Here is a 57,671-nt window from a genome sequence, read left to right as displayed (position 1 = left end):
CACGGCGCCCCGGACTGTCCCGCCCTCGTCTCCCCCGCCCAGAAGGTCACCCCAGGCATGAAGCTCATCACCGCGATCGTCAAGCCGTACCGCCTCGACGAGATCAAGAACGCCCTGCACGAGCTCGGCGTGCACGGCCTGACCGTGAGCGAGGCCAGCGGCTACGGCCGGCAGCGCGGCCACACCGAGGTGTACCGCGGCGCCGAGTACCAGGTCGACCTGGTACCGAAGATCCGCGTCGAGGTCGTCGTCGAGGACGCGGACGCCGAGGCCGTCATCGACGCGGTCGTGAAGGCCGCGCACACGGGCAAGATCGGCGACGGCAAGGTGTGGGCGCTGCCCGTGGACACGATCGTGCGCGTGCGGACGGGCGAGCGCGGGCCGGACGCGCTGTAGGTCGCGCCCGGCCCGACGGGATCAGTCGAACACGAATGGGCCCGGCGACTGCGGCCCGGTCGCCGTGCAGGTGATCGTGATGCCGAAGACGGTCATCTTCAGCGAGCCGCCGAAGGCCTCCAGGCTGTCGCCGGAGGCCACGGTGCCGCTGAGGGGGCCGACCTCGACGGGGGCGCCGGCGGCCATCGCCGGGTTCTGGGTGCCGGTGAAGTCGACGGTGCCGCCGCCGGCCTTCACCAGGGTGAGCGTGGACGCGATCGAGTCCTCGCTGAGGGCGATCGGCGCGGTGATCGCGGATGACTTGACGGTGAGGGTGGCGGCGGTGCCGTCCTGCGTGGCCGTGAGCGTGGCCTCGCCACTGCCGAAGGTGCCGCAGTCGGCGCTGATCGTCGCCGTCTGGGGGGTGACGGCGAGTGCGGCGGGGGCGAAGGCGAGCCCGGTGATGGCGAGGGCCCCGGCCGCCAGGGCCGCGCCTGCTCCTATTCGCTTGCGTCTCATGGGATTCCGGCTCCGTTTCCGTGTGGGGGGACGCTCGGCAGGTGAGTGCGGGCACGTCACACGAGCGCCGAACCTGACGGTCCGTCGGAATGTACGAATCCCATTGATGCGCGTGGGGCAGACGGCGGCAAGGTTGAATTCGCGCCTAATTACCGCCGGTTACAGCGAACTTCAGCCGGCGGTCACGGTCGTCCGCACCGTCCCGTCGGGCCCGGCCACCAACACCGGCGCCCGCGCGCCACCGAGATCCCGTACCGCCGCCCGGTCCTCGTCGGACACGGTCTCCGCCTCCGTCACCACGGCCGCGGCCTCCAGGGACTTCGCACCCGAGGCCACCGCCATCGCCACCGCCGTCTGAAGGGCGCTGAGCTTCAGGGAATCGAGGGCCACGGTCCCCGCGACATACGTACGTCCGGTCTCGTCCCGTACGGCCGCCCCCTCGGGCACGCCGTTGCGGGCCCGTGCGGAACGGGCCAGGGTGACGATCTTGCGATCCTCGGCACCGAGTGCGCTGCTGTCGGTCATGATCCGAGCATACGCAAGCGTCAGGGCCGGTCGAGGCGGAGGCGGTCCGCTCGCGGCAGGCCCGCGACGACGAGGTCGTAGGAGTCCTCGATGAGCTCCCGGACCAGCTGGTCCGGGAGTCCCCCGTCGGCCGTGACCGTGTTCCAGTGGCGCTTGTTCATGTGCCAGCCCGGGACGATCAGGCCCTCGTGCTCGTGACGCAGCCGGATCGCGTCGTCCGGGTCGCACTTGAGGTTGACCTTCAGGGGGCGCGCGTCGAGGTGCGACAGGGCGAACAGCTTGCCCTGGACCTTGAAGACCGAGATCTCCGGGCTGAACGGGAAGTCCTCGACGGCCGCGTTGAAGGACAGGCAGAACGCGCGCAGTTCCTGCGGGGTCATTCCGGCTTCTCCTCCTCCACGGGATCCGACGGGTCCACCGGCTCCGCCAGCACCGTCACGATCTTGTTCCGGCGGCCTGCTGCCGCCTCCGCGGTCAGGCGCAGTTCCCGGCCGTCGGGGAGCTCCACGACGGAGGACGCGCCGGCGATGGGGACCCGGCCCAGCGCCTTCGCCAGCAGACCGCCGACCGTCTCGACGTCCTCGTCGTCGAAGGACTCCAGGCCGTACAGCTCGCCCAGGTCGCCGATGTCCAGGCGGGCGGTGACCCGGTAGCGGTCCTTGCCGAGGTCCTCCACCGGCGGCAGTTCGCGGTCGTACTCGTCGGTGATCTCGCCGACGATCTCCTCGAGGATGTCCTCGATGGTGACGATGCCGGCGGTGCCGCCGTACTCGTCGACGGCGACGGCGACGTGGTTGCGTTCCTTCTGCATCTCCCGCAGCAGGTCGCCCGCGTTCTTGGTGTCGGGCACGAAGAACGCCGGGCGCATCGCCGTGGACACCTGCTCGGACTCGGCGTCGCGGCTGATGTGCGTCTTGCGGACCAGGTCCTTCAGGTACACGATCCCGACGATGTCGTCCTCGCTCTCGCCGGTCACCGGGATCCGGGAGAAGCCGGAGCGCAGGGCGAGGGTGAGGGCCTGGCGGATGGTCTTGTAGCGCTCGATGACCACCAGGTCCGTGCGCGGGACCATGACCTCGCGGACGAGGGTGTCGCCCAGCTCGAAGACCGAGTGCACCATGCGGCGCTCGTCGTCCTCGATGAGGGACTCCTTCTCGGCCAGGTCGACCAGCGCGCGCAGCTCCGCCTCGGAGGCGAAGGGACCGCGCCGGAAGCCCTTGCCGGGGGTGAGCGCGTTGCCGATGAGGATCAGCAGCGACGGGATCGGGCCCATGATCCGGGCCAGCGGCACCAGGACGTACGCCGAGACCGTCGCCGTGTTCAGCGGGTGCTGGCGGCCGATGGTGCGCGGGGAGACGCCGACGGCGACGTACGACACGAGGACCATGACCGCGATAGCGATCAGGAGGGCCTCGGTCGTGTTGTCGAACTCCATCAGGCAGCCGTACGTGATCAGCGCGGCGGCGGCCATCTCGCAGGCGACGCGCACCAGCAGCGCCACGTTCAGGTAGCGGGTCGGGTCGGCGGCGACCTGGGACAGCTTGGCGCTGCCCCGGCGGCCGGAGCGCGCGGCCTCCTCGGCGCGGAAGCTGGAGACCCGCGCGAGGCCCGCCTCAGCGCAGGCGAAGAGCCAGGCCACGACGACCAGGGCGACCGCGCCCAGGGCGAGTTGCGGACTCATCGGCGGCGCTAGGAGACCGTCGGCGCCGGGGACGGGCCGGTCAGGCCCCGCTCCGCGCGCCAGCCGTCCACGATGGCCGCCTGGAGGCCGAACATCTCGGCCTTCTCGTCCGGTTCCTCGTGGTCGTAGCCGAGCAGGTGCAGCACCCCGTGGACGGTGAGCAGCTGGAGCTCCTCGTCCATGGAGTGCTGCGTGTCGGCTTCCTCGCCCTGCTTCTGAGCGACCTCGGGGCACAGCACGATGTCGCCGAGCAGCCCCTGCGGCGGCTCGTCGTCGTCCTTGGAGGGCGGGCGCAGCTCGTCCATCGGGAAGGACATGACATCCGTGGGGCCCGGCAGGTCCATCCACTGGATGTGCAGCTGCTCCATGGCGGCGGCGTCCACGACGATCACCGAGAGCTCGGAGAGCGGGTGGATGCGCATCCGCGCGAGCGCGTAACGGGCGATGTCGAGGATCGCCTGCTCGTCGACCTCGGTGCCGGACTCGTTGTTGACGTCGATCGACATGGTGCTGTGTGTACTACTTCCCCTTGTGCCCGGACTTGCCGCGGCCCTTGTGCGCGCCGTTCTGGGTGCCGTGCTTGGTGTCGTACTGCTCGTACGCGTCGACGATACGGCCCACCAGCTTGTGCCGGACGACGTCGTGGGACGACAGGCGGGAGAAGTGGACGTCCTCGACGCCGTCCAGGATGTCCTGCACCTGCCGCAGACCGCTCTTCGTCCCCTCCGGGAGGTCGACCTGCGTCACGTCACCCGTGATCACGATCTTCGAGTCGAAACCGAGGCGGGTGAGGAACATCTTCATCTGCTCGGGGCTCGTGTTCTGGGCCTCGTCCAGGATGATGAAGGCGTCGTTGAGCGTGCGGCCGCGCATGTAGGCGAGCGGCGCGACCTCGATCGTGCCCGCCGCCATCAGCCGCGGGATCGAGTCCGGGTCGAGCATGTCGTGCAGCGCGTCGTAGAGCGGGCGCAGGTACGGGTCGATCTTCTCGTAGAGCGTGCCCGGGAGGAATCCGAGCCGCTCTCCGGCCTCGACCGCCGGGCGGGTCAGGATGATGCGGTTGACCTGCTTGGACTGGAGGGCCTGGACGGCCTTGGCCATCGCCAGGTACGTCTTGCCGGTACCCGCCGGGCCGATGCCGAAGACGATCGTGTGCTTGTCGATCGCGTCCACGTAGCGCTTCTGGTTGAGCGTCTTGGGGCGGATCGTGCGGCCTCGCGAGGACAGGATGTTCTGCGTGAGCACCTGGGCAGGGGTCTCCTGGCCGTCGCTCTCCCCGTTCTCGCTCGCCTTGAGCATGGCGATCGAGCGTTCCACTGCGTCCTCCGTCATCGGCTGTCCGGTGCGGAGCACCAGCATCATCTCGTCGAACACGCGGGCGATGAGGGCGACGTCCACAGGGTCGCCGACCGCGCTGATCTCATTGCCCCGGACGTGGATGTCGGCCGCCGGGAAGGCCTTCTCGATCACGCGCAGGAGGGCGTCTCCGGACCCCAGCACCGTCACCATGGGGTGCTGGGCAGGGACGGTGAACTGTGCTCTCGCCTGCTCCTGCGCGGAGGTGTGAGCTGTGGGTGTCTGAGTCATGGGCCGGCGCTGAAGGCCTGCGGTTCCTCCTCTTCACGGCCGCGTAGCTGAGGGCGGCCTCGCGATTCCCAGGGTACGACGGGGGACTGACAACGCCGTAGGGGTTTTGGGGGCGGGGTTGGAATCCAGGGGGCGAAGCCCATGGGCGGCCAGGGCGTCACGCCGAGCGCCGGAAGCCGATCGTCGGCACGGCCCGCCGCAAGGGCCAGGGCCTGACCAACTCCTCGGACACCAGGCCGGCCAGGAACCCGTACCTCTCCAACGCCACCGCCGACTGCCCCTCCACCGACTGCACCCGCCGCCACCACGCCGCGATCTCCGACCACCCCGGCGCCGACAGCGACCCCCCGAACTCCTGCACGGACAGCGCCGCGGTCAGTCCGGCGAAGGCCAGCCGGTCCGCCAGCGGCCAGTCCGCCAGCGTCCCGGTCACGAACCCGGCGACGAACACGTCCCCCGCCCCCGTCGGATCGAGCGCCTCGACCTCGATCGCCGGCACCTCAGCCGTCTCCCCCGTACGCCGGTCCACCGCGTACGCGCCGTCCGCCCCGAGCGTGACCACCGCGAGCGGCACGTGCTCGGTCAGCGCGTGCGCGGCCGCCCTGGGGCAGTCCGCGCCCGTGTACCGCATGGCCTCCTCCGCGTTCGGCAGGAACGCCTCGCAGTGCCGCAGGTCGGGCAGCGCCGCCAGGTCCCACGCGCCGGTGTCGTCCCAGCCGACGTCGCCGAAGACCCGCGTGCCCTTGCTCGCGGCCTGGGCGATCCAGGGCGCGCTCACGCCGGGCGCGAGGGAGGCGACGGCGGCACGCGCGCGGGGCGGGCACTCGGGGGCGGGCTCCTCCGGGGGCGGCTCGTGGCCGTGCGAGACCATCGTGCGCTCCCCCTCGTAGGCCATGGAGACCGTCACCGGGGAGTGCCAGCCGGGCACCGTGCGCGACGGGGAGAGGTCGATGCCCTCGCCGTGCTCCAGGGCGTCCCAGCAGTAGTCGCCGTAGTGGTCGTCGCCGAAGGCCGCCGCGAGGGACGTACGCAGGCCGAGGCGGGCCAGGGCGGTGGCCATGTTGGCGACGCCGCCGGGGCTCGACCCCATCCCGCGCGCCCAGGACTCCGTCCCGCGCACCGGGGCGGAGTCGAGCCCGGTGAAGATGATGTCGAGGAAGACGGTCCCGGTGAGATAGACGTCCCAGGGCGGGTCGTCCGGCGCGCGCAGCGGGGCGAGGGGATCGACCTGGGTCTGGCGGTGCGATCCCTTTCCGGCCGGGCCCTTTCCGGCCGGGGCGGTGGACGCGATCACGATGCGCTCCCTGACGTGGTGCGGATCAGGCCAGTCTGCACCACATCACTGACAACGTGACGCCGATCACGCCGGACCCACCCGTTCCGTCAGCTCACGCCGGCCCTCGCGCGCCCCCCTGGGCGACCGCAGAGCCGGGGCTACCAGCGGGGCATCGAGGGCGTCACCCACGCCGGGTCGGCGACCCGCATGGCCGCCGCGTCGTCGCGGTCCCGCAGCGCCCCGTCGTCGTCCAGCCACCGCCGGTGCAGCACGGCCAGCCGCTCGCGGTCGAGCTCCACGCCGAGCCCGGGCGCGTCGGACACGGGCACCTTGCCGCCCTCGAAGGCGAGCCGCTCGGTGAGCACGTCCTCCGACTGCCAGGGGTAGTGGGAGTCGCAGGCGTGGTGGAGGTTCGGGACGGTGGCGGCCACGTGGGTCATCGCGGCGAGCGAGATGCCCAGGTGGGTGTTGGAGTGCATCGACACACCGACGCCGAAGGTGCGGCAGACGGCGGCGAGCTGCTGGGTGTTGCGCAGCCCGCCCCAGTAGTGGTGGTCGGAGAGCACCACCTGGACGGCGCCCCTGGTGAACGCCTCCTTGATCTCGGCGAAGGTCGTCACGCACATGTTGGTGGCGAGCGGCACCCCGGTCCGCCCGGCGACCTCGGCCATGGCGGGGGTGCCGAGGGTCGGGTCCTCCAGGTACTCCAGGACGTCCCCGAGCTCCCGCGCCACCTTCAGCGAGGTCTCCAGGGACCAGGCGCCGTTGGGGTCGAGCCGCAGCGGGTGCCCGGGGAACGCCTCGGCGAGCGCCCGTACGGCCGCGATCTCCTCGTCGGGCGGGAAGACACCGCCCTTGAGCTTGAAGGAGGTGAAGCCGTACCGCTCGGTGAACCGGCGGGCCTGTTCCACCACCCCGGCCGGGTCGACGGCGGCCCCCCAGTCGTCCTTCTCGCAGGCGACGCCCTCCGGGTGGCCGGCCCACTTGTAGAACAGGTAGGCGCTGTACTCGACGGCGTCGCGCACCTTGCCGCCGAGCAGTGCGTGCACGGGCAGTCCGAGGGTCTTGCCGAGGGCGTCGAGGCAGGCCACCTCGAAGGCGGAGACGACGGAAAGACGCAGCTTGTCGGCGGTCTGGACGCCGCGCAGCCCGCCGACGTCGACGGCGTTCTCGACCCGGGAGGCGTCCACCGCGACCTGGTCCGCGACCGTGAACAGGCCGTTCAGATCACTGACCTGCCGTCCCTTCAGCCGCTCGGCGAAGGGCCGGGCCAGCTCCAGGTACTTGGTGTCGCCGTAGGTCTCCCCCAGGCCCGTGACCCGGTCCGCCGTGACGACCTCGACGATCAGCCGGGGCGTGTACGGCTGGTGCACGCCCTGCGTGTTGAGCAGCGGCGGGTCCGCGACCAGGATCGGTGTCAGCCGTACGTCGGTGATGGCGAGGTTCACAGAGCGGCTCCCACCAGGTCGAGTCCCGCTTCCAGGAGGGCGGTCAGGGCCGCCAGGTCGGCGGGCGAGGGGTCGGTGAGCGGGGCGCGCACGGGACCCACCGGGTGGCCGCGCAGCCGGGCCGCCGCCTTCACCAGCGACACGGCGTACCCGGGGACGCGGTCGCGCAGTTCGACGAGCGGGACGTAGAAACCGCGCAGCAGCTTGTCGACGGTGCCGTGGTCGCCGTCGCGCAGGGCGGTGAAGAAGGCGTCGGAGATCTCGGGGGCGAAGGCGTGGACGGCGGAGGAGTAGGCGGGGACTCCGACGGCGGCGTAGGCGCGGGCCTGGATCTCGGCGGTGGCGGCGCCGTTGAAGAACAGGAAGCCCTCGGGCGCGGCGAGCGTGAGGCGCTGGAGCCGGTCGAGGTCGCTGTGGCCGTCCTTGAGGCCGATGACGCCCGGCAGGGCCGCGACGCGCCTGAGCGACTCGGCGGTGAACGCGACCTGTCCGCGCTGGTAGGCGATCAGCGGCAGCCGGGTGCGGGCGGCGATCTGTTCCAGCTGGGCGACCAGCCCGTCCTGCGGGGCGGCGACGAGGTAGTGCGGCAGCACGAGGAGCGCGTCGGCTCCGGCGTCCTCGGCGATGCGCGCGAACCGGACGGCCTGCGCCCAGCCGTACCCGGTCCCGGCCACGACCGGTACGCGGCCCGCCGCCTCCTCGACCGTGATGGTGACGACCTGCCGGTACTCGTCCTCGTCGAGCGAGAAGAACTCGCCCGTGCCGCAGGCGGGGAAGACGGCGCCGGGCGAGGTGGCGAGCCGGTCCGCGACGTAGGCGCGGAAGCCGTCCGGGTCGAGGGTGCCGTCGTCGCGGAAGCTGGTCAGCGGGAACGACAGCACGCCGCCGGCCATGCCCTCCCGCAGCCGGTGCGCGACCCCACCCGGGCCGGCGCTCACCGTCATCTCCTCGGTCATTCCCTCGCCATCTCCTTATGTAGACGCCATTTATGTATGAGAATGATGGTTGGATAGGCGAACGTCAACCGCACGGCGCGGCGCGATTACGATCGGCGCATGTCAGACACAGGTGGCGTCCGCGAAGTGAAGTCCGCGGCCCGCACGGTCGAGCTGCTGGAACTCCTCGCGGCACGCGGCGACCGCCCGGCCCGGCTCCAGGAGCTGGCCGACGAACTCGGCGTTCCCCGCAGCTCGATGTACGCGCTGCTCCAGACCCTGATCTCGCACGGCTGGGTCCGCACGGACGTCACCGGCTCCCTGTACGGCATCGGCATCCACGCCCTGCTCACCGGCACCGGCTACCTCGACTCCGACCCCCGGGTCCGGGTCGTACGGCCGTATCTCGACGAGGCGTCCGAGGCGCTCGGCGAGACGATCCACATGGGCCGGCTGGACGGCCGGGACGTGGCGTATCTGGCGACGCGGGAGTCGCACGAGTATCTGCGCACGATCAGCCGGGTGGGCCGGCGACTCCCCGCGCACGCCGGGGCCCTGGGCAAGGCCCTGCTGGCGGAACGCCCGGACGCGGAACTGCCCGAGGCACCGTACGAGGCGCTGACCCCGAACACGCACACCAGCCGGGAGTCCCTGGCGGCCGACCTCGCCCGGGTCCGGGCCCGTGGCTGGTCCGTGGACCGGGAGGAGGGCGTGATCGGCATCGTCGGCTTCGGGTTCGCGCTGCGCTACGACACCCCGGCGCTGGACGCGATCAGCTGCTCGGTGCCGGTGGCCCGGCTCACGCCCGAGCACGAGGAGCGGATCGTCGCCGTGATGCGGGAGATCCGGGCCAAGGTGGAGGCGACGGTTCCGGGGTCCGGGTCGGTGCGCTGGCGTTAGCGGAAACCCGCTCGCCACCTCGGGAAAGGCGCTCGTCTACCCGGACTTCACCGCACCAAACACAACGTGCGCCACATCACACCCCGCGAGTTAACTCGTACGACTACTTGCTTGATACAAATTGCCCGCGCGTTCCTGTCTGTCGACGGTCGTCGCCCAATCCCCCTCCTCCGCCGCTCCTTTCGCATGCCCTGGGAACGCCCGTGTTCGCCCCCCGCACCACCCCCTGGCCCCTCGTCGCCCTTTTCACGGCCGGGTACCTCGCCCCGTATCTGCTGCCGACCACCGTCGGCAGACTCGACTCGGGCCTTCCGCTCTCCGCCACCCAGGCCGGCGCCGTCGGCAGTGCCCTGCTGCTGAGTTCGGCGACCGCCGGATTCGCCCTGGCCTCACGGGTCGAACGGATCGGGGCCCGCACCCTCGCCCGGCTCGGGCTCGCACTGGCCCTGCTCGGCTACGGCGCCGCCGCGCTGACCACCACCGTCCCGGCCGTCGTCGCCGGCGCGGTCGTCGGCGGGTTCGGCTCCGGCACGGCCACCACCGTCGCCGCCACCCTGATAGCCGCCCAGCGGGATCCGCACCGGGCCTCCACGGCCGGGCTGCTCACCGTCTCCGCCCTCGCGGGCGCCGTGTATCTGACGGTCCCGCACCTCGGCCCGGGGCACGGTCTGCCCCTGGCCGCGATCGCCCTCACGGCCCTGGCCGTGTGGCCGCTGACCGGCCGCCTGCCCGCCGGTACGCCCGCCGCGCCCGCGCGGCACCACAAGGCCCGGCTGCCCCACGCCCGTTCGGGCCTGGTGCTGGCCGCCGCCATGCTGTGCTGGTCGCTCGCCCAGAACTCCCTGTGGGGCGTGAGCGGACAGATCGGACTGACCCAGGCCCACCTCGGCGAGGCCACCGTCGGCGCGGTGTTCGCCGTGGCGCTGGGCACCGGACTGACCGGTGTCCTCGCGGCGGGCGCGCTCGGGGCGCGGCTGGGACGCGCGGTGCCGATCGGGGCGGGCACGGTCCTCATCGCCGGCTGCATCGTGCTCAGCGCCTCCGCGACCGACCTGGCGAGCTTCGCGACCGGCGAGATCGCCTGGAACACCCTGTACCCGGTGGTGCTGTCGTACGTGATCGGGCTCGCCGCCTCGCTCGACCCGCGCGGCCGCTGGGCGGTGCTCGTCGGCTCGGCGTCCTCGCTGGGCACGGCCGCCGGGCCGATCACCGGCAGCGTGCTGTCGGCGCAGGCCGGGTTCCCGGCCATGGGCGCGATCCTGGCCGCCGGTCTGCTGGTGATCGCCCTGCCGATGACGGCCGTCGCCCTGCACACGAGCGGGCGGCCCCTGCTGGCCGGGGCGATCCGCCGCCGCGGCGGCCACCCGGCCGCCCTGGTCGCCGCCACCACGGGCACCCCCACCGGCGCGGTCCCCGAGATCGGCGCCCGGGAACAGCAGGTGGTGGAGATCCCCGTGGACACCCCGGCCGTCCCGGCCCAGCGCGCCTACGGCAAGGCGGGGTCGGAGGTCTTCTGAGGCCTACGGGTGGTTCCTCAGCGGAACTCGTAGGCCTCCACCTCGGCGAGATACCGCGCCCGCAGCTCCTCGTCGTCCTCCAGGAACGAGGCGAGGAAGGAGTTGCGGGCGAGCTCGCGCAGCCGCTCCTCGCTCAGGCCGAGGGTGTCGCGCACGGCGTCGAAGTTGTCACCGGCGTAGCCGCCGAAGTACGCCGGATCGTCCGAGTGCACCGTGCACATCAGGCCGGCGTCCAGCATGGCGGGCAGCGGATGGTCGGCGAGGGTGTCGACGGTCCGCAGCCGGACGTTCGACAGCGGACACAGCGTCAGCGGCACCCGCTCCCGCACCAGCCGCTGCACCAGCTCCGGGTCCTCCACGCAGCGCAGCCCGTGGTCGACCCGCTCGACGCCGAGGACGTCCAGCGCCTCCGTGATGTACTCCGGCGGCCCCTCCTCACCGGCGTGCGCGACCCGCCGCAGCCCGAGCGCGGCGGCGGCCTCGTACACCTCGCGGAACTTCGCCGGCGGATGCCCGCCCTCGGCCGAGTCGAGGCCGACACCGGTGATCCGGTCCAGGTACGGCTTGGCCGCCTCCAGGGTCGCCAGGGCCGACTCGGCGGACTCGTCGCGCAGGAAGCACATGATCAGCCGGGTCGAGACGCCGTGCCGGGACTCGCTGTCGCCCAGCGCCCGCCACAGCCCCTCGACGACCGTGCCGAGCTCCAGCCCGCGGCTGGTGTGGGCCTGCGGGTCGAAGAAGATCTCCGCGTGCCGCACGCCCTGGTCGGCGGCGCGTTCGAGGTACTCGTTCGCCAGGTCCTCGAAGTCCCGCTCGGTGCGCAGGACGGCCATGAGCTCGTAGTACAGGTTCAGGAACGACTGGAGGTCCTCGAACCGGTACGCCTCGCGCAGCTCGTCCGTGTCCGCGTACGGCAGCGTGAGGCCATTGCGCGTGGCGAGCTCGAAGGCGAGTTCCGGTTCCAGGGTGCCTTCGATATGAAGGTGCAGTTCGGCTTTGGGGAGGGACATCAATTCATCGTACGGGCGTTTCACCGACGCTTCGGAACCGGCACCCTCAGCAGATCGTGCGCCACGGTCAGCTCCCCCTCGTACCCCGCCGCCCGCGCCTGCCGCTCGAACTCGTCCGGGTCGGTGTAGCGCTGGCTGAAGTGGGTCAGCACGAGGTGCCGCACACCGCCGTCCCGGGCCACCCGCGCGGCCTGACCGGCCGTCAGGTGTCCGTGCTCCACCGCGAGTTGCTCGTCCTCGTCGAGGAAGGTCGACTCGATGACGAGCATGTCGCAGCCCTCGGCGAGCGCGTACACCCCCTCACACAGCCGGGTGTCCATGACGAACGCGAACCGCTGCCCGCGCCGCACCTCGCTGACGTCGTCCAGCAAGACCCCGCCGAGCGAGCCCTCGCGCTGGATCCGGCCGACGTCCGGCCCCTTGATGCCGTGCGCGGCGAGCCGCTCGGGCAGCATGCGGCGGCCGTCGGGCTCGACGATCCGGTAGCCGTACGACTCGATCGAGTGCGACAGCCTGCGGGTGTCCAGCGTGTACGACGGCGTGACCGCGAGCACGCCGTCCCCGTCGGCCGGGGCCTCGGTGAGGAAGACGGTCGCGCGGTAGGGCGTGGCGTACTGGAGCCGCTCGTAGAAGCGCTGCCCGGACTTCGGGTAGTGGGCGGTGATCTCGTGCGGCACCTGGTCGAGGTTGATGCGCTGGATGACCCCGGGCAGACCGAGGGCGTGGTCGCCGTGGAAGTGCGTGACGCAGATCCGGTTGAGGTCGTGCGCGGCGACCCCGGCCCGCACCATCTGGCGCTGCGTGCCCTCGCCGGGGTCGAACAGGATGCCCTCGCCGTCCCAGCGGAGCAGGTAGCCGTTGTGGTTGCGGTGGCGGGTCGGGACCTGGCTGGCGGTGCCGAGCACCACGAGTTCGCGTACGGACAAGGCGTTGTCCCGTTATCCGGGGGGCCAGTCGAGGCCGCGGCCGCCGAGCACGTGGCCGTGCACGTGCCAGACCGTCTGGCCGGCGCCGCTGCCGGTGTTGAACACGAGGCGGTAGCTGTCCAGCTTCTCCTCGTCGGCGACGGCCTGGGCCTCGCGGAGCACGTCCGCGGTGAGCGCCGGGTCGGCGGCGGCGAGGGCGGCGGCGTTCTCGTAATGCGCCTTGGGGATGATCAGGACGTGGGTGGGGGCCTGGGGGTTGATGTCGCGGAACGCGACGGTGGTGTCCGTCTGGCGGACGATTGTCGCCGGGATCGTTCCGGCGACGATCTTGCAGAACAGGCAGTCGTCCTGTGGCTCCCCTGCCATTTTTCCTCCGGGGGTTGGCCGAATGTGGTGTCCGACTCGGGCATCGTATCGTCGTCGGGTGCGGGTGCGTTTGGGCTGGTCGCGCCCCTCAGGAGGTCGGCAAGGCCGGCGGCGTTTTCGCCGGACTGCCCTCCAGACTCTCCAGAGCGAGCCGGATCGCCTCGTCCAGTTGGGCGTCCCTGCCCGCCACGTAGTCCTGCGGGCGCTGCACCACCTCCACGTCCGGATCGACCCCGTGGTTCTCCACCCCCCACTCGTAACCCTCCAGCCAGAAGGCGTACTTGGGTTGGGTGACCAGGGTGCCGTCCACCAACCGGTAGCGGCTGTCGATGCCGATGACGCCGCCCCACGTGCGGGTGCCGACCACCGGGCCGAGGCCCAGGGCCTTGATCGCGGCGTTGACGATGTCGCCGTCGGAGCCGGAGAACTCGTTGGCGACGGCCACGACGGGGCCGCGGGGGGCGTCCTCGGGGTAGCTGTAGGGGCGCATGCCGCGCGGGACGGCCCAGCCGACGATGCGGCGGGCGAGTTTCTCGACGACCAGCTGGGAGGTGTGGCCGCCGCGGTTCTCGCGGACGTCGACGACCAGGCCCTCGCGGGCGACCTCGACGCGCAGGTCGCGGTGGATCTGGGCCCAGCCGGGCGCCTGCATGTCCGGGACGTGGAGGTAGCCGAGGCGGCCGCCGGACTTCTCGTGGACGTAGGCGCGCCGGTCGGCGACCCAGGCGTGGTACCGCAGCGGCTCCTCGTCCGCGATCGGGACGACGACGGCGTGCCGCGGATCACCGCCGCCGGACGGGGAGATGGTCAGCTCCACCGGCTTGCCCGCCGTGCCGATCAGCAGCGGGCCGGGTCCGGCCACCGGGTCGACCGGCTGGCCGGCGATGGCGAGGATCGCGTCCCCGGGGCGCACGGCGACGCCGGGCGCGGCCAGCGGGCTGCGGGCGTCCGGGTCGGAGGTCTCGGAGGGCAGGATGCGGTCGACGCGCCAGCTGCCGTCCTCGTGGCGGGAGATGTCGGCGCCGAGCAGGCCCTGGCGGGGACCGCCGCCGAAGCCGCCGCGCGGGGTGACGTAGGCGTGCGAGGTGCCGAGCTCGCCCTGTACCTCCCACAGCAGGTCGACCAGGTCGTCATGGGTGGCGAGCCGGTCCACGACCGGCCGGTAGCGGTCGAGGACGCCGGCCCAGTCGACGCCGCTCATGTCCGGCCGCCAGAAGTGGTCCCGCATGATGCGGCCGTTCTCGTCGAACATCTGCCGCCACTCGGCGGCCGGGTCGACGAACTGGCGCACCCGGCCCAGGTCGACGGTGATGTTGGTGTCGCTGTCGTCGTCGCTGGAGGCGCGCCGGTCGCTGGGGACGACCTTCAGCCGCCCGTCGGTCCACAGCAGCACCCGCTTGCCGTCGCCGCTGACCTCGAAGTGGTCGGCGTCGACGGCGAGATGCTCGATCCGCTGCTGGGCGAGGTCGTACCGCTCCAGTTCCGACTTGGGGTCGGGGTCGTCCGGGGTGGCCCGGGACGCGCCGAGCACACCGGCGACCGGGTGGCGCAGCCACAGGACACCGTCCTTGGCGGCGCGCAGGTTGGAGTAGCGGGCGGCCTCCACCGGGAAGGGCACGATGCGGTCGGCGAGGCCTTCGAGGTCGATGCGGGTGGTGGGGGTGCCCTCGCTGTCGGGGGTCTCCTCCCGGTCGGGCGTCTCGAAGGACCGGCCGTGCCGCTGCGGCCCGAACGGGGAGGGCGTGGTGGCCGCGAGCGTGATCAGATGCGGCCGGGCGCCCTCCACGAAGGCCAGGTCGAAGACGTGCTCGTCGTAGACCGGGTCGAAGGAGCGGTTCGACAGGAACGCGAGGTGCTTGCCGTCCGGCGTGAACGCCGGCGCGTAGTCCTGGAAGCGCAGCGGGGTCGCCTCGGTGACCGAAAGATCGGTGGTGTTGGCGAGCTTCAAATGCGACAGGGGCCGCGGGCCGGGGTGGGACCAGGCGAGCCAGGCCGAGTCGGGCGAGAAGACGAGCCCGGACACGTCACCGTCCTCGCTGCGGTCCACCTCCCGCACCTCGCCCGTCTCCCTCTCGACGAGCAGCAGGCGACCGTCGTGGGAGGCCACGGCCGCGCGGCTGCCGTCTGGTGCCATGGCGAGCTCCAGCACCCTGCCGAGCTGCCCGGCGGCGAGCCGGCGCGGTGTCGCCCCCGGGGTGAGACCGGTGGCGGGCGCGAACTCCAGGGCGTCGTCGCCCTCGGCGTCCGTCACCCACACCACCCACTCCTCGCCGTCCGCGCGGAACGCCCGCGGCAGCCTGGCCCGCACCCCGGGCGTCGCGGCCAGCGCGCGGGCCGGGCCGGAGCGGTGGGTGACCCAGTGGACGCAGCCGCGTACGGACACGGCGCTACCGCGCGCGGTGTGGTCCGGGGACGCCGACCCGAACCACCGGGAGGCGTTGACCGGGAACGGCTGGAGATCGACGCGCTGCCCGCCCAGCCGCACCTCCAGCCGCCGCGGCTCGGCCCCGTCCAGGTCGTCCAGCACCCACAGCTCACCGACGCTGGAATAGACGACACGGGTGCCGTCGGTCGCGGCGTGCCGGGCGTAGTAGCCGTCGAGCGGGGTGTGCCGCCGCAGATCGGATCCGTCGGCGAGCGAGGAGTACAGCGCGCCGGTGCCCTCGTGGTCGGAGAGGAAGGCGATCCGGTCCCCGACCCACAGCGGGTACTCGATGTTCCCGTCCAGCCCCTCGTGGAGCCGTACGAACTCGCCGTCTCCCTCAGGGTCGATCCACAACTTCCCGGCGGTACCGCCCCGGTACCGTTTCCACCAGGCGGCCTCGCGCCCCATCGGCGCGGACAGCAGGACGACGCTCGGCCCGTAGGCGATGTCACCGACCGGCCCGTAGGGCAGGGTGGTGGCCGGGCCGCCGTCGAGCGGAACGGCACGCGCCCAGGTGCGGCGCAGGCTCGCCTGCCCCTGGGAGCTGATCGCGAGTACCTCGCCGTCCGGGGTCCAGCCGCGCACCTGGGTCTTCAGACTGCCCCAGTACGTCAGACGCTTGGCGGGGCCGCCGTCGACCGGGGCGATGTGCACCTCGGGGGCGCCGTCGCGGGTGGAGGTCCAGGCGACGGTGGTGCCGTCGGGCGAGATACGGGGCAGGGTCACCGGCACGTTGTCGGCGCTGACCCGCCAGGCCCGGCCGCCGTCGAGAGGAGCGAGCCACACGTCGTCCTCGGCGGTGAAGGCGACCAGGTCACCGTGCACGTGGGGGAACCGGAGGTAAGCAGGCGATGCGGACTGTGTCACCCGATCACCCTATGCAGGGACGGCGCGCCGCGGACAGACTTCGGATCACTTGCCGTTCGCCCCTCGCGTACGTCACTTGCCCTCGACGGGCCGGCAGTCGGGGTATCGGTCGCACCAGATGGTCTGCGTCACGGTCACGGTGACGGTGGCTCCCGGCTGTCCGTTGGTGGGCCCGCCGCCCACGGGCGGCGGGCTGGTGGAGTTGCAGTCGCCGAGCCCGTCGACCTCGAACCACACCTTGCCGTCCACCTTGGCGGTGATGTGCCCGCGCACACAGGCGCCGTCCACCGCGTGGGTGACCTTGCCGTCGACGGTGATGTCCTTCCCGTCGTCCGTCTCGCCCTCGCAGTCGACGGTGGCGACGGTCTTCTCACTCGCCGAGGGCGACGGCTTCCCGCCCTGGCCGGAGTTCCCGTAGGAGGCGGTGCACGTCAGCCACCGCACGCCCGCCTTCTGCCGGTTGAGTTCCTTGGTGACGGCCTCGTCGGTGGTGTACGCGACGGACGCGGAGCTGATCCCCGCACCGGGTTCACACGCGACCGCGCCGCCGACGGCAGCCAGCGCGAATGTCACCGCGACCGCCACCTTACGGCTGCGCGGCCCCCGCCAGTTCCTCCTCAATGCCCCCATGAAGGGCAGCCTGCCACCGTCGGCGGCGGGACGGTAGAGCGCAACTGGCCACCCGGCGTTGTGGCGGGGGCGGGGCGTTGCGCGGCCCGGCGTATGCGCGCAGGCAGGCCGTCAGCCGCGCAGCAGCAGCCACTCCTGGAGTTCCACCAGGTTGCCCTCCGGGTCCTTGAGGTGGGCGACGCGCAGACGGTCGGTCAGGAGGGCCGGGCCGTGGAGGATCGTGGCGCCGCGCATCGTGATCTCCTCGCAGTACGCGTCCAGGGCGTCGACGCGCAGGACCACCAGGGAGCGGTGGCCGTTCGCCGAGTCGCCCAGCTCGTCCAGCACTTCGGCCATCACCGAGCGGTCCTGCAACGCGATCCCCGCGGAGCCCACCGCGGGACTGAACTTCTCGTACGGCCCGTCCGCCGACCCCAACTGCGGCTTGAGGCCGAGGACCTCGCCGTAGAAGCGGTAGCAGGCGGCGAAGTCGGTCACGAGCAGTCGTACCTGGGCGAGTTCCACGGTGCCTCCGAGCGGGGTCAGGTCCAGCGGCCGGTGCGAGCCAGGAGCACGGCCGCGGCCGCGGTCCCGGCGGTCGATGTGCGCAGCACACTGCGCCCGAGGCGGAACGCCTCGGCCCCCGCTTGTGCGAACAGCGCCAACTCCTCCGGCGCCACGCCCCCTTCGGGCCCCACCACCAGCACGATCTCACCGGAGGACGGCAGTTCGGCCGTGGCCAGCGGCGAGTTGCCGCTCTCGTGCAGCACGGCGGCGAACTGCGCCTCCGCCAGCAGCGCCGCGACCTGCTTGGTCGTAGCCGCCTCGGCGACCTCGGGGAACCGGACCCGGCGCGACTGCTTGCCGGCCTCCCGGGCGGTGGCCCGCCACTTCCCCAGCGCCTTCGCTCCCCGCTCGCCCTTCCACTGCGTGATGCAGCGCGCCGCCGCCCACGGCACGATCGCGTCGACGCCGACCTCCGTCATCGTCTCGACGGCCAGCTCCCCGCGGTCGCCCTTGGGCAGCGCCTGGACGACGGTCACCCGGGGCTGCTCCGGCGGCTCCTCGGTCACCGGGTCCAGCCGGACGATCAGCCGGTCCTTGCCCTCGGTGTCGAGCACGACACCGTCCGCCCAGCGTCCGGCCCCGTCCGTGAGGACGACGTCCTCACCGGCGCGCAGCCGCTTCACGGAGACGGCGTGCCGTCCCTCCGGTCCGTCGAGGACATGGCGGCCGCCCCCGGCCGTGTCGAAGTGCTCGACCACGAACACCGGAGCCGTCATCGGTTTCCGCCTCCGCCCGACAACGCTGTCCGCGCCGCGGCGAGTTCACCGGCCAGCACCTCCACCAGCTGCCCGGCGGGCAGCTCCCGCGCCATCCAGTGCCCCTGCCCGGCCCACAGCGCCATGGCCTGCGCGTCCCCCGCCTTGGCGGCGGCCTTGCGCAGCGGCGCGGTGAGGTGGTGGATCTCGGGGTAGGCGGCGGGCGCGTACGGGCCGTGCTCGCGCACGAAGCGGTTGACGAGGCTGCGCGCCGGGCGCCCGGAGAAGGCCCGGGTCAACTCCGTACGGACGAACAGGGGGTTGGTCAGCGCCTGCTTGTGCAGGGCGTTCGCGCCCGACTCGGCCGTGGCGAGGAACGCGGTGCCGAGCTGGGCCGCGCTCGCGCCCGCCGCGAGGACCGCGGCGATCTGGCCGCCGCGCATGATGCCGCCGGCGGCGATGATCGGGATGCTCACGGTCTCCCGGATCTGGGCGACCAGCGACAGCAGCCCGATGCCGGAACCGTCCGTCTCGGGGATGTCCCGGTGCGTGCCCTGATGGCCGCCGGCCTCGACACCCTGCGCGATGACCGCGTCCGCGCCCGCCCGCTCGACGGCCCGTGCCTCGTCGGGGGTGGTGGCGGTGACCAGGACGAAGGTGCCGACCCGGTGCAGGGCGTCGACGACCTCCCGGCTCGGCGCGCCGAAGTGGAACGACACCACCGGCACGGGGTTGTCGCGCAGGACCGCGAGCTTGGTCTCGTAGCCGTCGTCGCGGCCGCTGTCGGGGTCACCGAGCTCGGCCTCGTACCAGGAGGCCTCGCCGGCCAGCTGGTGGGCGTAGACGTCGATGGCGGCGGCAGAAGGGGGCGCGGTGCCAGCCGCTCCGGTGGAGCCGGTGCTTGCGCCGGGGTACTCCGGCTGCGGCATGAAGAGGTTCACTCCGAAAGGCCTGCCGGTGAGGCTGCGGAGCTGCTTGATCTCCTGGTACATCCCGTCGGCGGTCTTGTACCCGGCGGCGAGGAAACCGAGCCCGCCCGCCTCGCACACGGCGGCGGCGAGCTTCGGTACGGAGACGCCGCCCGCCATGGGGGCCTGCACGATCGGGTGGGGGAAGAGATCGGTCAGCGCGGAGGACATGACCGCATGTTGTCACGTCCTCCGAACAACCCCGAAACCGGCCTGCCGTGTGGCATAGACCAGAGGAACAGGCACCTCCAAGCCCCCGGGGGAGCCGGCGTCACCGCCCGTTGAACGCGTCCTTCAACCGCGAGAACAGTCCTTGCTGCCCCGGCTGACCGTGCCTGCCCGGGGTCCGACCCCCGGACCCCCAGCAGCGGCCGGGCCACCCGCGTCACCGCCCGTTGAACGCGTCCTTCAACCGCGAGAACAGTCCTTGCTGCCCGGGCTGGAACTGCCCCTGAGGCCGCTCCTCGCCACGCAGCTTGGCCAGCTCGCGGAGCAGGCGCTCCTGCTCGACGTCCAGCTTGCTCGGGGTCTGGACCTCGACGTGGACGATGAGGTCGCCGCGTCCGCCGCCGCGCAGGTGCGTGACACCACGGCCGTGCAGCGGGATCGACTGGCCGGACTGGGTGCCGGGCCGGATGTCGACCTCCTCCAAGCCGTCCAGCGTCTCCAGCGGCACCTTCGTGCCGAGGGCGGCCGCCGTCATCGGGAGCGTGACCGTGCAGTGCAGGTCGTCGCCGCGCCGCTGGAACTGCGAGTGGGGCAGTTCGTGGATCTCGACGTACAGGTCGCCCGCGGGGCCGCCGCCGGGGCCGACCTCGCCCTCACCGGCGAGCTGGATGCGCGTGCCGTTGTCGACACCGGCGGGGATCTTCACCGTCAGCGTGCGACGGGAGCGGACGCGGCCGTCGCCGGCGCACTCCGGGCAGGGGGTCGGGACGACCGTGCCGAAGCCCTGGCACTGCGGGCAGGGACGCGAGGTCATGACCTGGCCCAGGAAGGACCGCGTGACCTGGGACACCTCACCGCGGCCGCGGCACATGTCACACGTCTGAGCGGAGGTCCCCGGCGCCGCGCCCTCACCGCTGCAGGTGTTGCAGACGACCGCCGTGTCGACCTGGATGTCCTTCGTCGTGCCGAAGGCCGCCTCGTCGAGCTCGATCTCGATGCGGATCATGGCGTCCTGGCCGCGGCGGGTGCGCGAGCGCGGTCCGCGCTGCGACGCCGTGCCGAAGAACGCGTCCATGATGTCGGAGAAGTTCCCGAAGCCGCCGGCCCCGAAGCCGCCCGCGCCGCCGCCTCCGGCCTGCGAGAGCGGGTCGCCGCCGAGGTCGTAGACCTGCTTCTTCTGCGGGTCCGACAGCACCTCGTAGGCGGCGTTGATCTCCTTGAACCGCTCCTGGGTCTTCGGATCGGGGTTGACGTCCGGATGCAGCTCGCGCGCGAGCCGCCGGAAGGCCTTCTTGATCTCTTCCTGCGACGCGTCGCGGCGCACGCCGAGTACGGCGTAGTAGTCCGTGGCCACTACGACTCCGCCAGGATCTGTCCGACGTACCGTGCCACTGCGCGTACCGCTCCCATCGTTCCCGGGTAGTCCATGCGGGTCGGTCCGACCACGCCGAGCTTGGCGACAGCCTCGCCGCCCGAACCGTAGCCGACCGACACGACGGACGTGGAGTTGAGTCCTTCGTGGGCGTTCTCATGACCGATACGTACGGTCACGCCCGGATCCTGCGCCTCGCCGAGCAGCTTGAGGAGCACCACCTGCTCCTCAAGCGCCTCCAGCACCGGCCGGATCGTGAGGGGGAAGTCGTGCCCGAAGCGGGTCAGGTTGGCGGTGCCGCCGATCATCAGCCGCTCCTCGTTCTCCTCGACGAGCGTCTCCAGAAGTGTGGAGAGCACCGTGGAGACCGTACCCCGGTCCTCGTGCTCGAACGCCTCCGGCAGATCCTCCACCAGACTCGGCACATCCGTGAAACGGCGGTTCGCCACACGGCTGTTGAGCCGCGCGCGCAGATCCGCGAGGGAGGCCTCGCCGAAGGGTGCCGGGCAGTCGACCACGCGCTGCTCGACCCGCCCGGTGTCCGTGATCAGCACGAGCATCACGCGCGCGGGCGCCAAGGAGAGCAACTCCACGTGCCGCACGGTCGAGCGGGTCAGCGACGGGTACTGCACGACGGCGACCTGGCGTGTGAGCTGGGCCAGCAGCCGTACCGTACGCGCCACGACGTCGTCGAGGTCGACGGCGCCCTCGAGGAAGTTCTGGATCGCACGCCGCTCGGGCGCGGTCATCGGCTTGACGCCGGCCAGCTTGTCCACGAACAGCCGGTAACCCTTGTCGGTGGGGATGCGCCCGGCACTGGTGTGCGGCTGGGCGATGTACCCCTCGTCCTCGAGGGCCGCCATGTCGTTGCGGACGGTGGCCGGGGAGACGCCGAGGCTGTGCCGCTCGGTGAGGGCCTTGGAGCCGACCGGCTCCTCGGTGCCGACGTAGTCCTGGACGATGGCGCGCAGCACCTGAAGCCTGCGTTCACTGAGCATTCGCGCACACCTCCAGAAATCGTCCGCCCGGTGTCCTGCCTGTCGTGCCTGGCACTCTGCGCGTGCGAGTGCCAGCATTCCCCGCCCAGTGTACGGCTGCGGGGTACTGCCCCGGCAAGGCTGGTCCCGTGCTGCCGTGCCCCGGGCGGGGGTCACCGTTAGCGTCGCCGTATGACGGTGACTTGGGAAGAGCTCGGGTGGGAGCGGGTGGCCGGCGGGGTGGGGCGGTGCCGGCTTCCGGTGTGGGACTGCACGGCGGGGCTGGTCGCCGGTGAGGGCGCGGTCCTCATGATCGACGCGGGGTCCAGCCCGGCCGAGGGCGCGCGGTTGCGCGAGCAGGCACAGTCGCTCACCGGTCACCGTGTGACACATCTCGCGCTGACCCATCCCCACTTCGACCACGTCTTCGGTGTGGCGGCCTTCACGGACGCGGAGGTGTTCGGCGCGGTGGGCGTGGACACGGTGCTGACGCGCGTACGGGACCGCGAGGAGCTGCGCGCCGACGCGGTACGCAACGGCCTGGCGGAGACCACCGCGCGGGAGTCGGCGGACCGGCTGGTCCCGCCCCGCCACCTGGTCTCCGGTGAGTGGACCCTCGATCTGGGCGGCGGGCGCCAGGTGCTGCTGGCGAACGTGGGCCCCGGGCACACCGCGCACGATCTGGCGGTGCTGGTGCCGGGTGATCCGGAGGTGGTGTTCTGCGGCGATCTGGTCGAGGAGTCCGGCGAGCCGCAGTCGGGCCCCGACGCCGTGCCGTCGCACTGGCCGGCCGCCCTGGACCGCCTGCTCGACCTGGGCGGGCAGGACGCGCTGTACGTGCCCGGTCACGGAGCGGTGGTGGACGCGGCGTTCGTCCGCGCCCAGCGGGACTCGCTGGCGGCGCGTTTCGGCGTGTCTCCGTGACCGCTCGCCGGCTTCTCCTATCGTCATTCGAATGCGCCAGTACTCGCCCGATCTGACCCCGCCGTGGAAGAAGCCGCAGCAGCCGGTGCCCGAGGTTCCGGCGGAGCCGGGTCTGGTCGTCGAGGAGGCCGGGACCGGCTTCTGCGGCGCGGTGATCCGCTGCGAGGCGGGCACGGTCACCCTGGAGGACCGCTTCGGCAAGCACCGGGTGTTCCCCATGGAGCCGCGCGGCTTCCTCCTGGAGGGCAGGTCCGTGACGCTGATCCGCCCCTCGGCGGGCGGCCCCGCACGTCCCGCCCGCACGGCCTCCGGTTCGGTCGCCGTCCCCGGTGCCCGCGCACGCGTGGCCCGCGCCGGCCGCATCTACGTCGAGGGCCGGCACGACGCCGAGCTGGTCGAGAAGGTCTGGGGCGACGACCTGCGCATCGAGGGCGTGGTCGTGGAGTACCTGGAGGGCGTCGACGACCTGCCGTCCATCGTCGACTCCTTCGCCCCCGGCCCCGACGCCCGCCTCGGCGTCCTGGTGGACCACCTGGTGCCGGGCAGCAAGGAGTGGCGCATCGCCGAGTCGGTGACGAGCGACCACGCCCTGGTCGTCGGCCACCCCTACATCGACATCTGGGAGGCGGTGAAACCGTCGTCCCTGGGCATCGAGGCCTGGCCCCGGGTCCCGCGCGGCCAGGACTGGAAGACGGGCGTGTGCAGGGCGCTGGGCTGGCCGGAGAACACGGGCGCGGCCTGGCAGCGGATCCTGTCGGGGGTCCGGTCGTACAAGGACCTGGAGCCGGAGCTGCTGGGCAGGGTGGAGGAACTGATCGACTTCGTGACGGCCTAGCTGCGGGCATACGTGCCTCCCCCAGTGCCTTAAGGGCCTGGGAGGTGCCCCCAGGGCGGCACCCGTCCCACAGAGAGCGGCACCTCGTCGCGCCGAGGTGTGCATCGCCCCGGCCCCGGCACAGACGCCGAGCACCTCAGTCCACCAGATCACGCACGACCCCGTCCGCCAGCAACCGCCCGCGCAACGTCAGTACAGCCCGCCCCTCCGCATACGGCCCCTCCTGAAGCAGCCCTTCGGACAAGGCCCGCCGAGACGCCGCAAGCCCCTCCTCCCGCAGCAACGACAACGGCACACCGTCCCGCAGCCGCAACTCCAGCAGGATCCGCTCGACCCGCCGGTCCTCCTCCGACAGCACCTCACGCCCGGCACCCGGCGACCGCCCCGCCGCCAGCGCCCCCGCGTACGCCCCGGGATGCTTCACGTTCCACCACCGCACCCCGCCCACATGACTGTGCGCGCCCGGCCCGGCCCCCCACCAGTCCGCGCCCCGCCAGTACAGCTCGTTGTGCAGGCACCGCCCCGCCTCCGAGGTCGCCCAGTTCGACACCTCGTACCACTCGAAGCCCGCGCCCGAGAGGATCTCGTCCGCGATCAGATACCGGTCGGCGTGGACGTCGTCGTCGGTCATCGGCACCTCGCCCCGGCGGATCCGCCGAGCCAGCTGCGTCCCCTCCTCGACGATCAGGGCGTACGCGCTGACATGGTCCGGCCCGGCTCCCAGCACCGCGTCGAGCGAGGCCCGCCAGTCGTCGTCGGACTCCCCCGGCGTGCCGTAGATCAGGTCGAGGTTCACATGCTCGAACCCGGCCGCCCGGGCCTCGGCGACACACGCCTCGGGCCGCCCGGGCGTATGCGTCCGGTCCAGCACCTTCAGCACATGCTGCCTCGCGCTCTGCATGCCGAACGAGATCCGGTTGAAGCCCCCCTCGCGCAGGGCCGCCAGATACGCCGGATCCACCGACTCCGGGTTCGCCTCGGTCGTGACCTCGGCGTCCTCCGCGAGCCCGAACTCGTCACGGACGGCCGCGAGCATCCGCACCAGGTCACCGGCGTCGAGCAGGGTGGGCGTACCCCCGCCCACGAACACCGTACGAACGGGCCGGGGGTCGTCCCCCAGCACCTTCCGCGCCAGCCGGACCTCGTCGACCAGCGTCTCGGCGTAGTTGTCGCGCGAGGCCAGCACACCACCGGTGCCGCGCAGCTCGGTCGCCGTGTAGGTGTTGAAGTCGCAGTAGCCGCAGCGGGTCGCGCAGTACGGAACGTGCAGGTAGAACCCGAGCGGGCGGTCGGCGGCCCCGGCGAGGGCGGACGCGGGCAGCGCGCCGTCGTCGGGGACGGGCTCGCCGTCGGGGAGTGCGGAAGGCATACGTTCCATTGTCCAGCACCCGGGCGGTCAATCCGCCTGGAGCACCAGCAGCGCCAGGTCGTCCGCCGGGGGCCGCGCCCCGAACTCGTGCACCAGCCGCCTGATCCGCTCGGCTATCAGCTCGGCGTCCAGCCCCGCGCACCCGGCCAGCGCCGTCGCGAGCCCGTCCCCGTCGTCGAACTGGCGGGACCCGGAGCGGCGCTCGGTCACGCCGTCGGTGACGCACAGCAGCGTGTCGCCGGACCGCAGCTCGAAGGTCTCGCTGGTGTACGTGGCGTCCTCGACGACGCCCAGGAGGGTCTGGGGCTGAGCGGCCGTGTGGACCTCACCGCCCGTCCCGAGCAGCAGGGGCAGCGGGTGCCCGGCGGAGGCGACGGTGCAGCGGACGCCGCCGTCGAAGGGGACCAGCTCGCCGTACAGCAGGGACAGGAAGCGCGTCTGGGGGCCGTCGCCGGGCGGGGTCGGGCGGGCGCCCGCGGCCACCAGCGCGCGGGCCGCCGCGTCCGCGGCCTCCGTGGCGTCGTCGAGCAGGAGCTGGTTGAGGCGGTCCAGGACGTCGGCGACCCGGTAGCCCTCCCGGGCCAGCAGCCGCAGCCAGGGCCGGGCCAGGCCGATCACGACGGCGGCTTCGGGGCCCTTGCCCTGGACGTCGCCGACGGCGAAGCACCAGCGGCCGTCACCGGCCGGGAACAGATCGTAGAAGTCGCCGCTGGGCCCGCCCTTGTCGCACGGCTCGTAGACGAGGGCGCTGCGCACCCCGGGGATCTCGGCCACGGCGCCAGGCAGCAGTCCGCGCTGGAGTACGGCGCTGATGGTCGCCTGGCGGGCGTACTGGCGGGCGGCGCCGATGGCGAGCGCGACCCGGCGGCTGAGGTCCTCGGCGAGGCCGGTGATCTCGTCCGGGAAACCGGCGGCACCGGACCGTCCGATGACGAGGGTGCCCAGCGGGCGTCCGCCGGCGACGAGCCGGTACGCGAGGGCCGAGCCCGGCTCACCGGGCTCGTCACCGAGCGCCTCACCGGGCCAGGGGTAGTCGACCGGCCCGGACCCCAACGGGTCGGACGGGTGCGGCGCGTCCTTCTCCAGGGCCCGGCGCAGCTCCTCGATGCGGTTCTCGCTGCCGTGCCAGACCCGGGCCAGGCGGGGACCGCCCGCTCCGGCCCCGCCGCCCCAGCCGCCGCCGGTGGCCTCGTCCTCCAGCCACACCGCGCACCAGTCGGCCAGCCGGGGCACGATCAACTGCCCGGCGAGGGCGGCGACCAGGTCCTCGTCCAGCTGTCCGGCGAGGAGGTCGGAGGCCTCGGCGAGGAAGGAGAGGGCACCGCGGCCCAGCCAGGCGCCGTCGCGTCCGTCACGGCCGTCGCAGTCCTCGTACCGGTCCCGCCAGTCCCTCAGGTCGTGCCAGTCGCGCAGGTCGGGGGAGCCGCCGGGGTCATCGGCGTCCCGTACCTCGCGCGCCTCCCGCAGGGCGTGCTCATCCGGTGGCTCGTTCCCACCGCGTCCGGAGCGCCGCCGGCCCCGATCGCCCTCCCGGTCGTCCTGACCATGGGGAGGTTCCGGCGCCAGGATCTCCGCCACCCGCAGCCCGCGCGCCAGCGCGTGCTCCCCGGCGTACGCCTCGATCTGCTCGGCCGCCGCGCAGACCCCGGCGGGCAGCCGCGCCCACACCGTCTTCCGGCCCGTGCGGTACGTGATGCCCCAGGCCTCGGCCAGCGCGCCGACGAGCCGCAGGCCGCGCCCGTACTCCGGGATGTCGTGCGGCGTTTCCGGCTCGCCGCCGCGCGGTGCGCGTGAGGGGTGGTGGTCGGAGACCTCGACGACGAGCGCGGCCGTGTCGTTGTCGTCGGCTTCCAGCCGGCACTCCAGCTCGACGTCGGTGCCGGCGTGCACGACGGCGTTGGTGACGAGCTCGCTGACGACGAGCATGGCGTCGTCGGCGAGACGGTCGGTGAGGTGCTCGGCGCCGGGCAGTTGGAGCCCGGTCCACTCGGCGAGCGCCGCGCGCACCAGGGCGCGGGCGGAGCCCGGCGCGAGAGAGCTGCCGGACAGGGCCGCGTACGCCCGCGCGCGCTCCTTCTCAGGCGCCTCCGAAGCGATCACGGGCGCCCCTGAAGCGACCACGGGCACCTCGGACGCGGCCACGGACTCCCCGGACCCAGGCACGGACACCTCGGACGCGGCCACGGGCGCCTCAGTGTTCAGCACGGGCGCCCCGGACGCGGGCCCCGGCGCCTCGGAAGACAGTGCACACTCCTCGGAGACGGCCCCCTCGTGCACGGGCACCGGCGTCTCCGAAGCGTGGGCAGGCGCCTCTGAGGCACGGGAGGCGGTCTCCCGTTGCGTCGGAATGGCCCCCATGGACAGCTCCCCGGGCAGTTCGTACGAATACGCCACAGTCGATGCCGACAGGGTGACAGACTGACCACGCCCATAAGCGCCGAGTTACCGAAGTGGCCCGCCATGAGTGAGAACAGTGCTACTCCTGTGGTCGAAGACGGGCACGAAGACGGTCAGATTCGTGCATCCGATCTCCGTCCCCTGCTCGCAGCCATGACAGCCGCGCGCGACGGCGACTTCACCAAGGTGCCGGAAACCGGCCACGGGATGGTGGCCGAACTCACCGCGGTCTTCAACCAGATCATGGACCGCAGTGTCCACTTCACCACCGAGGTGCGCCGGGTGAGACGGGAGCTGGTGCGGTACGGCCGGCTCGACGAGCGGCTCTCGGCCAGCCCGGGTCAGGGCCTGTGGACGTCCCGCGTCAACGACGTGAACCAGTTGCTCGACGCCCTGGTCGCCCCGGCGGCGAACGCCACACGCGTGCTGGACGCGGTGGCCGGTGGCGATCTGACCCAGCGGGTCGATCTGCACGACGGCACCCGGGAGTTACGCGGCGACCTGCGGCGCCTCGGCCGGGCCGTGAACACGATGGTGGACCAGCTCTCCCTGTTCACCGGCGAGGTGACGCGGGTCGCGCGCGAGGTGGGTACCGAGGGGCGGCTCGGCGGCCGGGCCAAGGTGAAGGGGCTTTCGGGCAGTTGGCGCGACGTGACCGAGGCCGTCAACGCGATGGCGGCCCGGCTGACGGCCCAGGTGCGGGACATCGCGGCGGTCACGACGGCGGTGGCGCGCGGCGACCTGACCCGCACGGTCACGGTGGAGGCGACCGGCGAGCTGCTGGAGCTGAAGCTGACCGTGAACACGATGGTCGACCAGCTCTCCGCCTTCGCCGACGAGGTCACCCGCGTCGCGCGCGAGGTCGGCACCGAAGGCCAGCTGGGCGGCCGGGCCCAGGTCCGGGGCGTCTCCGGCGTCTGGAAGGACCTCACCGACAACGTCAACTTCATGGCGTCGAACCTGACCTCGCAGGTCCGCAACATCGCCCAGGTGACGACAGCCGTGGCCAACGGCGACCTGTCCCAGAAGATCACGGTCGACGCGCAGGGCGAGATCCTGGAGCTCAAGTCGACGATCAACACGATGGTCGACCAGCTCTCCGCCTTCGCCGACGAGGTCACCCGCGTCGCCCGCGAGGTCGGCACCGAGGGCAACCTCGGCGGCCGGGCCCAGGTCCGGGGCGTCTCCGGCGTCTGGAAGGACCTCACCGACAACGTCAACTTCATGGCCGACAACCTCACCTCCCAGGTGCGCAACATCGCGCTCGTGTCGACGGCCGTCGCCCAGGGCGACCTCGGCAAGAAGATCACGGTGGAGGCCAAGGGCGAGATCCTGGAGCTCAAGTCGACGATCAACACGATGGTCGACCAGCTCTCCGCCTTCGCCGACGAGGTCACCCGCGTCGCCCGCGAGGTCGGCACCGAGGGCAACCTCGGCGGTCAGGCCCAGGTCCGGGGCGTCTCCGGCGTCTGGAAGGACCTCACCGACAACGTCAACTTCATGGCGCTGAACTTGACCTCGCAGGTCCGCAACATCGCCCAGGTCACCACGGCCGTGGCCAACGGCGACCTGTCGAAGAAGATCACGGTCGACGCCCGCGGCGAGATCCTCGAACTGAAGGACACCGTCAACACGATGGTGGAGCAGCTGCGCGCCTTCGCCGACGAGGTCACGCGCGTCGCCCGCGAGGTCGGCACCGACGGCCGGCTGGGCGGCCGGGCCCAGGTGCTGGGCGTCTCCGGCGTCTGGCGGGACCTCACGGACAACGTCAACTCCATGGCCGACAACCTCACCTCCCAAGTGCGCAACATCGCCCAGGTCGCGACGGCCGTGGCGCAGGGCGACCTGTCCCGGAAGATCGACGTGGACGCCCGTGGCGAGATCCTGGAGCTGAAGACCACCATCAACACGATGGTCGACACGCTGTCCTCCTTCTCCTCGGAGGTCACGCGCGTGGCCCGCGAGGTCGGCTCCGAGGGCCAGCTCGGCGGCCAGGCCCGGGTCGAGGGCGTCTACGGCACCTGGAAGCGCCTGACGACGAACGTCAACGAGCTGGCCTCGAACCTCACCACCCAGGTCCGCGCGATCGCCGAGGTGGCCTCCGCCGTGGCCCAGGGCGACATGTCCCGCTCGATCACGGTCGAGACCCGCGGCGAGGTCACCGAGCTGAAGGACAACATCAACCTGATGGTGGCCAACCTGCGCGAGACGACCCGCGCGAAGGACTGGCTGGAGTCCAACCTGGCCCGGCTCGCCGCCCTGATGCAGGGCCACCGCGACCTGATGGAGGTCGCCGACCTGATACTCCGCGAGCTGACCCCGCTGGTGAACGCCCAGTACGGCGCGTTCTACCTGGCCGACCCGGAGGAGGACGGAGCGGCGGTTCCCACCAAGGGGCTCGCCTTCATCGCCGGCTACGGCGCCGCCCAGGACGCGACCGTCGAGACCGGCGCCCTCCCGGTGCACGGCCTGGTGGCGCAGGCGGCCCGGGAGAAGAAGCGGATCCTGGTCGAGGGCGCCCCGCCCGACTACATCAAGATCAACAGCGGCCTCGGCGAGGCGGCCCCCACGACGATCGTCATCATCCCGATCCTCTTCGAGAACAAACTCCTCGGCGTCATCGAACTCGCCTCCTTCTCCCGCTTCTCCGACGTGCACCTGGCCTTCTTCGACCAGTTCGTCAACACCATCGGCGTCGCCATCAACACGATCATCGCCAACTCCCGCACGGAGTCCCTGCTCGGCGAGTCCCAGCGCCTGGCCATGCAGCTCCAGGAACGCTCGGACGAACTCCAGAAGCAGCAGGGCGAACTTCAGCGCTCCAACGCCGAACTGGAGGAGAAGGCCGCCCTGCTGGCCACGTCCTCGCAGTACAAGTCGGAGTTCCTGGCGAACATGTCGCACGAACTGCGCACACCGCTCAACTCCCTGCTGATCCTGGCCCGGCTGCTCTCCGACAACCCGGACGGCCACCTCTCGGACCAGGAGGTGCAGTTCGCGACGACGATCCACCGCTCGGGCTCGGACCTGCTCCAGCTGATCAACGACATCCTGGACCTGTCGAAGATCGAGGCCGGCCGGATGGACGTACGCCCCAAGCGGCTCCCCCTGATCAAGCTGCTCGACTACGTCCACGCCACGTTCCGCCCCCTCACCATCGACCGGGGGCTCGCCTTCGAACTGGCGGTCGGCGAGGACGTACCGCGCGAGATGTACTCGGACGAACAGCGGCTCCAGCAGATCCTGCGCAACCTCCTCTCCAACGCGATCAAGTTCACCGCGACGGGCAAGGTCGAGCTGCGGGTCGACCGGGTGAAGGACACCGAGCACCGCTACATCCGGGACACCGACGACGTCATCGCCTTCGCCGTGTCCGACACCGGCATCGGGATCGCGCCGGAGAAACTCCCCGTGATCTTCGAGGCGTTCCAGCAGGCCGACGGCACCACCAACCGCAAGTACGGCGGCACCGGGCTCGGCCTGTCCATCAGCCGGGAGATCGCGGGCCTGCTCGGCGGCCGGATCGTCGCCGAGAGCGAACCCGGCAAGGGCTCGACGTTCACCCTGTACGTGCCTGTCGTGAGCCCCGGTCACACGGCCCCGGGACCGGCCACGGACGACCGCCCCGAACTGCCCCTGCCGCTGACCCTCCAGCCGGCCACCGCCGGGCCTTTCCCGGCCGCGAACGACACGGACGACGCCTGGCCCTTGCCGACCAGGCTGGAGACGTGGACGTCCGGCAGGCCGGGCCGGATCCTGGCCGGGCGACGCGTGCTGATCGTCGACGACGACATCCGCAACGTCTTCGCCCTCACCCATGTCCTGGGCCGCGTCGGCATGACCGTGCTGTACGCGGAGAACGGCCGCGAGGGCATCGAGACGCTGGAGCGCAGCCCGGACGTCGAACTGGTCCTGATGGACATCATGATGCCGGAGATGGACGGTTACGAGACCATCTCCGCCATCCGCCGCACCCCGCGCTGGGCCGACCTGCCCATCGTCGCCCTGACCGCGAAGGCGATGCCCGGCGACCGCGAGAAGTCCATCGCCCGCGGCGCCAACGACTACGTGCCCAAGCCGGTGGACATCGACCGGCTGCTGACGGTCGTCTGCGAACTGCTGAGCCCCGAGGACGGGGATGAGGAAGCATGAACAGCACGGCCGGCCACCCCCAACGCGCCGGAATCCTCCTGGTCGACGACATGGAGGACAACCTGACCGCCCTGGAGGCCGTCCTCGCCTCCCTCAACGAGCCGCTGGTGCGCGCCCGTTCCGGCGAGGAGGCGCTGAAGGCCCTGCTGCGGCAGCCCATCGCCCTGGTCCTGCTCGACATCCGCATGCCCGGCATGGACGGCTTCGAGACGGCCGCCCACATCAAGCGCCTGGACCAGACCCGCGACGTCCCGATCATCTTCCTGACGGGCGCGGACGACGACTCGGGCTACGCCTTCCGCGGCTACGCGACAGGCGCCGCCGACTACGTGACCAAGCCCTTCGACCCGTGGGTCCTCAGGGCCAAGGTCAGCGTCTTCCTGGACCTCTACCGCAAAGGAAGAGAGGTGGAACGCCTGCGCGCAGAGATCCAGGACCTGAAACGCCGGGTGGAACAAGGCGCCTAGGGGCGCGGGGCTGTGTCGATTTGCGGCTCCGCCGCGTGGGCGCGACAAGCCACGACGAACCCGCAGCCGCCACACAACCCCCACCACCCCCTACGCCTCGCGGGAGCCTTCGTACATCTCCTCGATCAGATACTTGTACTCCCGCTCCACAACCGGCCGCTTCAGCTTCAGACTCGGCGTGATCTCACCGTGCTCGATATCGAGGTCCCGCGGTAGCAGCCGGAATTTCTTGATCGTCTGCCACCGCTGAAGCCCCTCGTTGAGCTGCTTCACATACCCGTCGACCATCTCCACCGTCACCGGCGCGGAAACGATCTCCTCGTACGACTTCCCCTCGAGGCCGTTCTCCTTCGCCCACTCCGTGATCGCGACCTCGTCGAGCGCGATGAGCGCCGTGCAGAAGTTCCGGTCGGCGCCGTGCACGAGGATGTTGGACACGTACGGGCACACCGCCTTGAACTGCCCCTCGACCTCCGCCGGCGCGATGTACTTGCCGCCCGACGTCTTGATGAGGTCCTTCTTGCGGTCGGTGATCCGCAGGTACCCGTCGGGGGACAGCTCCCCGATGTCCCCGGTGTGGAACCAGCCGTCCGCCTCCAGCACCTCGGCGGTCTTCTCGGGCAGCTTGTGGTAGCCCTCCATGATGCCCGGGCCGCGCAGCAGGATCTCCCCGTCGTCGGCGATCCGCACCTCCGTGCCGGGCAGCGGCTTGCCGACCGTGCCGGTGCGGTAGGCCTCGCCCGGGTTCACGAACGACGCGGCCGAGGACTCGGTCAGGCCGTAGCCCTCCAGGATGTGGATGCCGGCGCCGGAGAAGAAGTACCCGATCTCGGGTGCCAGCGCCGCCGAGCCCGAGACGCAGGCCCGCAGGTTCCCGCCGAAGGCCTCCCGGATCTTGGCGTACACCAGCGCGTCGGCGACCTTGTGCTTCGCGCCCAGCCCGAACGGCACGGACATGGTCCCGGTACGCCGGAAGTTGTCCTGCGCGGCCTTGGCGTACTCGCGGGCGACCTCGGCGGCCCACTGGAAGATCTTGTACTTGGCGCCGCCGCCCGCACGGGCCTTCGCGGCGACGCCGTTGTAGACCTTCTCGAAGATGCGCGGCACGGCCGCCATGTACGTCGGCTGCACCACCGGCAGGTTCTCGATGATCTTGTCGACGCGGCCGTCCACGGCGGTGACGTGCCCGACGTCGATCTGGCCGGAGGTGAGCACCTTGCCGAAGACGTGCGCGAGGGGCAGCCACAGGTACTGCACGTCGTCGCTGCTGATCAGCCCGGTCGCGGCGGTCGCCTTGGCCATGTACGACCAGTTGTCGTGCGGCAGGCGCACGCCCTTGGGGCGGCCGGTGGTGCCGGAGGTGTAGATGAGGGTGGCCAGCTGGTCCTTGGTGATGGCGCCGACCCGTTCCTTGATCAGGTCGGGGTCCTTCTCCAGCCGGGCCGCGCCGCGCTTCTCCAGCTCGTCGAGGGTGAGGATCCAGTCGGCGGTCTCGACCCCGGCCGGGTCGATGACCACGACGTGCGTGAGATCGGTCAGCTCGGCGCGCTTCTCCTGCGCCTTGGCCAGCTGCTCCACGTTCTCCGCGATGAGCACCCGGCTCTCGGAGTCCGACAGGATGTACGCCGACTCCTCGGCGTTGGTCTGCGGATAGACCGTGGTCGTGGCCGCGCCGGCGCACATGATGCCCAGGTCGGCGAGGATCCACTCGATGCGGGTGCTGGACGCGAGGGCGACGCGCTGCTCGGGCTGGATGCCCAGCTCGATGAGCCCGGCCGCGATGGCGTAGACCCGCTCGGCGGCCTGCGCCCAGCTCAGCGACTTCCATTCGTCCGGCCCCTGCCCGGAGGACGCGGGCACCGGATAGCGGTAGGCCTCGGCGTCCGGCGTGGCCGCCACGCGCTCCAGGAAGAGGCCCGCCACGGACGGCGGACGGTTCTCGATCAGTGTCTGTGTGTCGCTCACGACATCCTCCGGGCCCGCGACAGTGCGGCTGGCTCAGGTGCGGCTGGGTTTCACTCACGAGCTGCTGTTCGCGAGCGTTGTTTAACTCGCGAGTAACTATCGAGCAGGGATCAGAGTAAAGGTCGACCGGCCGCTTCGTAAGGGTCCGCGGCCTGTCACTTCATACAGAGAGCTACCCCGCGTACGCACAGGGCCCGCCGCACTTTCGCGCGACGGGCCCCTGTTCTACCCGGTTTGCGGTGTAACCCACAGTAACTTGTGCTTACTTCTTGCCCTTGCCCGACCCCGCGCTGTCATCGCTCGACAGGACGGCGATGAACGCCTCCTGCGGAACTTCCACGGAACCCACCATCTTCATCCGCTTCTTGCCCTCCTTCTGCTTCTCCAGCAGCTTCCGCTTACGGGAGATGTCACCGCCGTAGCACTTGGCGAGGACGTCCTTGCGGATGGCGCGGATGGTCTCGCGGGCGATGACCCGGGAGCCGATGGCGGCCTGGACCGGCACCTCGAAGGCCTGGCGCGGGATGAGCTCCTTGAGCTTGGCGACGAGCCGCACGCCGTACGCGTACGCCTGGTCCTTGTGGGTGATCGCCGAGAAGGCGTCGACCTTGTCGCCGTGCAGCAGGATGTCGACCTTGACCAGGCTGGAGGTCTGCTCGCCGGTGGGCTCGTAGTCGAGCGAGGCGTAGCCGCGGGTCTTGGACTTCAGCTGGTCGAAGAAGTCGAAGACGATCTCCGCGAGCGGGAGGGTGTAGCGGATCTCGACCCGCTCCTCGGAGAGGTAGTCCATGCCGAGCAGGACACCGCGCCGGGTCTGGCACAGCTCCATGATCGAGCCGGTGAACTCGCTGGGCGCCAGGATGGTGGCCCGCACGACCGGCTCGTAGACCTCCGAGATCTTGCCCTCGGGGAACTCGCTCGGGTTGGTGACCGTGTGCTCGCTGCCGTCCTCCATGAGGACGCGGTAGACCACGTTCGGGGCGGTCGCGATCAGGTCGAGCCCGAATTCGCGCTCCAGCCGCTCCCGGATCACGTCCAGGTGCAGCAGACCGAGGAAACCGACGCGGAAGCCGAAGCCGAGGGCGGCGGAGGTCTCCGGCTCGTAAACCAGCGCGGCGTCGTTGAGCTGGAGCTTGTCAAGGGCCTCGCGCAGCTCCGGGTAGTCCGAGCCGTCCAGGGGGTAGAGGCCGGAGAACACCATCGGCTTGGGGTCCTTGTACCCGCCGAGCGCCTCCTGCGCCCCCTTGTGCTGGCTGGTGACGGTGTCACCGACCTTGGACTGGCGCACGTCCTTCACGCCGGTGATGAGGTAGCCCACCTCACCGACGCCGAGACCGTCGGACGACAGCATCTCCGGCGAGTTGGTGCCGATCTCCAGCAGCTCGTGCGTGGCACCGGTGGACATCATCTTGATGCGCTCACGCTTGTTGAGCTGCCCGTCGATGACACGGACGTACGTCACCACGCCCCGGTAGGAGTCGTAGACGGAGTCGAAGATCATGGCGCGCGCGGGGGCGTCCTTCACGCCGACCGGGGCCGGGACCTGTTCGACGACCTTGTCCAGCAGCGCCTCGACCCCGAGCCCGGTCTTGGCGGAGACCTTGAGCACGTCGTCGGGCTCGCACCCGATGAGGTGGGCGAGCTCCTCGGCGAACTTCTCGGGCTGCGCGGCCGGCAGGTCGATCTTGTTCAGCACGGGGATGATCGTGAGCTCGTTCTCCATCGCCAGGTAGAGGTTGGCGAGGGTCTGGGCCTCGATGCCCTGGGCGGCGTCGACCAGGAGGATGGTGCCCTCACAGGCGGCGAGCGATCGCGAGACCTCGTAGGTGAAGTCGACGTGCCCCGGGGTGTCGATCATGTTCAGGATGTGCGTCTTGCTCTTGTCGTGGGTCGGGGCCCACGGGAGTCGCACCGCCTGGGACTTGATCGTGATGCCGCGCTCACGCTCGATGTCCATGCGGTCGAGGTACTGAGCGCGCATCTGCCGCTGCTCGACCACTCCGGTCAGCTGGAGCATCCGGTCGGCGAGCGTGGACTTGCCGTGGTCGATGTGCGCGATGATGCAGAAGTTGCGGATCAGAGCCGGGTCGGTACGGCTCGGTTCGGGCACGTGGCTGGGGATCGCGGGCACGCAGGGTCCTGATTCTTGAGGCGTCCGCAGTGTCTGCGGTCTCGGGTCGGATCGATACGTAGCCTCCATGGTCCCACGGGCGGGGGCCATGGACGGGTTTGGGCCATGAATGAGCCCGCTGGTACCGTGGGGGGCTGTGCCTCATGCCCTCTCGCAGGAGGCACTCCTCAAGAAATCACCCGGTACAGACCGTGCGGCATCCGTGCGGCCCCGTGCCAGAACCTGAGAAGGCTCATTCGTGGCGAACATCAAGTCCCAGATCAAGCGGATCAAGACCAACGAGAAGGCTCGGCTGCGCAACAAGGCCGTCAAGTCCTCCCTCAAGACCGCGATCCGCAAGGCCCGTGAGGCTGCTGCCGCGGGTGACGCCGAGAAGGCCACCGAGTACCAGCGCGCTGCCGCGCGTCAGCTCGACAAGGCCGTCTCGAAGGGCGTCATCCACAAGAACCAGGCTGCCAACAAGAAGTCGGCGCTGGCTCAGAAGGTCGCCGAGCTCAAGGGCTGACGTCTGATGTGACGCCGGAGGGAATCGAGCGGGCCCTCTCTCATCCGCTCCCGTCCGGCACCCCTCGGGTCCGCGCGCGGCCTGCGTTCGCCACGCGGGCGCGGATCCAACAGCTTGAAGCGAAGGCCGGGTGTCCTCCTGTTCCCCATGGGAGGGCACCCGGCCTTCGGCATGTTCAGGACCAGAAGTCGTTGTTCGTGTCGATGTCCTCGACACACTCGTCGAGGTCGGTGACCTTGTCCCCGACGATCCGGAAGATGATGCATCCGGTGTCGTCCAGGTGCTTGCCGTTGCGCTCGGCCGTGAAGCGGGTCATCCCGACCGCGTGACCGCGGCCGTCGACACAGATGCCGATCAGCTCGGCACGCGCCGTCCCGTTGGTCTCCGCGCCGAGCCGTTCGTACATCTCGATGATCGCGTCCACCCCTTTGAAGTCGCCCGACAACGGGTGATCGCCGGGCACGTGGTGGGTGGCGTCCCCGGCGATCAGCTCGCGCAGGGTGTCCATGTCACCGTTCGAGAAGGCCTCGAATCCCTTGCGGACCAACGCTGCGTGCGGGTGCTCAGCCATGTCCGTCGCCACCTCTCCGTCGCTTGGCGAGTACGGCTGCTGCACTCCCGATTCTCCCTCCGGAGGGCTCCGGCGGCACAGTGGAGACATGGACGCAGACGACAGGAACGTGCTGGCCGTGACCCGTGTGGCGACCAGGCTTCCCGCCCAGGACCTGGACCGGGCACGGCGCTTCTACTCCGGGAAACTCGGCCTGGAACCGGCCGACGAACGGCCCGGCGGGCTGCTGTACCGGTGCGGCGGCGCGGAGTTCGTGCTGTTCCGGTCCACGGGAGCCTCACCCGGAACCTTCACGCAGATGGCGCTGGAGGTCGGCGACATCGATGCCGCCGTGGCGGAGCTCAAGCGCCGCGGCGTGGTCTTCGAGGAGGTCGACGTGCCCGGCTTCCGTACGGAGGGCGGAATCGCCGAGATCGAGGGGAACTACCCGAGCAAGGGCGCACGGGGCGAACGCGGCGCCTGGTTCCGTGACAGCGAGGGGAACCTTCTGGGGATCGGGGAGCCGGTGGTCTGAGCTGAGGCGGCGACCCAGGTGACCGGGGTGAGGGGTCCTGCTCGGGCGGCGACCCCGGTGACCGGAGCGAGGAGTCCTGCTCGGGCGGCGACCCCGGTGACCGGAGCGAGGAGTCCTGCTCGGGCGGCGACCCCGGTGACCGGAGCGAGGAGTCCTGCTCGGGCGGCGACCCAGGTGACCGGAGCGAGGAGTCCTGCCGGGCTTACCCCCGGCCCCTGGACCGCGCCGCCCGTGCGATGGTGACCACCGCCTTCTCCAGGGCGTACCCGGGATCGTCCCCGCCGCCCTTCACCCCCGCGTCCGCCTCGGCCACGGCCCGCAGCGCCACGGCCACCCCGTCCGGAGTCCAGCCCCGCATCTGCTGCCGCACCCGGTCGATCTTCCACGGCGGCATGCCCAGTTCCCGGGCGAGATCGGCCGGCCTCCCGCCACGCGCCGACGACAGCTTGCCGATCGCCCGGACGCCCTGCGCCAGCGCGCTCGTGATCAGCACGGGCGCCACTCCGGTCGACAGCGACCAGCGCAACGCCTCCAGCGCCTCCGCCGCCCGTCCCTCGACCGCCCGGTCGGCGACGGTGAAGCTCGACGCCTCGGCCCGGCCCGTGTAGTACCGCCCGACGACCGCCTCGTCGATCGTCCCCTCGACGTCCGCGACCAGCTGCGACACCGCCGACGCCAGCTCCCGCAGATCGCTCCCGATCGCGTCGACGAGCGCCTGGCACGCCTCCGGCGTGGCGGACCTGCCCACCGCCCGGAACTCCTGCCGCACGAACGCCAGCCGGTCCGCCGGCTTGGTCATCTTCGGGCAGGCCACCTCGCGCGCGCCCGCCTTGCGCGCCGCGTCGAGCAGCCCCTTGCCCTTGGCCCCGCCGGCGTGCAGCAGGACCAGGGTGATCTCCTCGGCGGGCGCCCCGAGATAGGCCTTCACGTCCTTGATCGTGTCGGCCGACAGGTCCTGCGCGTTGCGTACGACGACGACCTTGCGCTCCGCGAAGAGGGACGGACTCGTCAGCTCGGCGAGCGTGCCGGGCTGCAACTGGTCCGGGGTCAGGTCCCGTACGTCCGTGTCGGCGTCGGAGGCCTTCGCGGCGGCCACCACCTCCTGCACGGCACGGTCGAGCAGCAGCTCCTCCTGGCCCACGGCGAGCGTCACGGGGGCGAGAGGGTCGTCATTCGCAGTCTTCCTGGCCATCGCGACAAGCATCCCACGCGGCACTGACAATCCCCCGCGGCACTGGCAACGGGCCCCGAAGGGCTTACGGCTCCCGCCCCTGCGGACCACCCCCAGAGGCCTACGGCTCCTCCCGCCAGCCCTCCCACTCACCGGCGAACCGGTCCAGCTCCCCCGGATCCAGCCGCTCCTCCTCGTCCCTCAGGACGACCAGCCACTGCGCGTCCTCGGCATCGTCCTCACCAGCCAGCGCGTCCCGCACCAGCTGCGGCTCCTCGACGACCGCGAACCGCTCCCGCAGCGCCTCCACCACCTCTTCCGCGGCATCACGGTCGGGCAGCACCAGCACATGTCGCACATCACTCACGCCGGCCATTGTCCGACACCGGCTGACGGCCCGGCCGCTCAGCCCTTGCGCACGACCTGCACGTCGAGGTCGACCTTGATGCTCGGTCCCACCACCGCGATGCCCCGGGCCAGCATCGTCTGCCAGCTCACCGTGAAGTCGTCCCGGTGCAGTTCGGTCGTGGCCCGGCACGCCGCCCGCACCTCGCCCTCCATGCCGTTGCCCTGCCCCAGGTACTCCGTGTCCAGCGTGACCGTGCGCGTCACGCCGTGCAGCGACAGCGCCCCCGTCACGGCCCACCGGTTCCCGCCCTTGTGCACGAACCGGTCGCTGTAGAACTCGAGGGTCGGGAACTTCGCGACGTCCAGGAAGTCCGCCGACCGCAGATGGTCGTCGCGCATCCTCATGTTGGTGTCGATGGACGCCGCGTCGATCACCACGTGCATCGCCGAATGCTCCACCGGCTCGCTGATCCGTATGACTCCCGCGAAGGACTTGAACTGTCCGTGGATCCGGGCGAGTCCGATGTGCCGCGCGGTGAAGCCGATCGAGGAGTGCGCCGACTCGATCTCCCAGTCGCCGGGCCCCGGCAGCTCCGCCGGCCGGGCCACCTGGAGCCTCACGTCACCGAGCGACGCGAGCGAGTTCTCGGCGACCTGCGTGGTCGCCCGGTACGGCGTGTACCCCTCCGCCGACACGGCGAGCCGGTACTCCCCCGCGGGCACCGTCGTCATGAACGACCCGAACGGATCCGCTCCCCCGCTGACCACGGGACGCCCCATGGTGTCGGTGACTGCGAACTCCGCGTGTGTGACCGGTTCGTTGACCGGGTCGAGTGCCCGGCAGGCCAGCACCCCGGCGCTCGGCGGCATCAGCACCGCCGCCAGGGGACTCGTCCGTTGCACTCGATTGGTTCGGCTTCCCAGCCAGCGGCCGATCATGGACACCTCACGCGACTCGAAGTCAGCTGTTTGATCACGGTTAACCGAGGAGGCATTCGACCACCGATGAGGCATTCGAGGCAACACCAGACCACATCACGGGAATCCAGCACTTGTGCTGGGACTACGCACGAGTAGCACCATGTGACCCAAGTGGGCCTTATGTCCCCTCGGCCTCTTCCTCTCTCGCCGCCGCATCACCCCTTTTCTCCCTTCCGTGCCCTCTGGTTGGGTCAGCTCTCCTGGCCGCTGCCCCGAACCGTCGGCACCGAGCCGAGTTCGATACCGAACCGCTCCCGGTACACCCCGAGGACCTCCTCGTCCGTCCCCAGCTCCCGCTCCTGACGGCCGCCGTCGGCCCCGGTCACCGTGAACCTCCGGCCGCTGAGCGTGATCCGCCCTCCGTCCTCCGTGACCCGCGAACAGACCAGCGACCGCGTGAAGTGCGACACCGGCGACGTGCTGTGCCACCACACCCCGGCCACGAAGTCCCCGAGCACCCGCGGCCGTACCTCCAGGCGGTACTGCGGTCTGCCGTCGCGGATCACGTCCAGGTCCGCCGCCTCCACCGTGTCGTGCCCACCGCGCACCCCCGCCGCGTCCGGTTGTGCCTCGACGATCCGGAACGTGCCCCCGGGATCCTGCTGTTCTCCCCTCTCCCCGAACGCCAGCGGCAGATGGCTGTGCGCCCCGAACCCGACATCGGCCAGCCAGTCGCCCCCGTCCACCGTCCGCACCCGCAGCGCGAGATGGTCGTACGGGATCCCGAGCCGCTCCTCGTCCCCGTAGACCCGCGCGGCGAGCAGCGTCACGTCGTACCCCAGAGCGGCCAGCAACGCCCCGAAGGCTCCGTTTAGTTCGTAACAGAACCCGCCCCGCCGGACGCCCACCACCTTGTCCAGCAGCCGCTTCTCCTCCAGCACGATCTCCTCGCCGAGATGGATCGACAGGTTCTCGAACGGCACGGTCCGCAGGTGGCGCAGGTGCAGTTCGCGGAGCACGTCGACGGTGGGCCACGCCGGGTGCTCGGCTCCCAGGCGGCGGAGATAGGCATCAACCTGTGCTGATTTCATGCCCTCAGTCTCGCGCCACCCTCAGCTCCCCGCCCCCTCCTACGACCGCCAGTGCGCCGTCCCGGTCCGTCCGCAGCACCGCCGCACCCCCGGCGCGCAGCGCCGCGACCGTGCCGGGCGCCGGATGGCCGTACCTGTTGTCCGCACCGCAGCTGATCAGGGCCAGCCGCGGGGCCGCCCGGTGTATCAGGCCGGGGTCCTGGTAGGCCGAGCCGTGGTGGGCGACCTTCAGCACGTCCACGCTCTCCAGCTGCTCGGCCGCCGGTGATCTCGCCAGCGCCCGCTGGGCCGGGGGTTCGAGGTCCCCGAGGAGCAGCAGGCGCAGCCCGGCCGACCGGACCAGCATGGCGACACTGGCGTCGTTCGGCCCCTCCGGCGCCGGGTGGGCCGGGAGCAGGTGCGGACGCGAGCCCGGTGGAGGGGCCGGGGGCCGGCTCGGGGGCGGCCACACCACCTGCCAGGACAACTCCCCCGTGCGGCGCTGCTCCCCGGCGGCGGCCCGCGTCACGGGAACCCGCCGGGCCGCCGCCTGTCTCCGTACGAAGGCGGCCTGGTCGGCGGGCTCTTCGAAGCCGGTCGTCTCGATCGCGCCCACCGCCCGTCCCCGCAGCACCCCCGGCAGGCCCGCCACATGATCGGCGTGGACGTGTTCTTTACGTTCGGTATGTCTCATGAGACATCTACGAGGACGAGGCTTCCCAGCTCGGGCTTCTGCAGCACTAGATGGGTTATCACGGTTCAAGGAAGCGACACTGAGACACTGGTCCGCCGTGTTACGCGATCTCCTGGCGAGGCATGAGCCGCGCCCCCAATCGTTGCGGTTGCCCGGCACAGGCTGGCCAACAGCGACGACCAGCCTCGTACGCCAATGACGACCTGGTGGTTGGTGGTCTTCGACTGCTCGGCCACCGCGTGGTCACGCGTGGCATCCACGATGAGTACGGCGTCCTTGCGGAACCTCGATACGGTCGCAGCGCGAGCAGCGGTGCGATGCGGTCGGCCGCGGACTTCGAGATTCCGAACGATGGCGCGAGCTGGCGCAGGGTCAAGCGTCATGCAAGGCCGCGCGCGCGGCTGTGAGGAACGACGTTCGCCTCGTCGTGAGCTCCGCAACCACCTCAGATTGATTCAGGTTTTGGTGCAATAGATTCTGGTACTGCTGTATTTCCCATTGCGGTATTTGTGGAAATTCCGTCCGTGTGATCTCACGCAAGGTCTCCCAGCCCGGCCTATAGTGCGGGCGCTGCATCACCATCTCATGAACCGTTCTCAATCGCAGGGGTGGCGAGTTTCGGTCGAATGAGTCGTCCGCATGCCTATAAGCCACCGCAATCTTCGCTTGATGTCGACCGACGGCCCTTAGTCGATCCGACCTCCTGAGGTACTTGTTCAGGGTGTCGACAATGTTGCTGGCGCTTTCGGCAACCGGATCGGGGCCCTCGATTTGAATAATGGCGAATTGGCGACGAAGGGCGGCCAAAGCTATAAGGGCGCCCTTTCTTGCTGCGGCTATCTCTTCACTGGGAGGCCCGTGCTCGGTCGGCACCTCTTCAATAGCGATCTGCGTGGTATCCATGGCGAGGAGGAAAGCGCTATATGACTCTCTCCGTATTTCTCTCACCCACTGAGCGCGGGCCTCTACGGCGGACGACCGCACTGCGTCAACAGCCGCATCGTAGGTCTTTTGCGCCTGCTGCATCGCTGCCTTCATCTGCCAACGGCCCACCAGGAGTGCCCCGGATACACCGACAAGGGCGACGCCAGCAGCCGCAATTGCTCCTATGCCTGCGAGATCCATGTGTCTGAGCTTGCCTCAGTCGCGCGAGCCCGGCCCGGTGTTCGCGACGGTTGCAGGGCAACTCGCGGTCCGGAACGGCAAGGCCGCACTCGGCTGGGACCAGCAAGCCGCCGCCATGCCACCCGGGGGTGGGGAGCAGCACCGCCGACCATTCCCGACCCTGGCCCTGGTCGACGGCATCATGCCGGTGGCCGGCAAACCCGGACGACCACGTAGGTGCCCCGACGCCTTGCTCGGTGACAAGGGGTACGACAGCACCGTCCGCTGGGAAAGACGCCTCGACCTGCACGAGATGTGTTCCATCCGGTCCTGCTGGGCAGCCTTCAGTCCGAGGCCATGCCCGTTCAGCTCCTCCGGAGACACGTCCGGCACCCGGTCGAGTTCGAGCACGGAGATCGCGTCCTGCAGTTGGAAGCATCGAGCCACTCCCGAACCCATGGACTCAGCTTCCGTGGAGTCGTGACGAGATCAGCGGCGCTTGACAACGCGGTGGCTCACCTATTCCAGCGCGAAGCCACCGTTGATGTACCAGGAGCTTCCAGCGAGAGCCTGGAACATGGCCGTCTTCCACGAGTTGAGGTCTTCGTCGGCCCCGCCGTCAGCCTCATCCTGAAGATAGCTGGGGATGCTGGAGGGCGCCTTACGCTTCAGGACGTAGCGAAGGCTAGTCATCGCCCGGCCGGCCTGGTTTCCGTAGAGCTCCGCAAGGTCGAACATCTGAAAGTGCCAGTGCACCCGGGCCGTCAGGACCTCATCCCAGCTTGCTGGTGGTTTTACATGGAATGAGACACATGCCGGGGCTACTTCATGGACTCGCGCGAAGAGCCATTGTTCTTTGCTGATGTCATCGAAATAGGGATGCAGCGTCTGATCAAAAGATCCCTTAGGGTCTGCATCACTCTTCAACGTGTTGCAGCTCCGGCAAGCGGGGACCAGGTTGGAGGGCACCACAGCCAGCAAGGGGTACAGCGACTTTGGCAACTGGTGGTCGAGAGTTTCCACATCACGGTGAGCGCAGAGAGGGCATAGGCTGCCTGCGATCTTCAGCTCGTCGTATATGTCTCTCGCCGGGTGATCCTTGTTCGTTAGGCGTCTCGTGTAATTCTTTGTAAGCTGAGCCCTGTCGGCTTCATCAGAAGGACTGGCCTTGAGCGTAGCCAAGGTATGAAGGTCTGCTGTGGAGGCGGCAGCTTCGAACTGGTGGGCGGCGTTGACTACGTCCTCCTCCAGGACTTGCAGTCGCGCCTTGATTTTCGGCAGGGTCTTGCTGATGCAGAGCGCATAGACTTCGCGTGCCGAAAGATCCGGGGCCTGCACGGGGCGCATCAGAGCTGGCCCTCCGCTTCGCCGGTATCACGGACTGCGATGAGAGATCGGACGATGGATTTGGCCTCGCCACCCAGCTGTCCGCTAAATCGCCGGAGCACGCTTTCGTATGACAGCCCTTGGCGAACGGCCGCCTTCAGATCCCGGTGGAATCCGGAATCCGTCACCTCCAATCCGAATACCTCGTGGGTGAGGACGCCGACGTTTTCGCCAAAAGTCTCGAGGGTTGGACGGTCCGCGGCCATATGGTTGCCGAAACGACGTAGCTTCCAGACGCAGGACGCGGGCACCTCCTGGAGAACCACCGGCGAGTGGGTGGCGACCACGGCTAGTCCGTTACGCTCAGTCAGCAGATCGGACAAGGTGCGAATGAACGCGGCCAGCAACGGCGGGTGGAGATGGGACTCGGGTTCGTCTATGACCACAAGCGATCGCTCTGTCACGTGCTCTACGAGGCGAGTCATCGTCAGCAGGACGACTTTGTGGCCTGAGCTGAGGCCGGCAAACAACTGCTTCGCTTTGCGTCTACGGACAGTTGCGTTCTGCGTGGCCTGGAAGTCCGCCACCCAGTCTTCTTCGATAAAGCCAGCGCTGGCATATTGCAAAGTCCGCAATGTCTTCGCCCACCTGCCTGACCGTTCCCCGGTCAGACATGCTTCCACGCTATTGGCGAAGTCTTCTTTGAGTTGAGCCGGTGTCTTTACCCGTGGCGTCCGAGTGCTCGCGGAGGGGACCCGTAGACCTACATAGGCATAGGAGATGGCCACATCGTCATCGCTGATGAGTGGGAACTCGTCGAACGCGCTGAAGGTTACACTGACCAAGTTCGCAAAGGAGCTGCGAGTACCCCGGTCACTTTCAACGATGCGGCCGACCTCACGTGGATCAGCCTGATAGACGCCGACCGCACGCGTAAGCCTGTTGAGGAGAAAGGACTTTCCGACACTGTTGCGGCCAATTAGCACATGAATGTTTGTCGATGGTCGCGAGTTCGGTGATACGCTAAAACGCAAGACCACAGGTTTCCCTCTGCCCCCAGCGGGGGCCGGGGCCTCATAAGCCACTTGGAAGCTAGATACTCGGGCACCGCCTTGAGCAATGCGGCGATATTGCTCCGTGACAGCGGCCGGCTTCACGAATCGCATGAGGGACTCGACGGTCACCTTCTCGTGCTGGGCACGATTGAAGATATCTTCACTAAAGGCTACGTCCTTCAGTGCGGACAGCACAGAAAGACGCACATTGTCTCCGAGCTGGCGTAGGCGCTCGTAGTAGGAATCATCCTGCCCTAGGGAAAAGTGCCGTGGTCCGAGTTCTTGAAAAGACTCGGGCATTCGGACAATGCGGCCTGGACGCTTGGCACTCGACTCGATCCCGGATTGCATCCCGAACTCGCCGATTTTCACTTCACCGATGCCATGTCGGCGGCCGCTCTCGTCGTAGACCACCAGGTGAAACATGGTCGCGAAACCGAAGTCGTTCCAGGCGTCCCTCACGAGCAGCGCATGGGACCGCAGGCCTTTGGGCTGCTGACCGCCCCGTTCCACGACTGTGAACTGCATGCTTCCTCCGCCCCCCGCTCCCACACGGTCAATGACCGCCCGCCACCCGTGCAACCGCACGGGCGGCCAGTAGTCGGGCCGGCCTCGGCCATTCCAGCGGCCCCGGCAGGTTGCGGCCCCTCGCCGCCCACACCTTCTTTACGTGGGAGTAGGGGCCGCACTTGGGTCCCTCTACCTAGAACCGGCAGAAGCGGCCGGGAGCACTGGCCCGTTAACGACCGATGGGATGGTGAGGCATCCCAGAGTATGTCGATTCTATTGCGTATTAATGTCGAGATCTTCAGCTGCTTCTTCGATGGGTTCCAAAAATCCATTCAGGAATGAAGCGCGGTCGAACTCGCCTTCGGCATGGATGTTGATTTCGATGCGCACAGAACCCTGTTCGTCCCGTAGCCAGGAGAGGGACCGGCCAAGGTTGAAAAGGCCAGATCGTTCCACGACGGCTTTGACGTTGGCCACTCGCACAACATCGCTTGGTCCCCCGCTGCCCGCACCCGGCTTGTTCCCCTGCGGGGTCGAGGATGGGGCGGGAGGAGCGGGCTGCGGCTTGGCTTGACCCTTTGGGTCGGGTTCAGGGACCTCTGGGGTCGGCTCGACAGCCGTGAGAAGGAACTCGCGGGCGTAGTCCTGCCAGAGGATCGCCGCGTCGTCTGACAGGTCGACTTCATCAACTGTGAGGCGTTCCCCGAAGCAGACATGGCGAGCGTCCCGAGGAACGATGCCCTCGCCTTCCCGCACGATGCCCACCACATAGCCCAGCTCCGCCTCCGAGACTGCCTTGGCGATAGCAGAGGCAACGGCATGTTTGTCCCAAAGCTTCGTGAAGTCGTAGTAGCTGTAGAACCAGTCCACGAGGTCGGCGCATGTGACGGCTTTTCGGTCTGGTCCCAGGCCGGCCAGCGCAACCAGCTTCGCTGCGGTGATGGAGCTGAACACTCGTTGGCTTAGGGCTTCTACAACCCGTTCGTGAAGGGCTCGTCCCGCTGCGAGCATCGTGCGGAGGTCAGAAGTCTCCAGCACGTATGGTGCATCGCCCGTCCGGGACCGGATAGGAATGGTCACGGTGCTGTATGCGGCGCCGATGGCCGCGGAGCCGTCTCGCCGTGCGTTGCCGGACTTCTCCCTGAGCTCTTCGATCTGCTCGACGCTGAAGTTGTACTGCCTAGCCTTCGACAGGAGTGAATCAGCAGCCAGACGTAGCCTTACGGCATGACGGGCAAGGTCAAACTGCCCCTTGTCTGGAATCACCAGAGAGAGCCCGTTGCGGTATCGCCGAGGCGCTCCCTTACCTGCCTGCTCGATGAACTTCGATTGTCCATCGCGATCCTCTGACCAGTCCGGATGCAGGTAGGCGACTGTAAATACAGGTCGCTCATCAGGGATACCGCTCGGTGCTTCCGGCCACAGAGCCACCCCCTTGTTACCGCGCAGCTGGTTCTCCAGCTCGCCCCGAACCTCGGCAAGTACCTCGTTGGAGCTGAGCTTGGTGGCCTCGTCCCGCACGAGCTTTGTCAGGTTCGGCGTCGGCTCGAACCGGTAGCGGCGTCCCGTGTAGTGGAGGTACAGCTCCTCCTCACGCAGGTCATGCAATGCGGACACAACGACATTCCGCGTCAAGCCTGGAACTAGCACACTCTTGACGAGGTCCGTCTCAAGGACACCACGGTCCTCGCCCTCGCGGGCACCGAAGCTGTAGAGCATGATGGCAGAGGCGACGCGAGTGCCCACTCGGAGTTGAGCGAGCATGGGGCTGTCGGCCCCGAGGGTGCGGTCGACGGTCGCGCATCCGGCACCGTCCGACGTGACATCGCTCGACAGCACGGACACGTACCGCTCGCGCTCACCAACCTGCGAGAAGAATGCGCCTCGGGTTGCCTCGTCGGTGAAGTCGATATCCCCGGGCCCGATGAGCGGGCTCTTCGCACCCGACTTCCACAAGGCGTGCACAACGGCGGCCAAGAACTGCAAGGCACCACGAGTTCGCTGGTAGGAGATCAAGGACCCCCAGCGGTGGTACATCAGATCCAGTAGCTCTGGGTGGAAGGGGTAAGCAGCCAAAATCCGCTCTTCAAGAGAATCGGCAGCTGCATCAGCTTCCCGGCGTGCGTCACCCGTTTCCGCTGCAGCAAGCAGTTGTTTCCGCAGCAGGTCGGAGTAGGAGCGGGCAACTTCCTGGTGAGTAGCGTCGTCCCCAAGCTCGGCGAAAAGCCTCCGTTGGACGACGCGCAGCACCTCGTCGCCTGCAACCGGCTCACGCTTGGAGTCCACCCGGGCAACGAGCTTGTCCAGGTCGCTCAGCAACCCTTCAGCCCCGACAGCCTCGCCAACACTGGCCTGGAGGCTGTAGACCATGACCACGTTCGGCTGAGCGCTGACGACCTCAGTGAGGGCCTGGAGGAACAGCATGGCCTGCCGGCCTGCGTTTGATTCTCCCTTGGCAACCACCATGGCCTTCTCCACGTAGATCAAGACCTCGTCGAGAAGGATGAGGGTCGGGCTTTCGCCGATGATTTGGCGCAGCACCTCGCCACCCGGTGCAGCGCCCGTTCGGTCGTGCTCTTCTACGAGTTCGTAGCGTCCGAGCTGTGCGGCAAGCTCCCCCCACAGAGTGTGCGTCTCGGTTCCAGTCGCTGTTGCCGGAGTAAGGGCATCGAGCTCCTCACCGGATAGTACGGCGACCTGAACCTCGCCGGGGTCGGCGATGTCCTTCAGCTCCGGGCACGCAGCAACCGAAGCGGCACGGTTACGGACCAGGTGGAGCAGTGCGACAAGGCTGTGCGTCTTACCGCCGCCAAAAGGGGTGCGAAGCTGGAGAACGTGAGACCCGGTCCCGCCAGCGAGCACGTCCATGACGTCCGTCAGCAGCTCGCCCATCTTCCCGGTGAGGTACGTCGCCTGGAAGAACCGGCCAGCGTCTGCATAGACGGGAGAGACTCCCTTGCGGCCGCGGAATACCGCGGACAGGTTGGCTGCGTAGGTGCCCATATCGAGGACACCCGCTGCCACATCTTCATGTGGGCGTGCGACCTCTGTCCAAGGCGACAAACGATAGCTCGAACTCACAGCCTCATAACCCCCTGTGCCTCAACGTTACGGACGGCCCGCACATCAGACCAGTCCTCGATCACCAATCATCGTCTTCCACGACGCCAGCAGCCGCTCCGCTGCGGCTGCCTCTCGACTCTTCGACGCACTGGAGCTGGAGCGCAGGGCCCGGCCGGCCAAGGTCTGAATGACCTGACGGACCGCGTCGACGTCGACGTTTACGGACATGAGGTAGGTGGGAATCTGCCTCGGCTGGTACTCGGCACGCCAAAGCACTCCATGCGCGACGTCGATGAGGGGCGGTGCGACAGACGACTCAACCTCGTAGAGAGGCATGGTTCCGCTTGCCTCCGTGTTGGGCTGTCCCAAGCGCGGATCATCCCCGCGGTCCTCGAAATCCCTGAGGACGACCGTGGACTTGACCTTGGCCACGAGTGGGTTGGGGCCGTTCGTCAACCCACCAGGGCCGTCGAGGTCGGCACCGGCCATGCGGGCCAGGTTGTTGGCTTCGTCAAAGGGAACGGCCGCGTACCCGTACGAGAACTGAGCTGCTAGGTAGTAACGGGTGACCGGGTCCGTGCCAGCCAGCCCATCAACGATCGCGTCAAGAACCCGGTTCTGGACCATCTCCAGGAAGGTCTCAGCAGGCAGCACTTCACCGTTGTCCTGCTCGACGCGCTCGTAGCGGGTCAAGGCGCGAAGGCCAGCCCCGACTGTCGCAATGACCAAATCCGCACCCGTGATGCCAAGTTCCTCAAGTCTCGCTCGGCGTTCCATGATGATCTGTCCCAGCTCAACCATAACGTCGGCCTCACTGCCAACGCCGGCGTCGGGCTGGCGTTTGCGAGCGACGAGGAAGATGGACGAGGCCAAGCTGGCAGTTCCTCGGCCAACAGCCCTTTCGGGCATCTCTGTATCCAGGGGCCAAGCCTCGGTGATGGTGAAACCCGCGGTCCTGAGCGACTCGACGAGGCTGGACCATCCCGAGGTGGTCTTGTGCGCATAGACGCAGACGAGCGGAGCGCCCGGCTTGAGTACCCGATGAGCCTCGGTGAAGGCCTGCTCCATGAGATCTTCGTAGTGCTGGCGGGCTTCGCTCTTGTTCCCGGAGTGGCGGTAGGCCGCTACCACCGCCTCCTTCTTCTTCGGCGTCAACTCTCCGCCCAAGTGTGTGGGGTACAGGAAGCCGACCGACCGCTTCAGCCACACGTAGAAGAAGTCGGACAAATCTGCGTACGAGATGTTGTCGTAGTACGGCGGGTCGGTGATCACCGCGTCCTGTGAGTCATCGGCCAGCGGGAGAGACGCTGCCGACCCTCGCAGGCAGGTGGCGGCGTTCGGCAGCGTAGACAGCCGCTCGATGAGATCGGCGGTCTCTCTAAGGTACTTACGGATGTCCCCTGATGCGCCCGCGAAGGGGTTGGCCTCGTAGAAGTCCCACACCATGGGCAGCGCCTGGCGGGCGAACGTGTTCGTTCCGCCCTCGTTTTTTGTGTCGAGCCGGCACAGGTTCGAGAGACGGTCGGCGACTCTGTTCAGGGCCATGGCGAATGCGGTGGCCATGGCACCCGCGCGTCCGGAGTCCATGCCTTCGGCACAGGCCTTGTCGTACACAGTGCGGATGCCGGCAGCCATCGTGCTCAGAGCGAGAAGTTGGCGCGGCGTGAACAGGTCACGGTAGTGAGAGAAGCCGTAGACCATGCACGTGCCCCCGGTGATACGCATGGTGCCGGGAAGCGGTTCGTCCAGCGGGGCGACAGGAAGCTCTTCGAGACGCTTCAGACACTCTGCATCGTCGGGCAGTTCGTATTCGCCGACGGCCAAGTAGTCCCGCCCCTTCCGACTCGGCTTGGCCGCGAGGGCTGCGAGCGGCGCTGTCCCCATCCGTCCGGCGCGTGCCTCCTTCTTCACGTACTCGCTTTTGACCGGCGCGCCGCAGATGCGGCAAGCCACTTCACCTCCCCGGGAGCCCTCGGCTGGGTCGAACCCAAGGTCAGCCTCGTTCGCCGCCGTAACGACTTCGTAGCGCAAGGTAGAGGTGCTGTGGTCGACCACTGGCTTCAGAGCAACCAATCGGTTCTTCTTCCGACCGAGCCAGGTCTGACGTACGAGGTGAGCATCGTGCTCAGGGACCCCAGGAGCGGGGTTGGGGCAACGCACGGTCCGCGTCCACAGGTATGCCAGAGGAAGGCGTCGTTCACTCCCACCATCGCCGAGGAAGGCCTGCTGACCCGTACCGCCGTCGACGGACGGGTAAAAAGGCGCCAGGTCCTGCCATGCCTGGTCGACCCAGATCTTGCCCCACTTGCGGACGTCGTCTGCAAGGCCTGGGTAGCTCTGTGGAAACTCCATGAGCATCCGCTCGATGAGGTGAGCCACAGGGTTCAGTTCGTTGGCGGTGACCTCACACCCGAGGCGTAGGGCCTCGAGGGGAATGGCACCTCCTCCGGAGAAGAGGTCCACGACCTTGGGAGGGCCGTCCTCGCTCGTCGCCAACACCTCACTGCGCGCAGTTCGTATGGCGTGCTCGTCGCCTCCCCAGGTGCACAGGGCCTCGAAGAAGTCCGACTCCTCCGCAAGTGAGCGCGTACGACCTCGCGCCGGAGTGAGGGCCGCGTAGACAGCGGCGCGGGAAGCCGCCAGCGGTCGGCGAGCCCACCACAGGTGCATCGAAGCGGGATGGCCAACTCGGCCACCGACCTTCTCGCTGGCGCTGGTGCGGCTGATGACATCGATCGGGATGACGTCTTCGATGAGCCGCTTGTCACTGCTGTCGCGCACTCTATTCCTCTCGCTCCGCAGCTCTTGCCTCTACAACCGCGTGAGCTCGGATGCTAGCTCCCGGTACGCGATAGCCGGTAACCTGCCGGATTTCAGACACATTTGGCAGCGTATGATATGGATCTTGGACCCTCAGCAGGACAGGGTTCGTGGTAGCGCTGTAGACCACATACAGCCAATAGCCGGCGGCCCATCGCTGTGCGGCATACCACTCCGTCCGATACAAGCCCACATCGCCCGACGCGTCGGCACGCCCCTTCACCTCGATCCGGCGCACCTGCGCGTTGCCGTCGGGGAGCGTCCGCGTCGAGCGGATGTCGAAGCCGGTGCCGTCCATCAGATGGCCAAGATACTGAGGCTCCCAGCCCTGCTGTCGCTCGAAGGCCATAGCCACCTCAACCGCCGCGTCCTCCACTTCCTTGCTACTGGCTCGCATGACGTCGACATCCGGGTGCTCTGGCGCGCTGGGCGGTACGACTGAAGCTGACCCGAGGTGCGTCACCTTGCCTGAACGCACGACGCCGAGGCGGTTAAGGGACTCCAGCTTGGCGGCCCGCCGGTGCTTCAGCTCCTGGAGCTGTCGTGCGGTGTTGTCCCTCTGAAGGCGATACGAGTCGTCCCCGGAAGCAACCTTGGTGTCGTAGACGTCCCACCGGCCTTCCAGGCGACGCTTCTGCGCCTCCATGGCTTCCTCAAGGTAGGAAGCGCGAAGTTTGGCTTGATCCAGGCGGTTGATCCGTTCCGCGTTGCTTCGGGGGAGCTGAACCTGGACACGCAGCCAGTCCGTCGCCTTCTTGATCTTCTCTGGCGAAACTGCGGCAGCTTTGCGTGCTCCGGTGGGGGTAGCCGGCGTGAGGGTGTGCAGGACGTCAGCTGGTCCCCGATGAAGGCCGTCATGATCCTCTATCACCGCCACCACTTCCGCGAAAGCAAGTTCCGCGGCCCCGTGTAGGTCCTCACCGACTACCTCGTAAGCGAAGAGGTGGACGAAATAGGGTGCCCGCGCACCTGGGTCGACGAACGCTGCAGCACCCTGAGGGATGCCGTCCGCAGCTAGGTCTCGCTCCAGGGACTCAGCGAGCGCCGCGAACAGCGGGTGACCTGGTGAACACAGCACTGAGTCCTCGTGCTCAACGCGGTCTCGTTCCTCCTTCTTGAAAGTGAGTTTGCGGTACTCCGAATCCGGACGGCCGCGATGCTTGACCGCCGCGAGGTCCTCGCTTCGCAGGGCGACAGGAACGTGTTCGATGCGGAGCAGTTGGTCGGCGCGGCGTTCCACACGGAGGCGTTGACGGCTGGCGGCTCGGAGGAAGAACGCCTCTGCGTACTCCGGCATGAGGCGCCGCTCCTCAGACAAGAAGTTCTGGCCACGTACCCAGTCGATGTCTACGTACTTCTTCGCCAGGGCGATGCCTGTGTCCTTTTCGTACTCGGCCAGCTTGTCCGGGTTGAGGCGGTTGATCGCGGCAACGGCAGCATCTCGGTTGGCACGAGTAGGGCTGGCGAGAGTCTCCTTGACGAGCCGCTCGAAGTCGATGCCGTTGATGGTGAGAAGTTCGCCGATCACGTCGTACACGCGGCCGTCGAGATCGTCTCGCATCGCTTCGAGCCGCGCGTGAAGGCCAGCCAACAGCTGGCCTTCGATCGTGTTGGTCGCGCAGAAGTTAAAGATCCAACAGTCCGCACTCTGCCCAATCCGATGCACGCGGCCCATGCGCTGCTCCAGACGGACTGGGTTCCAAGGAAGGTCGTAGTTGATCATCAGGTGGCAGAACTGAAGATTGATGCCCTCCCCTGCAGCCTCGGTAGCGATGCAGATCTGCTTGTTCTGCCGGAAGTCGTGCTGTGCTCGCTTTCGCTCCGTAGGGGACTGTCCACCGTGGATCGTGCACACGGTGTAGCCCTGCTTGCGGAGGTCCTCTTCCAGGTAGTCCAGGGTGTCCCGGTGCTCCGTGAAGATGAGGAGCTTGCCCCGGCCATCCTTGAGCTCATCGAACTCTGCCCTCTTGAGGCATTCGCGCAGCGCCACCAGCTTTCGTTCATCACCCAGGTGCCTGACCCGGTCCGCGTGAACCACCAGCTTTCGCAGCTCCCTGACTTCGGCGCGCAGCTGCGAGAGTTGTTCGGCGCTGGTGACCTCGGTGACCAACGCGTCATCGACGGTTTCGTCCATGTCGTCCGAAGCCGCTTCACCGTCGTCGTCGAAGTCTGACTCCGCCGGCATGCGCCCGAGGGAGGCAAGGCGCCGGTTCCGATCGGCGGACGGCATCATGTTCAGCTGATCAATTAGGTCGCTCAGGCGGTCGGCGCGCTTCATCAGCGAAGACCGGATGGCGCCGAGGCTGGATGCGAGCCGACGCTGGAGAACGGTGCGGGCGAGGGCCACAGCGTTGCCGCGGGACCCTGCACTCGGCCCCAGGTATCGGTTCACGTATTCGGTTACATCCTGGTATAGCGCATATTCAGCGGTCGAAAGCTGGAAAGGCTGAGTCCGAACGTGCCTCTCAACGAAGAGTGCGTGATTGTGTTCGTCTACGAGGTCTTCCTTCTGGCGCCTCAGGAAGTACGGGTTTCCCTCGTTGGCGATCTGCTTTTTCACAAGATCTGGCGTCGAGAATTGATCCGGGTCCAGTAGCCCAAGGAAACGAGTGAACCTGTCCTCGTCGCCTGAGTGCGGTGTTGCTGTGAGTAGCAGTAGCCGGTCTGCCTGCTGAGCAACGCCTTCTACTAGGGAGTACCTCTTGGTCTTCACGACTCGCTCGTCTCGGCCCCGCTTCGTGAAAGCAGATGCCTTGTGAGCCTCGTCAACGACAACTAGATCCCACTGCGTGCGCAGAAGTTCATCCCGCACGTCGTCGCGCTTGGCAAAATCGATGCTGCTGATCGCGAGGGGGAAGCGTTCCCAGGGGCTCTGGCCAAGCTGGTAGCGGACTTGCTCACCTGACACGATCTCGAACTGTTCGTCGAACTTTTCTAGCATCTCGTCCTGCCACTGCGTGGTGAGCGGGGCAGGGCTAAGGATCAGGATGCGCTCCACTGCGCCTCGAAGCTTCAGCTCCTTCAGGAGCAGTCCTGCCATGATCGTCTTGCCGGCGCCGGGGTCATCTGCAAGAACGAAGCGCAGGCGTGGTTGTGGCAGCATGTGCCGATAAACAGCTTCGATCTGATGCGGCAGACCCCGAACACCGCTCATCGAAACAGCGAAGAGTGGATCATGGGCGAAGGCATGTTTGATGCGCTGAGATTCCACCCACAGGAACAGATCCTGTGCGTCAACCAACTCCGGTTTTGGAGCGGCCTTCGCCAGGGCGGCCTCGAGCTCAGATTCCAGGATCTGCGTTTCGTCGGGCGCCCCATTGGCGTGACGAACCCGAACGAGGAATACGCCAGAGCCGATCGGCTCGACGTGCTCCACTCTCACGGGGTGCGCGAAATGACCATCGAGCATGACCAAACGATTCTTGGCGCGCTCACTCACGTCCTTCACGGGCCGTCCCTCCGTAACCTCCGCGTCAACAGCGCCAAACCTAGCCCAAGTAGCGAAGGGCAAGGAGTGGCAAAAATGTGAGACATCTGATCCCACCCCGGGCCGCGGTTGTGCGGGCATGGGCGCAGGACCTGGCCGATCGGCGCAGTGTCACTGTGTGGGCCTGGCGCTCCTCGTACACGGGCGGCTGGGAGGTGGACTGGGAGCGCCTCGACGGCGCCCGACGAAGGAGCAGGTGGCCCGGGAGCTGTCCGCCGACCCAACGACTGGCGCATACGCCGGCGAGATCACCCTGTGCCCGGCCTGGGGGCGCAGCACCCGTCGGGCCGGAGCCCGATGAATGCTAGATCCTTCAACTCGTTCAAGGCAGAGCGAGGATCAACCAAGTTCCCCCTAGCGGCAATTTTCGAAGGTGGATAGAGCGCGGTTAGGGCTGTTCGGCCTGGCGCTACGAGTGGCCAGCCGGCTGTTGGCGGTGCGGGGCCACCGGCTGTTGCGGCAGTCGGGGCGGTGTCGGCGAGCGTGATGGCCCAGCGGTACGGCCCATTGATGACGAGCCGATTGAGTACGGCCACGTACAGCAGGCATACAGCCCAGGCGACGGCCCGAGGTAGTCGATCATGCGGTCGGAAGACGGAGCGAAGGGCTGAGTGGCATCACGGTTTGTCGTACAGGTCGGTGCCTCCTGAGCCAGCTCCGGTTCAAGGAGCACCGACGCTGCCGACTTGGTGCCCGGTGTCAGAGCTGGATGGACTCCGCAGGAGAGGGCAGGCGGCTCTGGATCAACAGGCTGAGCCGCCTCCTGCCGGCGTCGCCACTGAATCCCGAGGCAACCGAACCGACCTTCCAGAAGTCGGCGCCCGATCGGATCGACAGATGGCCGTCATTGTCGACGGACTCACCTTCCAAGGTGGGAAGGTCCTTCATAACCTCCGCGTACGCTTGGAGCTGGCCGAGCCGCCCGCCATTGCTTCGGACGACTTCCACCACCTGGGGCAGTACTCGGTGCAGTGCGACGGCGCCGCTACCCTTCTGGAGAACGTAGTCTGACGCCTCCTCGAAGGGCTCGGGCATGACCTGCTTGATTCCGGACCAGTAAGCATTGAGGACGACCGCGACGGTAGCGGCATCCGCTCGCTTGAACGACGGCATGTCCAGCACTGGCTTGAGAGAGCGAGCGAACTGCGGCTTGGGGATGGTTACCCCGTCGCCCCTCGTCTTGCGACGGTTGGCCTCCTGGAACCGGCCTTTCCATGGGCCGTCGAGCTTCTCCAGCTCATCCACGACGGCGTAGGCACGGGTGATCCAGTCCCTGTCCTCAGCCGCAAGCATCTCTCGGAGCTCGGGATCGTCCTCGGCCATTTTGGTCAGTAGCTGCCATGCAAGATCGGTCTTGACGCTGGCAGCATTCGTGTTGACCTCATAGAACTCGCGCATCTCTTCACCCGGGTCAAGCCCCAAGGTGAGGCTGATAGGGACGGGAAAGTCTTCGAAGTCCTCCTGCTCACCGAGCAGCTGGTTCAGCCCGCCCGCCCGGTGCTGTCCGTCATAAATCCACAGCGACAGCTCTTCGGTGAACTCGATACGCCCAGTGCCGATCCAATTGCCGTCTTCAAGGACGGCGTTCTCGTATCCCGCGTGGTCATCGTCGACCACGATGACCACCCGCTCCTCGTCCATGTCGATCTTACGGACGTTGACGAGCAGAGGATTGGGCATCCGGCCCTTCTTCTCGTCGTAGTACCGGGCTGCCTTGCGCACCCGGGCGGTGACTGGTGCCCGCTGGTAGCCCTCGCCGGTGTCCGGGTCGAAAATGTCGACCTTCTGATGATCGGACACGGTGATGGCATCGGCGAACGCCTGCAACATGCGCGTACCCCTCTGCACACACAGTGCCCCTGCGATCTGGATGGTCGCCACGCTCTGCTTACCCATGTCTCCCTCTCATTCCCAGGATGACGCCACGGGCTGCGGCGTCCAGATAAGAGGTTGGACCCGTGCACCCAGATCTGGCAATCAGATCTGAAGGATAGATCTACTTTTGCACGCAAGAGGGCGGACCTATTTCGTGCCCATCTCACAAATGACCAGATGTGATAGTTCTCTTCTGCTCGCTTCCCCTGAGCTTGGCCACGACCGTGAGCGCGTCGGAACTCCTGCCGGAGAGCGATGCCGGACTCGGGGTGACGTGGCGCCTTGCAGCTCGGCACAGGCCCCGGTGGCTTCGAGCCCTTCGGGCCCGCACGGCGTCGCCCCAGCAGGCAACAACTGAGCCGACCTCGCAGCGAGACGGGCGCATTCGCGACTAACGAGCTCGTGCACGGTAGGCGGTGAGACGTCGAGTCTGGGTAGTTGATCACGGTCGGGTGGTGGGGAACTCGGCGCGTGCGGTGATCATCAGCAATAGGCGGATCACGGGTCTGACTGCCGGAGTGATTGCTGAACTCGTCGAGAAGATTGGCCCGTTGTGGCAGGAGCGTCACTAAGCGAGGCTTGCCGCTCGCCCGCGTAAGAGGGCCGTGGGCGCGGGCGCGAAGCACCCGCTCGAAGATCACCGGTTAAGAGCGCGGCCGGGGCTGGGCAGGCGCGTGCCTGCCC

Annotated in this window: 44 protein-coding genes and 2 pseudogenes; 9 read left to right on the top strand and 37 right to left on the bottom strand. The window is 68.9% G+C overall.

All coding sequences use genetic code 11. The features are described from left to right. Positions 1-57 precede the first annotated feature (57 nt). Complete coding sequence (locus tag QC385_RS26775; protein ID WP_279543923.1) at positions 58-396, top strand: P-II family nitrogen regulator; 339 nt, start codon at positions 58-60, stop codon at positions 394-396. A 21-nt stretch (positions 397-417) separates the two neighbouring features. Here the strand turns inward: QC385_RS26775 and QC385_RS26770 are convergent, their stop codons facing one another. From QC385_RS26770 to QC385_RS26730, 9 genes are all read right to left on the bottom strand, one after another. Continuing rightward, the gene (locus QC385_RS26770) at positions 418-894 is read right to left on the bottom strand and encodes a hypothetical protein (RefSeq protein ID WP_279543922.1); all 477 of its coding nucleotides are present in this window, start codon (positions 892-894) and stop codon (positions 418-420) included. 171 nt (positions 895-1,065) lie between these two features. Further along, entirely contained in the window at positions 1,066-1,419 is a 354-nt protein-coding gene (locus tag QC385_RS26765; RefSeq protein WP_279543921.1) for a cytidine deaminase, read from the bottom strand. A gap of 20 nt (positions 1,420-1,439) precedes the next feature. Next, positions 1,440-1,799 (bottom strand): MmcQ/YjbR family DNA-binding protein, encoded by a 360-nt coding sequence (locus tag QC385_RS26760; protein ID WP_279543920.1) that lies wholly within the window; start codon positions 1,797-1,799, stop codon positions 1,440-1,442. Next, positions 1,796-3,100 (bottom strand): hemolysin family protein, encoded by a 1,305-nt coding sequence (locus QC385_RS26755; RefSeq protein WP_279543919.1) that lies wholly within the window; start codon positions 3,098-3,100, stop codon positions 1,796-1,798. Before QC385_RS26755 ends, QC385_RS26760 begins: the two co-directional genes overlap by 4 nt. Positions 3,101-3,108: 8 nt before the next feature. After that, a complete protein-coding gene (gene ybeY / locus QC385_RS26750) occupies positions 3,109-3,606 on the bottom strand; it encodes an rRNA maturation RNase YbeY (protein WP_279543918.1) in 498 nt (165 codons plus the stop codon). Between the two features lie 13 nt (positions 3,607-3,619). Next, complete coding sequence (locus tag QC385_RS26745) at positions 3,620-4,687, bottom strand: PhoH family protein (RefSeq protein ID WP_279543917.1); 1,068 nt, start codon at positions 4,685-4,687, stop codon at positions 3,620-3,622. 157 nt (positions 4,688-4,844) lie between these two features. After that, positions 4,845-5,981, bottom strand: coding sequence for a carbohydrate kinase family protein (locus QC385_RS26740; protein ID WP_279543916.1), 1,137 nt, complete (start codon positions 5,979-5,981; stop codon positions 4,845-4,847). 140 nt (positions 5,982-6,121) lie between these two features. Next, positions 6,122-7,411, bottom strand: a complete 1,290-nt coding sequence (locus QC385_RS26735; RefSeq protein ID WP_279543915.1) for a glucarate dehydratase family protein — start codon at positions 7,409-7,411, stop codon at positions 6,122-6,124. After that, positions 7,408-8,367 carry a 5-dehydro-4-deoxyglucarate dehydratase gene (locus QC385_RS26730; RefSeq protein ID WP_443033003.1) on the bottom strand — a complete coding sequence of 320 codons (960 nt, stop codon included), beginning with the start codon at positions 8,365-8,367 and terminating at the stop codon, positions 7,408-7,410. Before QC385_RS26730 ends, QC385_RS26735 begins: the two co-directional genes overlap by 4 nt. A 99-nt stretch (positions 8,368-8,466) precedes the next feature. Between QC385_RS26730 and QC385_RS26725 the strand changes: the two genes are divergently transcribed. Together QC385_RS26725 and QC385_RS26720 are read left to right on the top strand one after the other, a co-directional pair. Next, entirely contained in the window at positions 8,467-9,246 is a 780-nt protein-coding gene (locus QC385_RS26725; protein ID WP_279543914.1) for an IclR family transcriptional regulator, read from the top strand. Between the two features lie 203 nt (positions 9,247-9,449). Then, a complete protein-coding gene (locus QC385_RS26720) occupies positions 9,450-10,763 on the top strand; it encodes an MFS transporter (RefSeq protein WP_279543913.1) in 1,314 nt (437 codons plus the stop codon). A gap of 17 nt (positions 10,764-10,780) precedes the next feature. On the opposite strand, the gene QC385_RS26715 is transcribed toward QC385_RS26720, so the two are convergent. The 10 genes from QC385_RS26715 to hrcA all read right to left on the bottom strand — a co-directional run bounded on the left by QC385_RS26715 (position 10,781) and on the right by hrcA (position 21,734). Beyond that, on the bottom strand, positions 10,781-11,773 hold the full coding sequence (locus QC385_RS26715; protein ID WP_279543912.1) for an adenosine deaminase: 993 nt from the start codon (positions 11,771-11,773) through the stop codon (positions 10,781-10,783). A gap of 20 nt (positions 11,774-11,793) precedes the next feature. Then, positions 11,794-12,699 carry a ribonuclease Z gene (locus QC385_RS26710; RefSeq protein ID WP_279543911.1) on the bottom strand — a complete coding sequence of 302 codons (906 nt, stop codon included), beginning with the start codon at positions 12,697-12,699 and terminating at the stop codon, positions 11,794-11,796. A gap of 12 nt (positions 12,700-12,711) precedes the next feature. Further along, entirely contained in the window at positions 12,712-13,065 is a 354-nt protein-coding gene (locus QC385_RS26705; RefSeq protein ID WP_086563129.1) for a histidine triad nucleotide-binding protein, read from the bottom strand. Between the two features lie 88 nt (positions 13,066-13,153). Continuing rightward, positions 13,154-16,357, bottom strand: coding sequence for a S41 family peptidase (locus QC385_RS26700; protein WP_279543910.1), 3,204 nt, complete (start codon positions 16,355-16,357; stop codon positions 13,154-13,156). 72 nt (positions 16,358-16,429) lie between these two features. Continuing rightward, complete coding sequence (locus QC385_RS26695; protein WP_279543908.1) at positions 16,430-16,987, bottom strand: hypothetical protein; 558 nt, start codon at positions 16,985-16,987, stop codon at positions 16,430-16,432. Positions 16,988-17,098: 111 nt separating this feature from the next. Next, positions 17,099-17,491: a VOC family protein gene (locus QC385_RS26690; RefSeq protein ID WP_279543906.1), complete on the bottom strand. Its 393-nt coding sequence runs from the start codon at positions 17,489-17,491 to the stop codon at positions 17,099-17,101. A gap of 17 nt (positions 17,492-17,508) precedes the next feature. Further along, positions 17,509-18,249 carry a 16S rRNA (uracil(1498)-N(3))-methyltransferase gene (locus QC385_RS26685; protein ID WP_279543905.1) on the bottom strand — a complete coding sequence of 247 codons (741 nt, stop codon included), beginning with the start codon at positions 18,247-18,249 and terminating at the stop codon, positions 17,509-17,511. Further along, a complete protein-coding gene (locus QC385_RS26680) occupies positions 18,246-19,367 on the bottom strand; it encodes a nitronate monooxygenase (protein ID WP_279543904.1) in 1,122 nt (373 codons plus the stop codon). The genes QC385_RS26685 and QC385_RS26680 overlap by 4 nt, the downstream gene beginning before the upstream one ends. Before the next feature lie 214 nt (positions 19,368-19,581). Continuing rightward, complete coding sequence (dnaJ, locus tag QC385_RS26675; protein ID WP_086603819.1) at positions 19,582-20,718, bottom strand: molecular chaperone DnaJ; 1,137 nt, start codon at positions 20,716-20,718, stop codon at positions 19,582-19,584. Next, on the bottom strand, positions 20,718-21,734 hold the full coding sequence (hrcA, locus tag QC385_RS26670) for a heat-inducible transcriptional repressor HrcA (protein WP_086854047.1): 1,017 nt from the start codon (positions 21,732-21,734) through the stop codon (positions 20,718-20,720). Before hrcA ends, dnaJ begins: the two co-directional genes overlap by 1 nt. Positions 21,735-21,905: 171 nt before the next feature. Here hrcA and QC385_RS26665 point away from each other — a divergent pair, with 171 nt between their 5' ends. Further along, entirely contained in the window at positions 21,906-22,637 is a 732-nt protein-coding gene (locus QC385_RS26665) for an MBL fold metallo-hydrolase (RefSeq protein ID WP_279543902.1), read from the top strand. A 31-nt stretch (positions 22,638-22,668) separates the two neighbouring features. Continuing rightward, complete coding sequence (locus tag QC385_RS26660; RefSeq protein WP_279543901.1) at positions 22,669-23,472, top strand: DUF3097 domain-containing protein; 804 nt, start codon at positions 22,669-22,671, stop codon at positions 23,470-23,472. A gap of 136 nt (positions 23,473-23,608) precedes the next feature. Here the strand turns inward: QC385_RS26660 and hemW are convergent, their stop codons facing one another. Together hemW and QC385_RS26650 are read right to left on the bottom strand one after the other, a co-directional pair. After that, the gene (gene hemW, locus QC385_RS26655) at positions 23,609-24,841 is read right to left on the bottom strand and encodes a radical SAM family heme chaperone HemW (protein WP_279543900.1); all 1,233 of its coding nucleotides are present in this window, start codon (positions 24,839-24,841) and stop codon (positions 23,609-23,611) included. A 27-nt stretch (positions 24,842-24,868) separates the two neighbouring features. Continuing rightward, positions 24,869-26,962: a SpoIIE family protein phosphatase gene (locus QC385_RS26650; RefSeq protein WP_443033010.1), complete on the bottom strand. Its 2,094-nt coding sequence runs from the start codon at positions 26,960-26,962 to the stop codon at positions 24,869-24,871. A gap of 339 nt (positions 26,963-27,301) precedes the next feature. Here QC385_RS26650 and QC385_RS26645 point away from each other — a divergent pair, with 339 nt between their 5' ends. Together QC385_RS26645 and QC385_RS26640 are read left to right on the top strand one after the other, a co-directional pair. Further along, positions 27,302-31,390, top strand: coding sequence for a HAMP domain-containing protein (locus QC385_RS26645; RefSeq protein ID WP_279543898.1), 4,089 nt, complete (start codon positions 27,302-27,304; stop codon positions 31,388-31,390). Then, entirely contained in the window at positions 31,387-31,857 is a 471-nt protein-coding gene (locus QC385_RS26640; RefSeq protein WP_279543897.1) for a response regulator, read from the top strand. Before QC385_RS26645 ends, QC385_RS26640 begins: the two co-directional genes overlap by 4 nt. Before the next feature lie 90 nt (positions 31,858-31,947). Here QC385_RS26640 and QC385_RS26635 read toward each other — a convergent pair whose 3' ends face one another. Continuing rightward, entirely contained in the window at positions 31,948-33,822 is a 1,875-nt protein-coding gene (locus QC385_RS26635) for an AMP-dependent synthetase/ligase (RefSeq protein WP_279543896.1), read from the bottom strand. A 262-nt stretch (positions 33,823-34,084) separates the two neighbouring features. Then, on the bottom strand, positions 34,085-35,953 hold the full coding sequence (lepA, locus tag QC385_RS26630) for a translation elongation factor 4 (protein WP_279543895.1): 1,869 nt from the start codon (positions 35,951-35,953) through the stop codon (positions 34,085-34,087). A gap of 238 nt (positions 35,954-36,191) precedes the next feature. Between lepA and rpsT the strand changes: the two genes are divergently transcribed. Then, on the top strand, positions 36,192-36,458 hold the full coding sequence (gene rpsT, locus QC385_RS26625) for a 30S ribosomal protein S20 (protein ID WP_279543894.1): 267 nt from the start codon (positions 36,192-36,194) through the stop codon (positions 36,456-36,458). A gap of 175 nt (positions 36,459-36,633) precedes the next feature. Here rpsT and QC385_RS26620 read toward each other — a convergent pair whose 3' ends face one another. Beyond that, positions 36,634-37,029, bottom strand: coding sequence for a nuclear transport factor 2 family protein (locus tag QC385_RS26620; protein ID WP_279543892.1), 396 nt, complete (start codon positions 37,027-37,029; stop codon positions 36,634-36,636). A gap of 88 nt (positions 37,030-37,117) precedes the next feature. On the opposite strand from QC385_RS26620, the gene QC385_RS26615 reads away from it, so the two are divergent. Then, entirely contained in the window at positions 37,118-37,543 is a 426-nt protein-coding gene (locus QC385_RS26615; protein WP_279543891.1) for a VOC family protein, read from the top strand. Positions 37,544-37,745: 202 nt separating this feature from the next. Here QC385_RS26615 and holA read toward each other — a convergent pair whose 3' ends face one another. From holA to QC385_RS26545, 13 genes and pseudogenes are all read right to left on the bottom strand, one after another. After that, complete coding sequence (holA, locus tag QC385_RS26610; protein WP_179948488.1) at positions 37,746-38,735, bottom strand: DNA polymerase III subunit delta; 990 nt, start codon at positions 38,733-38,735, stop codon at positions 37,746-37,748. 100 nt (positions 38,736-38,835) lie between these two features. Then, positions 38,836-39,081 carry a hypothetical protein gene (locus QC385_RS26605; protein ID WP_078945276.1) on the bottom strand — a complete coding sequence of 82 codons (246 nt, stop codon included), beginning with the start codon at positions 39,079-39,081 and terminating at the stop codon, positions 38,836-38,838. 38 nt (positions 39,082-39,119) lie between these two features. After that, positions 39,120-40,001 carry a YceI family protein gene (locus QC385_RS26600; protein ID WP_279543890.1) on the bottom strand — a complete coding sequence of 294 codons (882 nt, stop codon included), beginning with the start codon at positions 39,999-40,001 and terminating at the stop codon, positions 39,120-39,122. A gap of 233 nt (positions 40,002-40,234) precedes the next feature. After that, positions 40,235-41,074 (bottom strand): arylamine N-acetyltransferase family protein, encoded by an 840-nt coding sequence (locus QC385_RS26595; RefSeq protein ID WP_279543889.1) that lies wholly within the window; start codon positions 41,072-41,074, stop codon positions 40,235-40,237. 4 nt (positions 41,075-41,078) lie between these two features. After that, positions 41,079-41,723: pseudogene (locus tag QC385_RS26590) on the bottom strand (ComEC/Rec2 family competence protein); the annotation flags it as partial. Between the two features lie 162 nt (positions 41,724-41,885). Next, positions 41,886-42,123: pseudogene (locus QC385_RS26585) on the bottom strand (IS5/IS1182 family transposase); the annotation flags it as partial. Next, positions 42,120-42,872: a hypothetical protein gene (locus QC385_RS26580; protein WP_279543888.1), complete on the bottom strand. Its 753-nt coding sequence runs from the start codon at positions 42,870-42,872 to the stop codon at positions 42,120-42,122. The gene QC385_RS26580 and the pseudogene QC385_RS26585, both read right to left, overlap by 4 nt. Positions 42,873-43,370: 498 nt before the next feature. Then, a complete protein-coding gene (locus QC385_RS26570; protein ID WP_279543887.1) occupies positions 43,371-44,198 on the bottom strand; it encodes an HNH endonuclease in 828 nt (275 codons plus the stop codon). Continuing rightward, entirely contained in the window at positions 44,198-45,760 is a 1,563-nt protein-coding gene (locus QC385_RS26565; protein ID WP_279543885.1) for an AAA family ATPase, read from the bottom strand. Before QC385_RS26565 ends, QC385_RS26570 begins: the two co-directional genes overlap by 1 nt. A gap of 255 nt (positions 45,761-46,015) precedes the next feature. After that, complete coding sequence (locus QC385_RS26560; RefSeq protein WP_279543884.1) at positions 46,016-48,745, bottom strand: ATP-binding protein; 2,730 nt, start codon at positions 48,743-48,745, stop codon at positions 46,016-46,018. A gap of 123 nt (positions 48,746-48,868) precedes the next feature. Then, on the bottom strand, positions 48,869-51,586 hold the full coding sequence (locus tag QC385_RS26555; RefSeq protein ID WP_279543883.1) for a DUF1156 domain-containing protein: 2,718 nt from the start codon (positions 51,584-51,586) through the stop codon (positions 48,869-48,871). Between the two features lies 1 nt (position 51,587). After that, complete coding sequence (locus QC385_RS26550) at positions 51,588-55,073, bottom strand: helicase-related protein (protein WP_279543882.1); 3,486 nt, start codon at positions 55,071-55,073, stop codon at positions 51,588-51,590. Positions 55,074-55,811: 738 nt separating this feature from the next. Further along, positions 55,812-57,008 carry a DGQHR domain-containing protein gene (locus tag QC385_RS26545; protein WP_279543881.1) on the bottom strand — a complete coding sequence of 399 codons (1,197 nt, stop codon included), beginning with the start codon at positions 57,006-57,008 and terminating at the stop codon, positions 55,812-55,814. Positions 57,009-57,671 lie beyond the last annotated feature (663 nt).

Origin of the sequence: Streptomyces sp. DH10 (genome assembly GCF_029813805.1) — a bacterium.
Lineage (GTDB): Bacteria > Actinomycetota > Actinomycetes > Streptomycetales > Streptomycetaceae > Streptomyces > Streptomyces coeruleofuscus.
Note: the sequence above shows the minus strand (reverse complement) of the source record. Positions and strands in the feature narration are given on the sequence as shown.

Bases quoted from the DNA above. Each gene is read 5' to 3' on its own strand.
- QC385_RS26775 (WP_279543923.1), top strand. From the start codon at position 58: ATGAAGCTCATCACCGCGATCGTCAAGCCGTACCGCCTCGACGAGATC.
- QC385_RS26770 (WP_279543922.1), bottom strand. From the start codon at position 894: ATGAGACGCAAGCGAATAGGAGCAGGCGCGGCCCTGGCGGCCGGGGCC.
- QC385_RS26765 (WP_279543921.1), bottom strand. From the start codon at position 1,419: ATGACCGACAGCAGCGCACTCGGTGCCGAGGATCGCAAGATCGTCACC.
- QC385_RS26760 (WP_279543920.1), bottom strand. From the start codon at position 1,799: ATGACCCCGCAGGAACTGCGCGCGTTCTGCCTGTCCTTCAACGCGGCC.
- QC385_RS26755 (WP_279543919.1), bottom strand. From the start codon at position 3,100: ATGAGTCCGCAACTCGCCCTGGGCGCGGTCGCCCTGGTCGTCGTGGCC.
- ybeY (WP_279543918.1), bottom strand. From the start codon at position 3,606: ATGTCGATCGACGTCAACAACGAGTCCGGCACCGAGGTCGACGAGCAG.
- QC385_RS26745 (WP_279543917.1), bottom strand. From the start codon at position 4,687: ATGACTCAGACACCCACAGCTCACACCTCCGCGCAGGAGCAGGCGAGA.
- QC385_RS26730 (WP_443033003.1), bottom strand. From the start codon at position 8,367: ATGACCGAGGAGATGACGGTGAGCGCCGGCCCGGGTGGGGTCGCGCAC.
- QC385_RS26725 (WP_279543914.1), top strand. From the start codon at position 8,467: ATGTCAGACACAGGTGGCGTCCGCGAAGTGAAGTCCGCGGCCCGCACG.
- QC385_RS26715 (WP_279543912.1), bottom strand. From the start codon at position 11,773: ATGTCCCTCCCCAAAGCCGAACTGCACCTTCATATCGAAGGCACCCTG.
- QC385_RS26705 (WP_086563129.1), bottom strand. From the start codon at position 13,065: ATGGCAGGGGAGCCACAGGACGACTGCCTGTTCTGCAAGATCGTCGCC.
- QC385_RS26695 (WP_279543908.1), bottom strand. From the start codon at position 16,987: ATGGGGGCATTGAGGAGGAACTGGCGGGGGCCGCGCAGCCGTAAGGTG.
- QC385_RS26685 (WP_279543905.1), bottom strand. From the start codon at position 18,249: ATGACGGCTCCGGTGTTCGTGGTCGAGCACTTCGACACGGCCGGGGGC.
- QC385_RS26680 (WP_279543904.1), bottom strand. From the start codon at position 19,367: ATGTCCTCCGCGCTGACCGATCTCTTCCCCCACCCGATCGTGCAGGCC.
- hrcA (WP_086854047.1), bottom strand. From the start codon at position 21,734: ATGCTCAGTGAACGCAGGCTTCAGGTGCTGCGCGCCATCGTCCAGGAC.
- QC385_RS26665 (WP_279543902.1), top strand. From the start codon at position 21,906: ATGACGGTGACTTGGGAAGAGCTCGGGTGGGAGCGGGTGGCCGGCGGG.
- QC385_RS26660 (WP_279543901.1), top strand. From the start codon at position 22,669: ATGCGCCAGTACTCGCCCGATCTGACCCCGCCGTGGAAGAAGCCGCAG.
- hemW (WP_279543900.1), bottom strand. From the start codon at position 24,841: ATGCCTTCCGCACTCCCCGACGGCGAGCCCGTCCCCGACGACGGCGCG.
- QC385_RS26645 (WP_279543898.1), top strand. From the start codon at position 27,302: ATGAGTGAGAACAGTGCTACTCCTGTGGTCGAAGACGGGCACGAAGAC.
- QC385_RS26640 (WP_279543897.1), top strand. From the start codon at position 31,387: ATGAACAGCACGGCCGGCCACCCCCAACGCGCCGGAATCCTCCTGGTC.
- QC385_RS26620 (WP_279543892.1), bottom strand. From the start codon at position 37,029: ATGGCTGAGCACCCGCACGCAGCGTTGGTCCGCAAGGGATTCGAGGCC.
- QC385_RS26615 (WP_279543891.1), top strand. From the start codon at position 37,118: ATGGACGCAGACGACAGGAACGTGCTGGCCGTGACCCGTGTGGCGACC.
- holA (WP_179948488.1), bottom strand. From the start codon at position 38,735: ATGGCCAGGAAGACTGCGAATGACGACCCTCTCGCCCCCGTGACGCTC.
- QC385_RS26600 (WP_279543890.1), bottom strand. From the start codon at position 40,001: ATGATCGGCCGCTGGCTGGGAAGCCGAACCAATCGAGTGCAACGGACG.
- QC385_RS26595 (WP_279543889.1), bottom strand. From the start codon at position 41,074: ATGAAATCAGCACAGGTTGATGCCTATCTCCGCCGCCTGGGAGCCGAG.
- QC385_RS26580 (WP_279543888.1), bottom strand. From the start codon at position 42,872: ATGGATCTCGCAGGCATAGGAGCAATTGCGGCTGCTGGCGTCGCCCTT.
- QC385_RS26570 (WP_279543887.1), bottom strand. From the start codon at position 44,198: ATGCGCCCCGTGCAGGCCCCGGATCTTTCGGCACGCGAAGTCTATGCG.
- QC385_RS26565 (WP_279543885.1), bottom strand. From the start codon at position 45,760: ATGCAGTTCACAGTCGTGGAACGGGGCGGTCAGCAGCCCAAAGGCCTG.
- QC385_RS26560 (WP_279543884.1), bottom strand. From the start codon at position 48,745: ATGGGCACCTACGCAGCCAACCTGTCCGCGGTATTCCGCGGCCGCAAG.
- QC385_RS26545 (WP_279543881.1), bottom strand. From the start codon at position 57,008: ATGGGTAAGCAGAGCGTGGCGACCATCCAGATCGCAGGGGCACTGTGT.